This is a genomic window from Nostoc sp. (genome assembly GCF_036917415.1).
In the GTDB taxonomy this organism is placed as follows: Bacteria; Cyanobacteriota; Cyanobacteriia; order Cyanobacteriales; family Nostocaceae; genus Nostoc.
Window position 1 is genome coordinate 1 of record NZ_JBALDJ010000098.1, and the last position, 55,515, is coordinate 55,515.

General features: G+C 42.6%; 42 protein-coding genes and 2 pseudogenes. 29 read left to right on the top strand and 15 right to left on the bottom strand.

The genetic code is table 11. The features are described 5' to 3' along the window. Nucleotides 1-198: 198 nt before the first annotated feature. The 4 genes from V7K41_RS22015 (at nucleotide 199) to V7K41_RS22030 (ending at nucleotide 11,940) form a co-directional block, all read left to right on the top strand. Nucleotides 199-3,144 carry an S-layer family protein gene (locus V7K41_RS22015; protein ID WP_334851622.1) on the top strand — a complete coding sequence of 982 codons (2,946 nt, stop codon included), beginning with the start codon at nucleotides 199-201 and terminating at the stop codon, nucleotides 3,142-3,144. Between the two features lie 324 nt (nucleotides 3,145-3,468). Continuing rightward, nucleotides 3,469-7,212: a two-partner secretion domain-containing protein gene (locus tag V7K41_RS22020; protein WP_334851624.1), complete on the top strand. Its 3,744-nt coding sequence runs from the start codon at nucleotides 3,469-3,471 to the stop codon at nucleotides 7,210-7,212. Nucleotides 7,213-7,347: 135 nt separating this feature from the next. Next, nucleotides 7,348-9,909, top strand: a complete 2,562-nt coding sequence (locus V7K41_RS22025) for a CHAT domain-containing protein (RefSeq protein ID WP_334851681.1) — start codon at nucleotides 7,348-7,350, stop codon at nucleotides 9,907-9,909. 510 nt (nucleotides 9,910-10,419) lie between these two features. Continuing rightward, on the top strand, nucleotides 10,420-11,940 hold the full coding sequence (locus tag V7K41_RS22030; protein WP_334851625.1) for an alpha-amylase family glycosyl hydrolase: 1,521 nt from the start codon (nucleotides 10,420-10,422) through the stop codon (nucleotides 11,938-11,940). Nucleotides 11,941-12,386: 446 nt separating this feature from the next. On the opposite strand, the gene V7K41_RS22035 is transcribed toward V7K41_RS22030, so the two are convergent. Together V7K41_RS22035 and hisD are read right to left on the bottom strand one after the other, a co-directional pair. Next, on the bottom strand, nucleotides 12,387-14,768 hold the full coding sequence (locus V7K41_RS22035) for a two-partner secretion domain-containing protein (RefSeq protein ID WP_334851627.1): 2,382 nt from the start codon (nucleotides 14,766-14,768) through the stop codon (nucleotides 12,387-12,389). A 641-nt stretch (nucleotides 14,769-15,409) separates the two neighbouring features. Continuing rightward, the gene (hisD, locus tag V7K41_RS22040) at nucleotides 15,410-16,690 is read right to left on the bottom strand and encodes a histidinol dehydrogenase (RefSeq protein WP_334851629.1); all 1,281 of its coding nucleotides are present in this window, start codon (nucleotides 16,688-16,690) and stop codon (nucleotides 15,410-15,412) included. A gap of 144 nt (nucleotides 16,691-16,834) precedes the next feature. Between hisD and V7K41_RS22045 the strand changes: the two genes are divergently transcribed. The 3 genes from V7K41_RS22045 to V7K41_RS22055 all read left to right on the top strand — a co-directional run bounded on the left by V7K41_RS22045 (nucleotide 16,835) and on the right by V7K41_RS22055 (nucleotide 18,091). Further along, nucleotides 16,835-17,032: a hypothetical protein gene (locus V7K41_RS22045; protein ID WP_334851631.1), complete on the top strand. Its 198-nt coding sequence runs from the start codon at nucleotides 16,835-16,837 to the stop codon at nucleotides 17,030-17,032. Nucleotides 17,033-17,208: 176 nt separating this feature from the next. Next, complete coding sequence (locus V7K41_RS22050) at nucleotides 17,209-17,919, top strand: pentapeptide repeat-containing protein (RefSeq protein WP_334851632.1); 711 nt, start codon at nucleotides 17,209-17,211, stop codon at nucleotides 17,917-17,919. Between the two features lie 22 nt (nucleotides 17,920-17,941). Beyond that, a complete protein-coding gene (locus tag V7K41_RS22055) occupies nucleotides 17,942-18,091 on the top strand; it encodes a hypothetical protein (protein WP_334851634.1) in 150 nt (49 codons plus the stop codon). Nucleotides 18,092-18,815: 724 nt separating this feature from the next. On the opposite strand, the gene V7K41_RS22060 is transcribed toward V7K41_RS22055, so the two are convergent. Further along, nucleotides 18,816-19,457: a DUF938 domain-containing protein gene (locus V7K41_RS22060; protein ID WP_334851635.1), complete on the bottom strand. Its 642-nt coding sequence runs from the start codon at nucleotides 19,455-19,457 to the stop codon at nucleotides 18,816-18,818. A 418-nt stretch (nucleotides 19,458-19,875) separates the two neighbouring features. Between V7K41_RS22060 and V7K41_RS22065 the strand changes: the two genes are divergently transcribed. Together V7K41_RS22065 and V7K41_RS22070 are read left to right on the top strand one after the other, a co-directional pair. Next, entirely contained in the window at nucleotides 19,876-21,429 is a 1,554-nt protein-coding gene (locus V7K41_RS22065) for a cation:proton antiporter (protein WP_334851683.1), read from the top strand. Nucleotides 21,430-21,478: 49 nt separating this feature from the next. After that, complete coding sequence (locus V7K41_RS22070; RefSeq protein ID WP_334851637.1) at nucleotides 21,479-21,772, top strand: hypothetical protein; 294 nt, start codon at nucleotides 21,479-21,481, stop codon at nucleotides 21,770-21,772. A 327-nt stretch (nucleotides 21,773-22,099) separates the two neighbouring features. Here the strand turns inward: V7K41_RS22070 and V7K41_RS22075 are convergent, their stop codons facing one another. The 5 genes from V7K41_RS22075 to V7K41_RS22095 form a co-directional block, all read right to left on the bottom strand. Next, complete coding sequence (locus V7K41_RS22075; RefSeq protein ID WP_334851639.1) at nucleotides 22,100-22,654, bottom strand: DUF3124 domain-containing protein; 555 nt, start codon at nucleotides 22,652-22,654, stop codon at nucleotides 22,100-22,102. Between the two features lie 69 nt (nucleotides 22,655-22,723). Further along, nucleotides 22,724-23,401 (bottom strand): potassium channel family protein, encoded by a 678-nt coding sequence (locus V7K41_RS22080; RefSeq protein WP_334851641.1) that lies wholly within the window; start codon nucleotides 23,399-23,401, stop codon nucleotides 22,724-22,726. A 429-nt stretch (nucleotides 23,402-23,830) separates the two neighbouring features. Continuing rightward, a complete protein-coding gene (locus V7K41_RS22085) occupies nucleotides 23,831-26,836 on the bottom strand; it encodes an MFS transporter (protein ID WP_334851642.1) in 3,006 nt (1,001 codons plus the stop codon). A 474-nt stretch (nucleotides 26,837-27,310) separates the two neighbouring features. Then, on the bottom strand, nucleotides 27,311-27,844 hold the full coding sequence (gene infC, locus V7K41_RS22090; RefSeq protein WP_104908867.1) for a translation initiation factor IF-3: 534 nt from the start codon (nucleotides 27,842-27,844) through the stop codon (nucleotides 27,311-27,313). A gap of 216 nt (nucleotides 27,845-28,060) precedes the next feature. Beyond that, nucleotides 28,061-28,279 carry a hypothetical protein gene (locus V7K41_RS22095; protein ID WP_334851643.1) on the bottom strand — a complete coding sequence of 73 codons (219 nt, stop codon included), beginning with the start codon at nucleotides 28,277-28,279 and terminating at the stop codon, nucleotides 28,061-28,063. Here V7K41_RS22095 and V7K41_RS22100 point away from each other — a divergent pair. Continuing rightward, a pseudogene (locus V7K41_RS22100) lies at nucleotides 28,256-28,366 on the top strand (IS1 family transposase); the annotation flags it as partial. The gene V7K41_RS22095 and the pseudogene V7K41_RS22100 overlap by 24 nt on opposite strands. Nucleotides 28,367-28,404: 38 nt before the next feature. Here the strand turns inward: V7K41_RS22100 and V7K41_RS22105 are convergent. Next, complete coding sequence (locus V7K41_RS22105; protein WP_334851644.1) at nucleotides 28,405-29,913, bottom strand: aminotransferase-like domain-containing protein; 1,509 nt, start codon at nucleotides 29,911-29,913, stop codon at nucleotides 28,405-28,407. 217 nt (nucleotides 29,914-30,130) lie between these two features. Here V7K41_RS22105 and V7K41_RS22110 point away from each other — a divergent pair, with 217 nt between their 5' ends. The 3 genes from V7K41_RS22110 to V7K41_RS22120 all read left to right on the top strand — a co-directional run bounded on the left by V7K41_RS22110 (nucleotide 30,131) and on the right by V7K41_RS22120 (nucleotide 31,593). Continuing rightward, nucleotides 30,131-30,358, top strand: coding sequence for a hypothetical protein (locus tag V7K41_RS22110; RefSeq protein WP_334851645.1), 228 nt, complete (start codon nucleotides 30,131-30,133; stop codon nucleotides 30,356-30,358). Between the two features lie 6 nt (nucleotides 30,359-30,364). After that, complete coding sequence (locus V7K41_RS22115; RefSeq protein ID WP_334851646.1) at nucleotides 30,365-31,267, top strand: DMT family transporter; 903 nt, start codon at nucleotides 30,365-30,367, stop codon at nucleotides 31,265-31,267. Between the two features lie 143 nt (nucleotides 31,268-31,410). Beyond that, nucleotides 31,411-31,593, top strand: coding sequence for a hypothetical protein (locus tag V7K41_RS22120; protein WP_334851647.1), 183 nt, complete (start codon nucleotides 31,411-31,413; stop codon nucleotides 31,591-31,593). A gap of 135 nt (nucleotides 31,594-31,728) precedes the next feature. Here the strand turns inward: V7K41_RS22120 and dps are convergent, their stop codons facing one another. Together dps and V7K41_RS22130 are read right to left on the bottom strand one after the other, a co-directional pair. Beyond that, a complete protein-coding gene (gene dps / locus V7K41_RS22125) occupies nucleotides 31,729-32,301 on the bottom strand; it encodes a DNA starvation/stationary phase protection protein Dps (protein ID WP_334851649.1) in 573 nt (190 codons plus the stop codon). 114 nt (nucleotides 32,302-32,415) lie between these two features. Further along, on the bottom strand, nucleotides 32,416-33,465 hold the full coding sequence (locus tag V7K41_RS22130) for an aldo/keto reductase (protein ID WP_334851651.1): 1,050 nt from the start codon (nucleotides 33,463-33,465) through the stop codon (nucleotides 32,416-32,418). A gap of 231 nt (nucleotides 33,466-33,696) precedes the next feature. Here V7K41_RS22130 and V7K41_RS22135 point away from each other — a divergent pair, with 231 nt between their 5' ends. The 8 genes and pseudogenes from V7K41_RS22135 to V7K41_RS22165 all read left to right on the top strand — a co-directional run bounded on the left by V7K41_RS22135 (nucleotide 33,697) and on the right by V7K41_RS22165 (nucleotide 43,580). Continuing rightward, nucleotides 33,697-34,302 carry a Uma2 family endonuclease gene (locus V7K41_RS22135; protein ID WP_334851653.1) on the top strand — a complete coding sequence of 202 codons (606 nt, stop codon included), beginning with the start codon at nucleotides 33,697-33,699 and terminating at the stop codon, nucleotides 34,300-34,302. 114 nt (nucleotides 34,303-34,416) lie between these two features. Next, nucleotides 34,417-34,830, top strand: coding sequence for a thiol-disulfide oxidoreductase DCC family protein (locus V7K41_RS22140; protein WP_334851654.1), 414 nt, complete (start codon nucleotides 34,417-34,419; stop codon nucleotides 34,828-34,830). Nucleotides 34,831-34,979: 149 nt separating this feature from the next. After that, entirely contained in the window at nucleotides 34,980-35,321 is a 342-nt protein-coding gene (locus tag V7K41_RS22145) for a type II toxin-antitoxin system RelE/ParE family toxin (RefSeq protein WP_334851656.1), read from the top strand. Further along, the gene (locus tag V7K41_RS22150; RefSeq protein WP_334851658.1) at nucleotides 35,311-36,420 is read left to right on the top strand and encodes a HigA family addiction module antitoxin; all 1,110 of its coding nucleotides are present in this window, start codon (nucleotides 35,311-35,313) and stop codon (nucleotides 36,418-36,420) included. Before V7K41_RS22145 ends, V7K41_RS22150 begins: the two co-directional genes overlap by 11 nt. A 169-nt stretch (nucleotides 36,421-36,589) precedes the next feature. Then, complete coding sequence (gene treZ / locus V7K41_RS22155) at nucleotides 36,590-38,437, top strand: malto-oligosyltrehalose trehalohydrolase (protein WP_334851685.1); 1,848 nt, start codon at nucleotides 36,590-36,592, stop codon at nucleotides 38,435-38,437. A gap of 49 nt (nucleotides 38,438-38,486) precedes the next feature. Next, a pseudogene (locus V7K41_RS32975) lies at nucleotides 38,487-38,726 on the top strand (DUF3540 domain-containing protein); the annotation flags it as partial. 157 nt (nucleotides 38,727-38,883) lie between these two features. After that, complete coding sequence (treY, locus tag V7K41_RS22160; RefSeq protein WP_334851660.1) at nucleotides 38,884-41,700, top strand: malto-oligosyltrehalose synthase; 2,817 nt, start codon at nucleotides 38,884-38,886, stop codon at nucleotides 41,698-41,700. A gap of 338 nt (nucleotides 41,701-42,038) precedes the next feature. Further along, nucleotides 42,039-43,580 (top strand): trehalase family glycosidase, encoded by a 1,542-nt coding sequence (locus V7K41_RS22165; RefSeq protein ID WP_334851661.1) that lies wholly within the window; start codon nucleotides 42,039-42,041, stop codon nucleotides 43,578-43,580. A 171-nt stretch (nucleotides 43,581-43,751) separates the two neighbouring features. Here V7K41_RS22165 and V7K41_RS22170 read toward each other — a convergent pair whose 3' ends face one another. Together V7K41_RS22170 and V7K41_RS22175 are read right to left on the bottom strand one after the other, a co-directional pair. Next, nucleotides 43,752-44,417, bottom strand: coding sequence for a hypothetical protein (locus V7K41_RS22170; RefSeq protein ID WP_334851663.1), 666 nt, complete (start codon nucleotides 44,415-44,417; stop codon nucleotides 43,752-43,754). 688 nt (nucleotides 44,418-45,105) lie between these two features. Continuing rightward, on the bottom strand, nucleotides 45,106-45,258 hold the full coding sequence (locus V7K41_RS22175; protein ID WP_334851664.1) for a hypothetical protein: 153 nt from the start codon (nucleotides 45,256-45,258) through the stop codon (nucleotides 45,106-45,108). Between the two features lie 453 nt (nucleotides 45,259-45,711). On the opposite strand from V7K41_RS22175, the gene V7K41_RS22180 reads away from it, so the two are divergent. The 8 genes from V7K41_RS22180 to V7K41_RS22215 all read left to right on the top strand — a co-directional run bounded on the left by V7K41_RS22180 (nucleotide 45,712) and on the right by V7K41_RS22215 (nucleotide 52,043). Further along, nucleotides 45,712-47,124 (top strand): nicotinate phosphoribosyltransferase, encoded by a 1,413-nt coding sequence (locus V7K41_RS22180; protein WP_334851666.1) that lies wholly within the window; start codon nucleotides 45,712-45,714, stop codon nucleotides 47,122-47,124. Between the two features lie 36 nt (nucleotides 47,125-47,160). Continuing rightward, the gene (locus V7K41_RS22185) at nucleotides 47,161-47,760 is read left to right on the top strand and encodes a nicotinate-nucleotide adenylyltransferase (RefSeq protein ID WP_334851668.1); all 600 of its coding nucleotides are present in this window, start codon (nucleotides 47,161-47,163) and stop codon (nucleotides 47,758-47,760) included. Then, nucleotides 47,721-48,467, top strand: a complete 747-nt coding sequence (locus V7K41_RS22190) for an NUDIX hydrolase (protein WP_012411955.1) — start codon at nucleotides 47,721-47,723, stop codon at nucleotides 48,465-48,467. The genes V7K41_RS22185 and V7K41_RS22190 overlap by 40 nt, the downstream gene beginning before the upstream one ends. Before the next feature lie 119 nt (nucleotides 48,468-48,586). Then, nucleotides 48,587-50,305, top strand: a complete 1,719-nt coding sequence (locus V7K41_RS22195; RefSeq protein WP_334851687.1) for an NAD+ synthase — start codon at nucleotides 48,587-48,589, stop codon at nucleotides 50,303-50,305. A 147-nt stretch (nucleotides 50,306-50,452) separates the two neighbouring features. Continuing rightward, the gene (locus V7K41_RS22200) at nucleotides 50,453-50,671 is read left to right on the top strand and encodes a hypothetical protein (RefSeq protein ID WP_334851670.1); all 219 of its coding nucleotides are present in this window, start codon (nucleotides 50,453-50,455) and stop codon (nucleotides 50,669-50,671) included. Between the two features lie 313 nt (nucleotides 50,672-50,984). After that, entirely contained in the window at nucleotides 50,985-51,215 is a 231-nt protein-coding gene (locus V7K41_RS22205) for a hypothetical protein (protein WP_334851672.1), read from the top strand. Nucleotides 51,216-51,399: 184 nt separating this feature from the next. Beyond that, nucleotides 51,400-51,618 (top strand): transferase hexapeptide repeat containing protein, encoded by a 219-nt coding sequence (locus V7K41_RS22210; RefSeq protein ID WP_334851674.1) that lies wholly within the window; start codon nucleotides 51,400-51,402, stop codon nucleotides 51,616-51,618. Further along, entirely contained in the window at nucleotides 51,615-52,043 is a 429-nt protein-coding gene (locus V7K41_RS22215; RefSeq protein ID WP_334851675.1) for a type II toxin-antitoxin system VapC family toxin, read from the top strand. Before V7K41_RS22210 ends, V7K41_RS22215 begins: the two co-directional genes overlap by 4 nt. 13 nt (nucleotides 52,044-52,056) lie before the next feature. Here the strand turns inward: V7K41_RS22215 and V7K41_RS22220 are convergent, their stop codons facing one another. Together V7K41_RS22220 and V7K41_RS22225 are read right to left on the bottom strand one after the other, a co-directional pair. Then, nucleotides 52,057-52,359: a hypothetical protein gene (locus V7K41_RS22220; RefSeq protein WP_334851677.1), complete on the bottom strand. Its 303-nt coding sequence runs from the start codon at nucleotides 52,357-52,359 to the stop codon at nucleotides 52,057-52,059. A gap of 79 nt (nucleotides 52,360-52,438) precedes the next feature. Further along, nucleotides 52,439-55,515: leucine-rich repeat domain-containing protein (locus V7K41_RS22225; RefSeq protein WP_334851679.1), on the bottom strand; the 3,077-nt coding region annotated here is incomplete at its 5' end.

Sequence of the window (55,515 nt, forward strand, 5' to 3'; positions counted from 1 at the left end):
AATTCGGGCAGTCGTTGATTGAATTCGGGCAACCACCAAGAATTTACATAAAGCCATTGTTTATTACCTAATTTTAAGTTTTAAAAACTTTACTCTCATTTAGTTCAAATATCTGCTGAAATTAATTGTAGATAAATTTCTCAATAAATTGATTGCATATTCACAGATAAGAAATGAGCAGGCGAGGCTAGTTATGATATGGCAATCTGTGGAAATAGGAATTGGCTCTCCGGTTTATTAGGAGTTTTTAGCATTACTGGAGTGCTTGCTCATGTCATATTTTGTGGTGAAAATCACGCTTTAGCCCAGATTACCCCTGATGGAACATTGGGTAATAACTCTTCAATAATCACTCCCAATGTCAATATTAAAGGACTTCCGGCTGACCGGATTGATGGTGGCGCAATTCGCGGTGCAAACCTGTTCCATAGTTTTGGTGAATTCAATGTCAGAGAATCCCAACGAGTTTATTTTGCCAATCCCACAGGAATCTCCAATATTCTTACACGGGTGACGGGAAGTAATATCTCGAATATTCTCGGCACTTTGGGAGTGAACGGCGGTGCAAATTTATTTTTTATCAATCCCAATGGCATTTTATTTGGGAAGAATGCACGCCTGGATGTGGCGGGTTCGTTTGTGGCTAGTACGGCGAACTCATTTGTGTTTGGCAATGGGCTAAAATTTAGTGCAACTAATCCTCAGACTCCTTCTGCATTACTAACAGTTAATCTTTCAGCGTTGTTGTTTAATCAACTTCAAGCAGGAAGAATTGAAAACAAGTCAATTGCACCAGCAGGAGATAATCTGTTTGGTTTACGAGTTCCCGATAGTCGTAGCCTCGTATTAGTAGGTGGAGATGTTGCCATTGATGGAGGCAGATTGAATGCTCCGGGTGGTCGAGTGGAATTGGGAGGATTGACGGGAGAGGGAACAGTAAAACTGAATTTTACTGACAACAATTTGAGCTTAAGTTTTCCTGATAGTGTAGCGCGAGCAAATGTAACCCTCACTAATGGCGCTGAAGTGAATGTAAGAGCCAAACAAGGAGGTAGTATTGCTATCAATGCGCAGAATATAGATGTTTTGGGAGCAAGTAAACTTCAGGCTGGAATAGCGTCAGGGTTGGGGTCAGTTGACAGTCAAGCCGGAAATATTGACATTAATGCAACTGCGGGCATAAACATTACAAATGAAACCCTTATCTCTAATGCTGTGCCAACTGGAGGTTTGGGCAACGCAGGCGGCATCAATATCACAGCTGGCTTTCTCTCCATAACCGATAGCGCTCTTTCCAACTCTAACTCTGGAAATCGAGATGCCGGAAGCATATCGCTGTGGTCAAATGGTTCTATTTCTCTTGAAAACAGCGATATTTCCACCAATACCAATTACGGGAATGCCGGAAACATCTCCCTAAAGTCAAATGGCTCCATCTCTCTTAAAAAGAGTAATCTCTTGAGCAGTACCAATTACGGAAATGCTGGAAACATATCGCTACAGTCAAATAGCTCTATCTCTCTTCTTGAGGACAGCTATCTCGACAGCGATAGCTTCTTTGAGGGAAATGCTGGAAGCATTTCGTTGTGGTCAAATGGCTCTATCTCTATTAAAGATAGCATTCTGGACAGCGAAACCTCTGGCAATAGGGACAACACTGGAAGCATATTACTGTGGTCAAATGGCTCTATCTCTATTGAAAACAGCGGTTTTTGGAGCGCTACCTTCAAAGACGGGGATGCTGGAAGTATATCGCTACAGTCAAATAGCTCTATCTTTATTAAAGACAGTACTGTCTCCAGCCAAACTGCTAGGAACGATATTAGCGGTAGTAACGGTAATGGGGGTGACATCCACATTCAGGCACAATCTCTTTCTCTAACGGATGGAGCTCGACTATTTGCCTCAACTTATAATAAGGGAAAGGCAGGCAATATCCTGGTGAACACTTCAGATTTTGTTAATCTTTCTAGAATTGATGACTTAGGAGAACTTAGTGGAATGTCTACAGCTACCGAATTTGAAGACGCTGGTCCGGGTGGCGAAATCATAATCACTACAGGTGTTCTACGCATGATGGATAAAGCATTTTTAAACGCCAGCACTACGTCGGGAAGCCCCGCTGGCAGCATCACGGTCAATGCCAATAACTTTGAAGCCGCCAGTGGCGCTCAACTGAGTACTACTACTTCTGGCAGGGGACCTGCCGGAGATATCACCCTTAAAATCACTGACAGCATGACACTAGCTGGCGCTAATAGTGGGCTGTTTGCCAACACAACTGAAGGTTCTAGTGGCAAAGGTGGTAGTATCTCCATCGACCCCAGAACTATAACCATTCGAGATGATGCGAAAATCGCTGTCGATAGTCAAGGTACAGGAGTTGGCGGCAATATTGACCTGACAGCAGGTTTCCTCACCCTAGATAATGGAACCATCTTTGCCGAAACCCGCAGCAACACTGGCGGCAATATTACCCTGAAGCTGCAAGACTTATTATTACTACGCAACGGCAGTCAAATCTCCACCACTGCTGGCAATAACCAGTTTGGTGGCGATGGCGGTAACATTACCATCAATACCCCCTTCATTGTCGCCGTCCCCAAAGAAAATAGCGACATTACTGCTAATGCTTTCACTGGTAAAGGTGGTAGAGTTGACATTACAACAAACGGTATTTTCGGTATTGTCCCGCAAAAAAGCCCAACCGAAAAGAGCGACATTACAGCGAGTTCGGAATTAGGAGTGAGTGGAGAGGTAGATTTAAACACTCCAGATACCGACCCTGGTCGTGGCTTAATTCAACTACCCTCTAACCTCGTGGATGCATCTGAGCAAATCGCTCAAGGTTGCACTCCCAGAAGAGGACAAAATGCCAGTCGCTTTATCGCCACTGGACGCGGTGGATTACCCCAAAGCCCTAACGAACCGTTGCGGGGACGAGCAGTGATTACTGGTTGGGTAGATTTGCCCCCGCAAGCAACAGCCATCACGGATAAATCATTTACTCCATCTATGACCAAATCTACCGATCAAATTGTGGAGGCTCAAGGATGGATCGTTAATGGTAACGGTGATATTATGCTTGTGGCTCAATCTGGGCAAAGTTCTTCTATTCCCTCTGCCATGTCTTGTAGTCAATAATTCGTTACTTCAAGATTCAAAGCAGGAATTTCGATGAAACTCAAGAGTTATAAAAATAATCAATGGCAACGGATATGTAACGGATGTAATTTATGGTTCACTCTTCCCTTTAAAATCCATAAGTTACCTGTTTTCATTCTATTACAAGGGTTCTGGATAACGCATATTTAATTTCACTCCTATATCTATATACCTAATTTTAAGTTTTAAAAACTTTACTCTCATTTAGTTCAAATATCTGCTGAAATTAATTGTAGATAAATTTCTCAATAAATTGATTGCATATTCACAGATAAGAAATGAGCAGGCGAGGCTAGTTATGATATGGCAATCTGTGGAAATAGGAATTGGCTCTCCGGTTTATTAGGAGTTTTTAGCATTACTGGAGTGCTTGCTCATGTCATATTTTGTGGTGAAAATCACGCTTTAGCCCAGATTACCCCTGATGGAACATTGGGTAATAACTCTTCAATAATCACTCCCAATGTCAATATTAAAGGACTTCCGGCTGACCGGATTGATGGTGGCGCAATTCGCGGTGCAAACCTGTTCCATAGTTTTGGTGAATTCAATGTCAGAGAATCCCAACGAGTTTATTTTGCCAATCCCACAGGAATCTCCAATATTCTTACACGGGTGACGGGAAGTAATATCTCGAATATTCTCGGCACTTTGGGGGTGAACGGCGGTGCAAATTTATTTTTTATCAATCCCAATGGCATTTTATTTGGGAACAATGCACGGTTGGATGTGGCGGGTTCCTTTGTAGCGAGTACGGCAAATTCTTTTGTGTTTGGCAATGGCTTGGAATTTAGTGCAACTAATCCTCAGGCTCCTTCTTCATTACTAACAGTTAATCCTTCAGCATTGTTCTTCAATCAACTTCAGGCTGGCAGAATTGAAAACAGTTCAATTGCACCAGCAGGAGATAATATCTTTGGTCTACGAGTACCAGATGCTCGGAGTTTGCTATTAGTGGGTGGAGAAATTGCCATCAACGAAGGTAGATTGAATGCTCCGGGTGGACGAGTGGAATTGGCTGGAGTTGCAGGTGAGGGGACAGTCGGACTGAATGTGGATGGTAATAATTTGAGTTTGATTGTTCCTGATGGTGTAGCTAAAGCCGATATCTCACTCAGTAATCAAGCCTTGGTTAGTACCAGTGGCGAAGGTGGCGGCGCTATTCAGGTGTGGGGTAAAGGAATTACAGTCAGTGGAGGTTCCCAGATTGAAGCCAGCACTTTCGGAGCATTACCTGGAAAAGGATTGAATGTAAATGCTTCTGAATCAGTGCAAGTCGTTGGAGAATCACCTACTGAAATTCGCAGTGGTTTATTTGCTGAAACTTTTGGGACAGGAGACGCAGGAAACCTGACAATTAACACCAGGCAGTTACAAATCTTAGCAGGAGGAAAGATTTCATCTGGTACATACAATGCAGGAGCGGCGGGAGATTTAACAGTAAATGCCTCAGAATCTGTACAAGTGGCAGGTCTGACAGTTAGTGGTCAGTTTGGCAGCGACTTGTTTACTCAGAGTAGTTCCACCGCGACAGGAGAAGGAGGAAAGCTAACAATTAAAACTTCTAGGTTGCTCGTCGAAGATGGAGGGCAAGTCTCAGTTTCTACTTCCGGTGAAGGTGTGGCAGGAAATTTGACCGTAAATGCCTCAGAATCAGTGCAAGTAATCGGCATTCCAGATAATCCCAATTTAGGCTACACTGGTATACTTGCTGCATCTAATGGAGTCGGAGACGCCGGAGACATCACGATTAACACTAGACAGTTACTCATCCAAAATGGAGCCGGAATCACAACTGATAACGAAGGTAGAGGGGTTGGAGGAAGTATAATAGTAAATGCCGAATCGGTGCAGCTAGTCGGTACTGCTATTCTTCCACAGTTTCCTGATGGATGGTATCCTAGCAATATCAGTTCTGATGCTTATGGCACAGGACCTGCAGGAAAGATTACGATTAACACCAATCAGTTGTTAATCCAAGATGGAGGAGTCATTTCAGCTCAAACTAATGGTAGTGGGGCTGGAGGGAATGTGAATATAAATGCCTCCCAATTAGTTAAAACGATCGGCACTGCTACTAATAGTAATAGTGTATTTCCTTTTCCCAGCAGCTTGTTGACTCAAACATTGAGTACAGGAAAAGCCGGAGATTTGGCAATTAATACCAATCAGTTGATTGTCCAAGAAGGACAGCTATCTGCCAGTACTTTAGGACTGGGAGATGCTGGCAGTGTGATTATTAATGCCACCGATAGCGTCTCTTTTGATGACGGTGTTGTTCTTAGCGATGTCGGGCGTGCCTCCGTTCAAGGGGAAGATACTTTTGCTAAAGGGGGTAATATTGATATCACCACTGGTTCTCTTCTTCTGACCAATGGGGGACAATTGGCGGCTAGAACTTTTGGTGCAGGAAAAGCAGGAAATATAAATATTAGCAGCGATCGCTTACTTGCCCAAAATGAAAGTGCGATCGCAGCGAACACCTATGGCACAGGAGATGCAGGCAATATAACCCTTGCGTCTGGAATGATGAATGTCTTGAATGCAAGTGCGATCGCCGCGAACACTTTTGGTACGGGAAATGCAGGCAACATAACCATTGAAACTGACACCATAAATGTCCTTGATAGTCAAGTGGGAAGCAGTGTTTTTGGTAAAGGGTTTGCAGGAAATTTGACTATTCGCGCTGCCGATTCAGTAGAAGTAAGCGGAAAAATCAAATCGAGTTCTAATATTGAAAATCCTGCTGGCTTATTCGCTCAGGTAAACACTCAAGGTGAGGGTCGCGGTGGTAACTTGACCATTGAGACAAAACGCTTGAGTGTCAGTCATGGAGGCAAAGTGCAAGTCGCTACTTTTGGTCAAGGTGACGCTGGTAATCTCACAATTCGTGCCTCAGAGGTAGAGGTATTTGATACACCTGTTGATAACCTCTTTGCTACAGGTATCAATGCAGGTATTGAACTAGACGCAGACGAAACAGTTATTCCACCCAGAGGCAACGGTGGCGATTTAACAATTGAAACCGATCGCTTGAGTGTAAGAGGTGGTGCAATAGTATCGGTTGGAACTGCTGGCGAGGGCAATGCAGGTAAATTACAAATTCATGCGTCGAAATCTGTAGAAGTCGTTGGCAAATCACCAAATGGTAACTTTAACAGCCAAATCAGCGCTGCGGTTACGCCCGAAGGTACTGGTAGTGGGGGAAGTTTAAGGCTTGAAACTGAGCAAATGAGTGTCCGGGATGGAGGTGAAGTCACTGTCAGTAGTATCGGTGCAGGGACGGCAGGCAACCTTGACATCCAAGCTCGTTCTCTGAGCCTAGATAACCAAGGAGCGATCGCTGCCATAACCAGATCGGGGAATGGTGGTAATATTACCCTGAAGTTGCAAGACTTATTATTACTACGCAATCATAGTCAAATTTCTACCACTGCTGGCAGTAGCGAATTTGGTGGCGATGGCGGTAACATCACCATTATTAGCCCTTTCATCGTCGCCGTTCCTAAAGAAAATAGCGATATCAGCGCTAACGCCTTTACAGGGATTGGTGGTAGAGTTGACATTACAACAAACGGTATTTACGGTATTCTCCCGCAAAAAAGCCCAACCGAAAACAGCGATATTACAGCGAGTTCACAATTGGGAGTGAGTGGGGAAGTAACTATCAACAGTCCAGATACTGACCCTAATCGCGGCTTAATTCAACTACCCTCTAACCTCGTGGATGCATCCCGACAAATTGCCCAAGGTTGCACTCCCAGAGGAAGACAAAACGCTAGTCGTTTTACCGCCACTGGACGCGGTGGATTACCCCAAAGTCCTAATGAACCGTTGCGAGGACGAGCAGTGATTACTGGTTGGGTAGATTTGCCCGCACAAGCAACAGCGATCGCAGATAAATTATCTACTGCATCTATGACCAAATCTACCGATCCGATTGTGGAGGCTCAAAGATGGATTGCCGATGCTAATGGTAATATTATGCTTGTAGCTCAATCTGTGCAAAGTTCTTCTATTCCCTCTGCCATGTCCTGTAGTCAATAATTCGTTACTCCAAGAGTCGGGGGAGGAATTACGATGAAACTCAAGAGTTATAAAAATAATCAGTGGCAACGGATATGTAACGGATGTAATATATGGTTCACTCTTCCCTTTAAAATCCATAACTTGCCTGTTTTCATGCTCTTGGTTCTGGTGACAGCTTTTTTGTGCGTTACTGCTTTTCCTGTTGCTGCAACTATAGAAACACAACATATCGCAACTCTTGAAGTGTCAATCCAAAATTCTACTGCACAAACACAAGACTTGCTGCAACAGGGTAAAGTGCTGTATGAGGCAGGACAGTTTGCAGAAGCGGTTAAAGTTTTGCAACAAGCAGTTAAAAGTTATCGCAGCCAGGGCAATGAATTGCGGCAAGCTGTAGCATTAAGTAATTTGGCATTGGCATATCAAAAACTGGATAATTTGATCCAAGCGCAACAGGCGATTACAGATAGCTTGAAGTTGGTCGAAAAATCCTCTCCTGCCGAAAATCTTCAGGTTTTGGCTCCAATTCTAGATATTCAAGGTAGTATTCAACTAGACTTGGGACAAGCTGAACAGGCACTTAACACCTGGCAACGTGCAGAAGTTAGCTATAAGCAATTAGGCGATCGCAATGGCATTATCCGCGATCGCATCAATCAAGCACAAGCATGGCAAGTTTTGGGATTTTACCGTCGGGCTTTGACAATCTTGACTCAATTGCAGCAGCAGTTACAATCAAAACCTAATTCTATTACCAAAGCAGTAGAATTACGGTCTTTTGGGAATGCTCTGCAATTAGCAGGAGATTTGAATCAATCTCGTCAGGTATTACAGCAAAGTTTGTCAATTGCCCAAAAATTGGATTCTCCCCAGGATGTGAGCGCGGCTTTATTTAGTTTAGGCAACACGGCACAAGTACAGCAAGATTTTAAGGGTGCAATACAGTTTTATCAGCAAGCTGCCGCGATCGCTCCTAACCCGATTAGCAAAGTTCAGGCTGAAGTTAATCAGTTGAACTTACTAGTGAACACGGGACAAACAGCCCCCGTGCAGACACTATTGCCGCAAATCCAAACTCAACTAGCACAACTACCTGCTTCTGTGACAACTATTTATGCCCAGATTAATCTAGCTCAAAGCTTGATGAAATTTGGGACTACACCCCAAGCGATCGCTCAAATCTGCGCCAGAGCCTTGCAACAAGCTGAAGATTTGGCAGATAAACGAGCCGAGAGCTTTGCCCTTGGGACTCTGGGCAGTGTATACGAACAAACCAAACAATGGTCAATTGCCCAGAACCTCACCCAACAGGCACTGAACATAGCCCAAACAATCAATGCTCCAGATATCGCTTATCGTTGGCATTGGCAGTTAGGACGCTTGTTGAAACAGCAGGGAGAGATTGAGGGCGCTATTGCCACCTATGATACTGCGATCGGTGAGTTGCAGACTCTGCGTAATGACTTAGTGGTTGTGAATCGAGATGTCCAATTTTCCTTTAAAGAAAGTGTAGAACCTGTATATCGAGAGTCCGTAGAATTATTGTTGCAGTTTCAGCAAACTCATCCGAGCGAACCAATCCTAGACAAAGCTAGACAGAGGATTGAAGCACTGCAACTAGCGGAATTAGACGACTTTTTTCGGGAAGCTTGCATTAATACCAAAACTGTTTCGCTTGACACAATAGTAGATAAAGATAATCCTACAGCCGCGATCGTTTATCCAATTATTCTGCCTTCTCAACTCCAAGTGATAGTCAAAATTCCTAAACACCCACTGCGTAATTATACAGTAAATAAGTCACAGAACGAGGTAGAAGGTATCATCAGAGAACTCAGAGAGTATCTGTTAGAACCCGATCGGACTGAGGAAGTGCAGGCGCTATCACAGGAAGTCTATGGGTGGTTAATCAAAGAAATTGAGTCTGATTTACAAGATAATGGAGTCAAAACCCTTGTATTTGTACTGGATGGAATATTGCGAAATGTGCCAATGGCTATATTGTATGACGGTCAGCAATATCTAGTAGAAAAATACGCTGTAGCACTCAGCTTAGGACTTCAGTTACTCGCATTCCAACCCTTGACACAAACAAAATTCAATGTACTAGCCGCCGGGTTAGTGCAACCACCACAAGGCTTTCAACAGCAATTTCCACCGCTACCAGAAATTAAATCAGAATTTAACTCTATTTCCCAAGCGATCGCGTCTACTACCCAGTTATTAGATCGAGACTTCAACAGCAAAAACCTAGAGAGTAAGGTAAATACTGTACCATTTAATGTGTTACATCTGGCAACCCACGGTCAATTTAGCTCCAGTGTTGAGAATACTTTTATACTTGCAGATGATGGGCCGATCAATGTCACGCAATTTGATAGCTTGCTGCGCCGTCGGGATCAAACTCGCTCAGAAGCTTTGGAAATGCTAGTCTTAAGTGCTTGCCAAACTGCTACTGGTGACAATCGCGCCACGCTAGGGCTAGCAGGAGCATCCGTGAAAGCTGGCGCCCGTAGTACCTTGGCTTCACTATGGCATATCAGTGATAAATCTACTGCTATCTTAATTGGTGAATTTTATCGTGAGTTAGTTAAAACTGAGGTGACAAAGGCTGAAGCCTTGCGTCGTGCCCAAGTAAAGTTGTTAAAAGATTATCCCAATTACAGTCGTCCTGGCTACTGGGCACCTTATGTTTTAGTTGGTAACTGGCTTTGACAAATTCTATCCACTTATTGAAGTTTCTAGAATATTACCCTTCTGGAGAGTGACAGAAGCTGTTCATGAGCGATCGCCGCCTAATTGCAACGAGTTCTTAAATTTTGAAAATCAGGCATTAGAGGATGTTTTAAAAGTCCTCTGGCCAGTAGCAAAACATTTTTGATCCCCCTAAATCCCCCTTAAAAAGGGGGACTTTGATTCCGGTTTCCCCCTTTTTAAGGGGGGTTAGGCAGGGTGGTTTCATACAAGCAAAGAAAAATTAAAACTGGGTTTCAAAGCCTCTCCCCCACCGGGGGAGAGGAATGGAAGTGAGGGAAAAAGCCATGCCACTTTCACGAGAAATCAAGACTTATGTATTTTTCTTTTTTCGTATGAAACCACCCTGCTTTTTAAGGGGGGTTAGGGGGGATCAATAAGTGCTTAAAATTACAGCAAACCACTTTTAAAACATCCTCTTAACTGAAGTTGGAAAAGAATAGTATTAATTGATGGTAGTGTGAGGTAGTTATGACTGCTGAAGAACTGCTAGAGCGTTATGCTATTGGGGAAAGAAATTTTAGCTATGCCGACTTAAGAGGTTTAAATTTGAGTGGGGCTAACCTCAGTAGAATTAATTTGACTCGTGCCAAACTCGAATTAGGAATAATGTCTTTAATGAAAAATATCTTCATCTGTGCAGTTGTCATCTGCACAACTTCTATTTACCCGATTAAGACATTAGCAGGAGAAAAACCTTCTGCGATTTTTCATGCATTTGACCAGCAGTACACTGATATTGAAAAGTTTGTATGTGAAATAGGGAAGCAAGGATATTCTCACATTCAAATTTCTCCAGCCCAAAAATCTAATCCTGCTCCAGAATGGTGGGCACGCTATCAACCTGTAGACTATAGCATTATCGAAGGTAGAGGTTCACTCTTAAATTTAAAAAAACTTATTAGTCAAGCCCACAGTTGTAAGGTCAAAGTGATTGCTGATGTTGTTTTCAATCACATGGCTAATTTAGATGGCAATGATGATTTTGAAGATTTAACTAAATTTCCAGGTCTTTCTATAAATGACTTTAATTCGGATTCAAATCGTCCAGGTAAAAAATCTTGTAGCATTAATTATAGTGATGGCAACAGAGATTCAGAAATTAATTGTTGGTTAGGTGGTCTTCCTGACTTGAAATTTACCAATAATGTTAAAAAAATTCAAAAAGCTCATTTAAAAAAATTGCTAGATTTAGGAATTGATGGATTTAGGTTTGATGCTGCCAAGCATATCCCAGCAGATGTTGTCAAAGAGTACATCAGCTATGTGGATCAACAAAGTCAAGGAAAAGCATGGAATTATCTTGAGGTAATCACAGATAGCGACACCAGTGCAGAAAATTATAACTGGATTGCTGCTGTCACAGATTTTGTTCTCTACAATTCACTGAAAAATGCCTTCAGCTTTGGTGGAGATTTGCGTTCCTTGCGAGTTCCCACAGGCATAAACGATCCGCGTAGCGTCACTTTTGGCAGAAACCACGATACTATCCGCGAGATTAATTCCAATGCTATTAACCCCTATAGCGATCCTTCTGACTCTTTCCTCGCAACAGCATATATCCTGGCAAGAGAAAGTGGCACTCCTTTAATACTGAACTGGGATAATAGAGATGTTTCTTTTATCAAATATGGTGTCAAATTCCGCCAAATTATGTATCAACGAGGAAATCAGGGAAAAAATATCAAAGAAAATGTTTTAGCAGCCATTGATAGTCCGACTGTATTGCTAATGGAGCGAGGTAGTGAAGGATTTTTTGTTGTCAATAAAGGGAAGAATAAATTTAATATCCCAGCACTGGATTTGACCTTGACGAATTTGGATGGATGCTATCGGGAACTCCGTAATAATTTTACTGTTGCGATTGAACGTCGCGAAGGTGGGAAAAAATTTATAACTCGTTGGGGAAACTGGAATAGAGGCGGTATGGAAGTTCAAAAACGCGATGCACTCTATTTTATTCGAGAACCTTTTAATCAATGTCAAGTGTAGATGTTCCTTCCTGCTCTAAAACATCCATAGCGGTAGATGAAAATTGGTTGTGCTTTTTTCATCTTCCGTTACTGGGGTGCTTGTGATTACAGGCATTCCTTTCTTTTTTTGCACAGCTACTACCTGACGATCGCTCTTCTTTAGTCTAAAGTCCAGTCTTGAGATGAGTTAGAAGCTTTGTTAGTGCTTCGTTATCAAGAACTGATGAAACAACATGATTTAATCTCTGGTCTAACTTGCTACTACTGGTGGCCAAAAACCAGGGCAGCTTAATTATAAGTGTTCATCCGAACTTGATATAACGCTCTTCCATCACTCTTGGAAAAAGCGATCGCTGCAAGGTTTACGAAACTTCACTTTCCAGGTTTTGGCTACATTTAGGAATTTATATGAGAAAATAAAGCCTCAAACCTTGATTTAGTCATAGTTTCAATTTTCTGCTTCGACTATTGTTTTCTGAGAGTGATGGAAGAGCGATAAGAAACTGCACGGCAAGATACAGGGTTCTGCCATAAACCATGAGGCTTAGTGAGTGCATTCGCTGTAAGTTCCAACTCCCCTTTGGCATTTCTCACCCACCCTATAGCTTCTACAATGGGTTTTGGCGTAGCAGTAGTAGGTTTGATGATAACAGGTGGACTCTTGCCTTCTCTGGTGCTGGGATTGAGAGTTACCCAATCTACTTCCACTGCGTCAGGAGAGAGAATGTCCTTGGGATTGAATGGTAAACCGCCGCGTCCAGTGATGATAAATGAATTAGCTTGTTGCTTGCTTCTAGGGCTACAGATAGTGTCAAATAGCTGGGAAGCATCTACTAGGTTTGTGGGTAGTTCTACTCCAGTGAAATGTAGTTTTGTTATTCCTTCAATGGAAAAGCCTGTCTGTGAAAATGAAGTGATGTCATTTGTTGACAGTCGACGTGGGTCTAATTGGCTTGGGTCGTTAGTTTCTAGCAATCTCACCAATTCTTCTCGATCACGCACTACCATACCAAAAACCCCAAAGGCTGTAATCGTAATTTTACCGCCCGTACCAATGAAGGCATTAGTAATGATATCGCTATTTTCATTGGGAGTGGCGATGATGAAGCCATCTGGCATATTAAGCGTGAAATTGCCGCCAGTTTTATCACCTCCGGCTTCAGTAGAAATTTGACTGTTGCGACGCATCAGTAATAAGTCCTGCACCTGTACCACAATGTCACCGCCCTTACCTGACTCACTATTAGATGTGAGTTTTCCTTTATCCAGCAGGATGGAACGAGCGCTGACATTGAGTTCGCCTGCTAGACCTAAATTGGGTACATCCCCTTGATAGATAAAATTTTTTCCAAATTCACTGCTGACAGTTATTACCGCCCCATCTTTGATAACCAATCGCCCTGTAGTTAAGGTCAAGTTGCCGCCATTTCCAGGCCCTTGAGTGCCAGCAAACAAGCTACTGAGGCTAGAACCATTTGCTGAGGTTCCGATTAATTCTACGGACTCAGAGGCGTTCACTATCAAATCTCCTGCATTTCCTGTAGCTGGTATAAATAGGTATCGGTTAGAAAACCCCTCAAGTATACCCTCAGAATTTGTTGATATTGCTGCTCCTTCCTCTATACGTAACTTTCCAGTATTAATTATTATGCTGCCAGCATTTTGAGCGCCATAAGTTGCACTAAATAATCCACTAGGAATAAATAATCCACTAGGCAAAGGAGCAATGAGACGACCTGCGATTAGTTCTACGGAATCTGAGGCGTTGATAGTCAATTGCCCCGCCAATCCCAAATCAACATTGAATATAAAGACTTGCGCTCCATCTTTGACAATCAACTTTCTGGTAGTGATGTTTATATTTCCAGAGTTTCCAGTAAACAAGGACGCATTTAGTCCAAGTTCTACAGACTCGGAAGCGTTCACTGTTAAATTTCCTCCTGGTTGCGCTCGCAGAGTATCAGCCGAAATTTTTGAACCGTCATTTACCAGTACATGCTGTCCTTGCAGGTGGATATTACCGCCACCTTGGCCACTGGTATCTACATTAGATGGAATCTCACTTTGCTGGGTTAGTTCAATGTTCTGAAAATTTTGAACACCTTCATATCCTAATGCCCAACCTTGATTCGTCGAACTTAGACCAACCAAACTATTGCCAGCAACACTTCCTAACTCAATTCTTCCCCCACTTGCCGTTAAATTTCCACCCTCTAGCGTTATATCACCGCCTATAAGTGCTAAGGTTTTGCCTTGCTGTACTTGTAAACCAACACCTTGTCCGAAGGTATTAATTGCATTATTTGGACTTGCTTGGGATTGATTGCGAATGGGTCGAGCATTTGTTCCGAATTGTAAGCCAATGGGAATACTTAGTGTCAGTAGAGGTGCAGTTTGAGGAGATGTAGCACTAAATTTTGTACCATCAGCGAAGTTCAAACTACTTGCTGTGCTAGCCACAAATGAACCGCCAATATTTAAAGAAGCATTGGGCCCAAAAACAATGCCGTTAGGATTAATCAGAAATACGTTGGCTGTACCGTTAGCTTTGAGAATGCCATCTATATTAGAAACAGAATTGCCTGTCACCCGACTGATGATGTTCTGAATATTGATTGCATTGTTAAAATGGGCTGTCCTTCCCGCAGAGATAGAAAACTGTTCAAAGCTGTGAAACAAGTTACTACCAGCTTGTGTACCCCCTGTGATCTTGGTGGTGTTACCATCTGATGTGATGATGGAATTATTAGGCAGAGTGCCATCGGTGGTGATTTGGGCAAAAGCACAATTTGCACCCAAAGCGATCGCACCTCCCATCCCAATCCCCAAACACCAACGAATAGTCATCCCAAACATCCCACCCCCTAAGCTTTGTAACAGATGAACTCTTTTTTGAGTTAACCACAATTAGTGTTCGTCAAGTTAATACCTTCACTTCTGGTTTATATTGAAAATGACGAAATGGTAGGTGCAAAGAAATCCGACTTGTTCTATTTAGAATGAAGCGATCGCCGCCATTCGGATCTAGACTCAGACCGCAAGCTGTACTGTGGTGATATCAAAATCGCTATCGGTTGCTTTAAAGAACAAGCTTACTTCTCCTATTTTCAATCTTCTATGCTGCTTGGGAGTTAAACTGATATTACTTTATAAAGACGAAACCCTACTGCGATCGCTCTGATTAAAATAGCCGGAAATCTCGAAGATTTGGAAGCTCAAGGCTATTCATTTAGAACAGGGTTCGCACCTTTGATTGAACAGCGTTATCGAGTGGTTGCACAAAATCTCTCGTGAATTTTCCCAAAATGGGAATTTTACCCACTGCGATCGCATTCCTCAAACCCATGACCAAGTTCATCCTTGATAGTCTAGGTATTCTGAGACGGACATTAATATCTAAGAAGCAGAAAAGTTTGTATTAATCAAGCAGTCAGTACACCAATTAATTTTGAATAATCATCATCTAATTCACAAATTATCTCAGCTTTTTATTGCAAGCGTATAGATACACTACCTGCATGGGCTGGCAAACCTTCTGTTTCTGCTAAGGTGACAGCTGCTTTGCCTATTGTCTGTAATGATTGTTTGTCACATTCTAAAAAAGTAATTCGTTTGAGAAAGTCGAACACACTCAAACCAGAGGCAAAGCGGGCAGAACGGGCAGTTGGCAGTACATGGTTGGGGCCACCTAAATAATCACCAATCGCTTCTGGAGTATAGCGTCCTAAAAACACGCTGCCGGCACACTTAATTTGATTGGCAAGCAGTTGCGGGTTTTCTGTGCACAATTCCACATGTTCTGGAGCTAGTTGATTGAGCAGTGGTATACTCTCTAGCAAATCGCTGACCAGAATCACGGCTGCATAATTTTGCCAACTAGCACTGGCAACTTCTCTGGTGGGTAGATTGGCAAGAATTTTCTCAACAGCCTTTATTACTTGTTGCGCGAAGATTTCTGAATCAGTAATTAAGATTGACTGGGCACTAGGATCGTGTTCTGCTTGCGATAATAAGTCCCAAGCAATCCAATCTGGGTTGTTCTGGCTGTCGGCTACCACTAAAATTTCAGAAGGGCCAGCGATGCTATCAATGCCAACAGTGCCAAATACTTGACGCTTGGCTTCAGCAACATAAGCATTACCAGGGCCAACAATTTTATCTACTGGGGCAATGCTTTCTGTACCATAAGCTAATGCTGCGATCGCTTGCGCCCCACCAATGCCATATATTTCTGTAACACCAGCAACTTGAGCAGCAGCCAATACGGCGGGATTAATCTCACCACCAGGCATCGGTACTGTCATGACAATTCTTTCAACACCAGCAATTTTAGCTGGTAAGGCATTCATCAACAAAGAACTCGGATAGCTAGCCCGTCCCCCTGGTACATAAATTCCCACTTGCGACAGCGCTATCCAATTCAATCCCAGTTTCACCCCGACTGCATCGGTATAGCCAATATCTTGTGGTAGTTGTTTTTCATGGAAAGCCACAATCCTAAGAGCAGCAAATTCCAGCGCAGCTAAGACATCGGCAGGACATTGTGCCGCGTGTTCGGCAATAAAGCTTTCGCTTAAATGCAAAGACTGGAGATGGTTGCGGTCAAAGCGGTTAGTATAGTCCTTGACTGCGGCATCACCACGCACTTTCACATCAGCTAAAATCTCGCGTACTGTCCCACTAACATCAACTGTAACTTCCCGGCGATCGCTTACAAGAGTTTTGAATTTGACAGAAAAATCTTTGTCGGTAGTTTGAAGTAGCTGCATGGACAGTACCTTAAAAGCAGTGAGGTCAATAATTAGTTTAACTCCTGATTAACTTGCTCGATATGACTGTGGCTTATATGCATCACTCTGAATTTTCACAGGTGGAACGGTTGGGGGATTTCTGCTGTAATTTGGACTCTCGTCATGGTATTGATAGCAACAACAGTTGCAGCAGTTATAGTCATCCAGCGTCGAGACATCGCTTATGCAGGAGTAACACTCTGGGCATTGGTGGCGAACGCACTCAAGCATTCTGATAACTCAATGCTCAGAAATACCGTATTGGTTTTGGCAATTGTCCTAGTTTTAAGCGCTACGATTAACAGCTTACGCACCCAATAAAAACATATTTAAGTGTGATAACATACCCGCCCAACGTCGGTTAAGAGAGAACTTTTAGCAAGCGTTCGTTAAGTACGCACAATAATGGTCGGTCGTTACACACACCAGTCTGATTGTTATTAGCCAGAATAGATAGTTAGAGCCGTAATCGTCTGAAAAGGCCAAAATTCATAGAAATGAAAAATATTATCTCGATTGGTTGGAATAACTGGTTAAAACAGCATAAAGAATCTGTTTTATTATTTGACTCAATTGCTGCCGCTAATGAGATTGCTTTAATGCTTAACGGTCAATGGGATGGCTGTAATGGTGTAATTGTGGCTTCTGGTGATGAGGTAGCTGTTAACACTGCTGCCAAACTATTAAAAGCTACATGGTGTTATCAAGGCGCATCAAAAGCTGTTTTACACAGAGCAACAACTGATGAAATTTTACGCCGTTATGCAATCGGAGAAAGAAATTTTGTTAATGCTAATTTGAGGTGTGCAGTACTTGCATCAGTGAAGTTAAGTGAAATTAACCTAAGTTATGCCTCGTTGAGTTGGGCGGATTTAAGGCAAGCCAATCTAAGTAAAGCTGATTTAACAGCAGCAGACCTAACTCAAGCGAATTTAAGTGGAGCAGACTTGAGTAAAGCATACCTAATGAGGGCAAACCTAAGCGAGTCAGACCTCCAACAAGCTTCACTTCAGGGGGCTAACCTAAGTAGTGCTAACTTAAGTGAAGTCAACCTCACTGGTGCAGATTTAACAGGAGCTAATCTGTCACTAGCAGACCTCAGAGGGGCAAATTTTCACTTGTGCAATTTGAGTGAGGCTAACCTAACAGATGCCAAGTTAATTGAAAGGGACTTGGCTTTTGCTCAACAATATCCGAACAAATACTAAATTTAATCTATAGGACGCATATTTGATTTCTGAAATACATATAGGGTGCGTTACGCCAAAGGCTAACGCACCAGTTAACGATTTAGGTGCGTTAGGCTACGCCATAACACAACGCCAGTCCGCTCAAGTCGGGAAACCCGCCCACGCAGCTGGCTCCCCTACAGATACTTAGATTTTTTCATAAATCAAATCGGATTCCTATAGTATTAAATTTTAGTTAGGACTTACGCACAAGTTACGGAATAACGAACCGCAGAGGCACAGAGAAGCCAGTGCGTTGGGCGGGTTCCCCGACTTATAGCAACTGGCGCGGCACGGAGAAATCAGAGTTTGAGAGATATTTTGCGTAAGTCCTATTAGTAATTAATTAGGCAAATTAAAGTCAGAGTAATTATTGAGAATACCCAGTGAGTTACTTCTCTGGAACAATGCCGTAGCGAATTAAATAAGCTTCGATTTTTAGCAGTTTGTTGTTCATATCTTGAAATTGACTTTCAAGGTCTTTAAACCCAAAAGCTATATTTGTCGAAATCTGCTCTTGGTTCCTGACAAGGTGATTAAAATCACGTCACCGCAACTCACTTAAAGCTAACGTCACTGAACAAGGTGAAAAATTGCTAGGTGGTAAGCACATCCAGGAAAAGTTGATGAGTAAAGTAGTAAACCTGCTGTTCCAAGAATTGTATAAAATACAGCAGTTTGCAAGTAAGGTACAAAATCCAGGACTCACGCATCAGATATAAAGAGTTTCTGCCTCCTGCCTTCTGCCTCCTGCCTCCTGCCTTAAAACCCGTAGTTTTGTACTTCATGCAAATGAAAACTGCTGTAATTCCTCTGACCTGATGCTATTAACCCTTCATCCAAATGAAGGGTTTTAAAATCTCTCAAACTTTCAGTTAGCCTGAACATTGAAACACTACTGAAAGATTATTAGCTGGCATTTGGTAAATCTGTTGCAAGATCAGATTTTGTGCCCTAGCTACTGCTATGACATCATCCAAGTTACGCACACCCCACTCTGGGTTTTCAGTGCGTAAATATTCGTCAAAAGCTGCATTACTCGCAGCTGTATGTTCTCCACCTTGTTTGAAGGGGCCATATAAATAGAGGATACCTCCTGCTTTTAGGATACGACCTGCCCCTGCCATTAACCCCAGACAGGCTGACCAAGGTGAAATGTGAATCATATTGATGTTGACGATGGCGACAATTGGCTTCGTATTCAACCAATCAAATCCACCATTTTCCACAGCCCAAACTGGTTCTCTTGCATCTAGCTCAAGCGGTGCATAAACGCTATCACATGCATTGTGTTCAGTCCATGAAATAATGCTGGCTCTTGATTGTGGATTTACATCGGTTGGGAGCCACTGATAATCTCTGAGCCTGGATGCAAAAAAGACTGCGTGTTCACCAGTACCACTTGCTATTTCTAAAATAGTGCCGCTCTTTGGCAACACTTGTAAAAGTACTTCTAGAATTGGTTCGCGGTTACGCTCGGTTGCTGATGCGTATTTTCGTGCATCTTGTGGTGTCATCTGGATCGTTATATTTATAATTAATATGAATATAAAACTATAGACATCTCTCAAATATCAAACGAAGAACTCGACAAATTTTTATAAAATATTTGCACAAGTTTGAGCAAGTCGCTTTTTGCAGGCTCACCGCTATACAACCATTTTATTACAGGTTTTGGGAAAAGGGCAAAGGGTAAGGGTTAATATACGCTGGGAGTTTTTGAATTTGTTTAAAGTGCGATGTCTTCTCTACGAGAGGCTTCGCCAACGATGGGCTGCGCCTACGCTTTGACTCTGAGTTTGGTGGTAGAATTGCCGAGCTATGGTAGCAAGTACTGGCTCGTTCCATTCTGAACCACACCCTGAACTTGCTAATTTGGCATGAATGAAGAGAGAATCTATCGGTCAAGTCAAACTAACTTTCCAAAACGCAATAGTGGATGTTACCGAATTAGTCAAAGTTTCAATTATTCTCTTGCTCGTTGCTACAGGAGTAGCTTTGCTGTCCCGACGGTTGGGAATTCCTTATGTTACAGGTTTAGTACTAGCAGGTTTGCCTATCACTGAGTTATTGTCTCGTCGGATTGGTTTAAATCCAACCCTTGTTCTGGATCTTTTCCTGCCAATTCTCCTCTTTGAAGCTGGTATTAATACAGATGTCAGCCGCCTACGCAGCACCTTTAAACCAATTGCTCTACTTGCTGGACCTGGGGCTATGCTTTCCAGTGCAATTATTGCCGTACTGTTGAAATTTGGGCTGGGACTGAGTTGGATACCTGCCTTATTTGTAGGAGTAATGCTGGCAAACACTGATACAGTTTCAATGATTGCCGTCTTTAAGGAAATATCAGTACCCTCGCGGCTTTCCACCATCGTTGAAGGAGAAACTCTATTTAATGATGCTGCTGCCCTGGTTATGTTCAACCTGATTGTGCAAGTATATTCGACAGGTTCGCTCACATTTATGGAGGGAATCCAACAACTGTTAGTTATCTCTCTAGGAGGCTGCGTTGTGGGGTTAGTCTTAGGCTACTTGAGTATACCTGTATTCGCCCGTTTAGATGATGCTCTTAGCAGTCTTTTGCTGACAGTCGCAGTTGCATTAGGAACTTTTCAGGTTGGGCAATATCTAGGTGTCTCAGGCCCTGTAGCCGTAGTTGTCGCTGGCTTAATTTTCGGTAATTTTGGGCTTTCTCGCAATACCTCTGCTTCTAGTCGCATCACCTTGTTGAGTTTCTGGGAATATGCCAGTTTTACTGTCAACACCTTTATTTTTCTGTTGATTGGTGTAGAAATAGACCTGGTAACACTCTGGAAAACTTTACCTGCAATTCTACTTGCAGTTTTGGCTTTTCAAGTCGGGCGAATTCTTACGGTTTATCCGCTACTAGCAGTGGTTCGTTGGATTGACCGCCCAATTCCGCTGCGCTGGCAACATTTACTGTTTTTAGGCAACATTAAAGGTTCACTGTCAATGGCTCTAGCGTTGAGCTTACCCACTACATTACCAGGGCGAGAAGTCCTGATAGCTATAGTTTTCGGCTGTGTGCTCGTGTCGTTAGTAGGACAGGGTTTAAGTTTACCTTGGGTGGTAAAACGCTTAAAATTATCTAAATTTTCCGAAGTTCAACAGCAGGTTGAAGAGTTGCAAGCCCAGTTGATGACAGGTAAGGCGGCACAAGATGAATTAGATAGCCTATTGAAATCAGGGGTATTACCAAAAGCCGTTTATGAAGAGATGCGTTCAGCTTATCAGGTAAGAATTGCGGGTGCAGAAAAGATATTGCGGGAACTATATAATCGTCGCCCTGATGAGGTGGAAGGTAGAAGTGGCAAGAGCAGTAAACTTGAAGCCATTCGCCGACGTTTACTGTTGGCAGAAAAAGGAGCGCTCAATGAGGCAATGCGGAAGCGAATTCTCTCAGAAGAAATTGTGCGCGGGCGGATACAAACTCTTGATGAACAATTACTGAAACTAGAAGATGATTAACCCTCTTTAATCACTATCGGTAGAGAAAAATCTAAAACCCTTATTTCTCATGACTTTTATCAATTTAGACGTAGGTTGGGTTGAGGAACGAAACCCAACACCCAAAGACCTTAGAAAAGTTGGGTTTCACTTTGTTCAACCCAACCTACATTTATTTTTCTTTCCCCAAAGTGATAGAAGAGGGTTAAATATGGGGCATTGGGTATTAGGTATGGGGGATAGTCTGAGCTTCGTGAGTGAACCTTTGAGCTTCGTTGATGAAGCTTTGAGCTTTGTGAATGAAGTTTTGAGCTTTGTGAGTGAACCTCTGAGCTTTGTGAATGAAGCTTTGAGCTTTGGCTAATTAGGATCTGTTGCCTCCAGCAAGAGATTGAGTGAGAGACTCAATGAATGCATTCTCATGCGGAGCATAGGAACGAGGAATTAATTAATTACGAATTACGATAGCGTAGCAGTAGCGAGTCTGCGTACTCTCAATACGGTTCGGATAAGATCCCCCCGCCTGTGGCGACCCCCTTAAAAAGGGGGTAATTAGAAAAAAAAGCCCTCCTTTTTAAGGGGGGTTGGGGGGATCTTCGAGGAATAAACACGTTAAGCGAACTGTATTGTGCGTACTCTTACAGAGAAGCAAACTACGCTTTTAGCGTCTCGTAGAGAGCGTCATTACGAATTATTTTAAAGGCGATCGCTTATCGTTATTTTGACTTTTAATTACCCTACCAGGACTGATAAAAGAAATTCCTTGTTGAAAGTCAGTGCCAATCATGACTGCTTCCACTATCGGTTCGGATATTTCTGTTTGGGCTACCCACTCGATAATGAAGTTTGCGCCTAAACCTCCACTGGTGTCATTTCTATTGATAAAAAAATCTGTAGAAGCTAGCGCATCAAGTTGAATAGGGCGCTCCAAATACTGTTTAACTAGTTTCCCTTCTGAGTTATAGTAGCGCACAGAAGTAATAATAATCGGATTGGTCAAATCTGTGTTCCGAATACTAAGCGTAACTGCTAACTCAAAAATCTCTTGGCGATTGTGATGATAGATATGAGAGTAGACCGGAACATAAAGAGTTTCACCGCTTGCTATCTTAAAATTCTTATCCAGCGTCACTGTTTTTTGCAACGGGGTTGCTGGAATGGCATTGGGTTGTGACCTGGGTGTTGATTCACAAGATGCAAGAATAATAACAGCGATCGCTAAATAAATATATCTATACAGCTTCATCAAAACTCACCAATTTTTTTATATGTGTAGCTAACCCTACCTAATAAACAGTTTAGGTAGGAACTGCGCTCAACATTTTTGTTCAATAAAATCAATGACTTGATGTAAAGATCCTGGCTTAGTCACAATCAGCACAGTTGAATGAGGTTCCAGTATTGTACTACCGTTAGGAATCATCAAATCTTCATGGGGATGGGATTGATAACCAATAATTAGCGAACCAGTAGGGAATTGCGAATCTTGAGCAATTTCGGCAACGCTACGACCAGCAACATAACAATTGTTGGGGATGGAAAGTTTTAGTACCTCAATCTGTCCCTGCTCAAAATGCATCATTGATTCCACTTGGGGATATTCAATAGCATTCACCATTGTTGAAACTGATAGTTCCACAGTACTGATAATATGGTTGGCTCCAGCTATCCGCAGTGGTTCGGCAAAATCCGGGTGGCGCATCCGACTCAAAATATGGGTTACACCGTAGTGTTTAGCAAGAGTTACCATTGCTAAGTTTAAGGCATCACTTCTCAGAACCGCTGCCAAGGAACCGGCTTTGCGAATCCCAGCTTCTAGCAATACTTCTGTACTCACAGCACTGCCTTCAAAAGCCATTGCTCCCACTTGTTCGCGGGCGTAGCGGCAAGCGATAGGGTCAATGTCAATTACAGCAACAGTATGCCCTACCTCTACCAGTTTTTGCGCTAAACTTAAGCCCACTAAGCCGGCTCCACCAATCAGTACGTACATGGCTGTTCTTGATACTCTGTAACTTCTTGTTTCACTCTATAGGTTAACAAGGAAATGAAGATGTACCTTGAGAGACTTCTGGTTACTGAGTCAAAATTTGTGGCGTTGTCTAGTGGGGTGCTTGCCAAACTTGCAGCTAATAAATAGATTTGTGTTGGAAATAGGGCATTGGGTATGGAAGATTGCAAGAGAGATTTCTGTATGAAAATGCGCCTCTAGTGCAAAAAATAAAGAACGAACCGCCAAGTACGCCAAGTACGCCAAGAAATAAGAAATTAAGAGATTTAGTGCAGCTTCACAAAGAAATGGTATTATCGAGTCTTTTGCAAATCTTTTTACCTTACGTATGAGGGAATAAAAGCACAAGAAAAGAGTTTAAACTCAGTGCTTTTGCCAGAAGTATTGTTATTTTATCTGTGCTAATTTTTTTCAATTGTAATTTTTGAATTGGTATTTTTCGAGTAACTCTTTAACTTGAGCAGCCACCAGAGGATGTGGATCTTTTTGTAACTGAGGGAGGATTTGCAGGAGAACGCGATATGAAACCATATTCAAGTATGCGATCGCAGCTTCTCTGACAAAGCCGGTTGGATGACGCAAACTTACTAATATCTCAGAACTGGTCAGTCGGATGCGTGTCACTTGAGCATAATGAAAACAGCAAGCTAGACACCAGTCAGAAAGAAAGTTACCTAACATCAGCAATCTGTGGAGGCGATCGCTAACTACCATGTTCTCATATTCTACGATCTTGGCTTCGACAAGATATTGTAATTTTTCTGCCTGTGGTCGGTTATCTAAAATATTCAGCAATAAAGACTTTGAAGACAAAGTTACGGTATGCTCTAAGATTTCTAACCCCCGCGCTAAGTTTACCACTGAGAGCGATCGCAGATTGAAGGATGCTGCCTGCATCTTTTCTGGCGAGTAAAGCAGTTTTAGTAATAGTAGCAGCCGCTCTTTCACATCCAATTCCAATTCTAGAAGGGCGCGTTGCAGTAACTCACAGACAATTACAATCCTCTGATTGGATTGATGATTTTCTTTTTGGTCTAGTGTTTGGAAGTCAATGTATGCAGCGTAAATTTCACCTAAAAATTTTAATTCCTGCTTAATTAAATTTTCTACCCGACTTTCATAAAATCGATCTACTAAACCTTTAATTCCTGGTTGTTTGTGTATTTTTAGTAAGCTGCGGAGAATATGATCCCTAGTAGTACCCCAGGATATTTCCAAGTTTGCCCATAAAATCTCCAATGCCTGCTGTGTGCCGACTTGAGCAATGGTGCGCCAAGCGTACATCCGCACTACTTCTGGTTTGTAAATATTGGTAGCCAACCGCAACAGCATTTCTAAAGCTTCATTTTCCAGTCGCACTAGGGCTGACACGGCTGTACAGCGGGTTGATTTGTAATAAAGTGCTGCAATCAGTGCTGAATAGTACTCTTCTAAATGCGTTGCTGCAATCATTTCTAATACGGCACAGCGCACCCGTAACGATTCATCTTGTAATAAATTCGGGATGTGAATCCGCAATGCCTGCAAATAAACTGCTTCTCTCAGCGCTCTAACTCCATTCACCCGTTCCCGTTCTTGCTTATGAGTCAGCATCCGGCGCATGGTTTGAGTAGCTGCTACCTTTTGCATAGGCGTTCCCTGGCGTAAGACTAAAGCGGCAGCGGTAGCGCGGATGAGTGAGTTTTGCCGGGGGTGTAAATATCCTTCTAAGAGGCTTAAATTGGGATTTGGTTCAGCCAGCCAAACGTAGCGCAGCGCTAAGGCAAAAACTTCGGGGTTAGTTTCTTGGGATTCTTCTAATAAAGGACGGATGGCGGCTAAATAAATCGGATTTACACCTCCCATCAGCATCACTTCTAAACTTTGGCGCTGCAAATCTGGGGTTAACTTCAATAGTAGAGGTGCTAAAACTTCCGCAGCTCCAAGGGAATCAATTTGGGCTAAAAGTTCAATACAAGAGCGTTTATCAGCCTCACTGCCTTTTTCTGCTAAAGCTTTGACTACACCCTGTTTAAAAAATCGTAAGCCGACATTGGTTGCACTTAAGTGACCCCGCGCCACACTCAAGACTAACAGTTCCACATAACGCGATCGCAATTCCCAAACTACTTTTAAACAGGTGCCAGCTATCAGCATTGTTTCTGCTACCAATACCCATTTTTGCAGTGGTTCGGGTACAAACCGCCCACAAAACAAGATAGTCACAAAAATTAGCGCTCCTGTCAAACCTGTAGCGATCGCTTCGGCAGTTCCGCCAGATAAAGTCTGCATCCGGCTGCGAATTGCCTCTGGAATCGGTTGATACAGAATGGGGCCGCTACTCATGACAAAGGTGTAACGCAGAAGTTCATCGCAGAATTTGACAATTATCAAACCCCAGAAAAAGCTTTGCGATTGCATGGCTGGAATTAAATGCAGCAATACCAGCACTCCTGGGAGTGAAAAGCCGATGGTGATTGGTAAAAGCGTGGCAGTGAAAAATACCCCCATTCGTTCGATGAGTCGGCTGGAAAAAAACCACTGCAACAACAACTCACACAGTCCCAACATTCCACCAAAAAGACCCAAAAAGCTCGCAAGTTCTCGGTCGTCCAAATTGGATTGGAGTTCGCGTAAATACTGAAAATCTATTAACAACCCAATGACTTGTAACAGACCCACAAAAGCAAACAACTGCCAAACGTACCGCTTCAGCGGACTTTTAATGAAACGCTCTCGTGAAGCTTGTTGTTCGGGAACTAGTCTTTGTGGAGTTTCAGGAAAAGCTGCTCGATAGTGATGAGTTAAATAGAATAGAATCCCCGATCCTAATAAAATCACCATACAGGCGATGAAGATGATCTTATTTAGTGTGGTGTATTGCACTAGCCAAGGCAAACTAAAGCCACTAATCACATCTGCTACCAAAAGACCACTACTCACCAGTGGGTAAGTCCGTTTAATCTCTCGAATATTAAATATTTGGTTGGCGACAATGGAAGTGTTAAGGTCATTGACCACATAAAGTGCATCTACCCATAGCCGTAGTAGAAATGCCGAAATAACTGCCAGGTAGGAAAAATGCGATCCCCAACGTAATACAACTAATAAAACTAATGGCATCAACATACAAGGTGCGATCGCCACAATTACCCGACGTAAGGGAAAAATCTTTTGCAGCCAAGAGTATAAAAAAACCAGTCCGGCACTCATTGCTGCACTAGCAATATACATCCACGGCAGTAGATGAGTTCCATATTCATCCAAAAACAGCGCCACTGTACTGTCTTCTGCCCACCGCAATCCTACACATACAATTGTGTAAAAAAGAAACATTATCTGGGTTCGTTCGCTCTCCTCTGGTCGAAGATTCACCCACTGTAGTAGTCGTGGGAAAGCAACTTTATTTGCAGCCAACCAGTGATTTTTCAGTTCCATGCAGTTTTATTTTTTGGTAGTATCACCGCGTAATGGGGCAGAGGGAGCAGGGGAGGCAGGGGAGGCAGGGGAAGGGAAGAAAATACTTTTTTTTTATCTTGCTTGTCCTCCTTGTCCTTCTTGTCCCCCAGTCCCCTTGTCCCCTATAGCGGTTCCCATTCAGATGCGGTACAAGATTAATCGCGAAGTGTAAGGGCACGGCAGTGCCGTGCCCCTACGGGTGTACCTCACTCAACCGAGAACCGCTATAGTCTTCCTTGTCCCTCATCTCCTGGAAATAGCAAAAGTCCTGAGCAACTGAGTATTATGTTTCCCACTCAGCGTTCAGGACTATCGATTTTAGATAAATTTAAACGCTTTCGTAGGAGTACACAGCTAACTGTCCGCCCAAAGCGCAGATTGCATCCAAATGAAAAAATCCCCTGGCTAGAAGTCAGGGGATTTTCAAACTTGGTCTATTAAACAGTTAAAGAATTATTTTTTAGGCGAGATGAGCATCATCATGTTTCGTCCTTCTTTTTTAGGCGCTTGTTGAAGCTCACCAAAAGGCTCCAAATCCGTTGCCATTCGCTTGAGCAAATCTTCTGCTAGGTCGCTGTGTTGAATTTCTCGACCCCGGAACATCACAGTCGCTTTGACTTTATCGCCATCTTTCAAAAAGCGCTCTGCTTGCTTAACACGCACGTTGTAGTCGTGTTCTTCTATTTTGTAGCGCATCTTAACTTCTTTGACATCAGCCGTGTGCTGCTTTTTCCGGGCTTCCCGCGCCTTTTTTTCCTGTTCAAACTTGTATTTCCCGTAGTCCATAATCCGACAAACCGGCGGGTCAGCTTTATCGCTGATTAGCACCAAATCTAGCTCTTTTTCTTCTGCTAGTTGTAGTGCTTCCTGTGGGGGCATAATTCCCAGTTGGGCACCGTCAGTGTCAATTACCCGAATTTTCGGGAAGCGAATTCGTTCGTTAATTTGGGGCAGATCGCGAGTTCTTTTCTTCTCAATCACAGCCATTATGATTTGTGGGAGATCTTAAATGAAGGATTTGGTGTGGTCTAAATTGGTATGCCTCAGAGGCAAAATACAGAAGTAACTCAGGACTGAAAACATAGTCTCCAGTTCTAGGGTAACTAATCTATAAAATAGTTGCCTCGTTGTATTTGTCATTTTACTCAGTCTGAGAGAATTTCTCTGCAATAGTTAATCTAAATTAGACAACCTAGACTCATATTAAATATTATTACAATTATTTAGCAAGATTTTTTGCGATCGCGTAACCGCCCACCGTAGGCGATCGCATTGAGTCACATAATCAGGACTAGCCTTTGAGCGTTTTGTGAAGAGAGTCCAGTATAGGCGGCGATGGTTCGTGGCGTTTAACTGTTCTGGTGTTAATCTTGGCATTTCGTCAAACTTGCCAAGTCTGGCGAAAATACCCGCTTGCGCCATTACCTAGCAAGACTACACCGAAAAACACTCTGCTATTTTAAATCTGTGGATATGCTTAAACATTCAATTCGATTATTACTTCATTAATTAAAGTATAGAGAAATACCCGTGTTTTTATGATTTGACTATAAGTGAATAGACGATAAACTTACGCATTGAGATGACAAACCTATACTGATAAAACTCTCAGTTAAATACTTTTTAATTAGCCGACCAAGAATCTTAATTCCATGTTCAATATCCTCTGGTGTTTGGCAAAAGTTCAAGCGCATTGCTGGATACCCTTGCCCTAGAAAAAATGCAGCACCACTAGCAACAAGGACATTGTAAGATAAGGCTTCAGAGCAAATTGCTTGAATAGGTAAATAGTGTGGCAGATGAGTCCACAAAAATAAACCACCTTTAGGAATTGTCCAGGTGATAGCTTCGGGAAAATAGTTTTCCAGAGCTTGCAACATCACATTGCGACTTTGCAGGTTATTAATACGTAAACGATTCAAGTGACGGCGGTAATGTCCCGATGCTAAAAATTCACTCACAATTACCTGAGATACTGTAGAAACATGCAAGTCATTGAGTAATTTATGCTTTACCAAAGATTGATGATGCTCACCTGTCACCACCATGTAACCAACTCGTAGTCCAGGCATTAAGGTTTTTGAGAATGTACTGATGTAAGTGACCAAATCATGACGATCGAGTACCTTGATGGGAGGAGGAACAGGTTGAAACTTTAACCCTTCGTAGGCATTATCTTCCAAAATAAAACACTCGTATTGTTGTGCCAATTTTAATAAATCTTGCCGATGAGTTTGGGAAGTTGTAATACCTGTTGGATTATGTAAAGTACTGATGGTGTAAATTAATTTTGGTCGGTGACTTTTGAGATACTGCTCCAACAATTCTAGATTCATTCCCTCCGCCGTCATCGGAATTCCTATGACTTTGGCCTGTAAATTTTCGAGAATTCCCAATGCTCCATGATAGGTTGGTGTTTCTACAATTACCCAGTCATCTTTTTGTAGGTAATATTGCATAGCTAAAGATAAAGCTTGCTGTGAGCCAGTGGTAATAATTATTTCATCAGGGGAAACCTCTAAGCCTTGTTGAACTAACATCTGAGCAATCAGTTGCCGCAGCATAAGTTGTCCTTGAGGGAAGTCTTCTCTAAAAAGGATATCTCCTGCATTAGCCAATGCTCGTTTTGTAACTCGTTGCAGGTTATCTGAAATGGAACTAGAAGGAAAACCGGAACTGAACTCAATAATGTTTTGCTGTCGTCGAGCCTGAATTGAAGCTGTATATTGCTCGAAAAACGATCCTCCCCCTTGTGAAATTATTACCTCTTGAGACGGGGCAAAGGTTGAACGCAAAGTCAGACTAGATAATAGTGTGATTGTACGGTTGACAAAATAGCCTGAACCCTGGCGAGCATGGATGAGACCATCAGCTTCTAAGAGACTGTAAGCCTCAATTACAGTTAACTTGTTAACTTGAATACTCTTAGACATCACCCGAATAGAGGGAAGTTTTTGTCCATCTGGTATTTTGCCAGATTGAATCAGACGACTGAGATAATTGCGAATCTGGAGATATATCGGGATTGGTGAGTGCCGATCTAAAGGAATATTCACTGTGAAACTCTTCCTTCGGGATGATGTAGGGATTATAGGCAATATAAGGGATTTTTTTGTATTTGAACTGGTACAGTTGAGTGCAATTTGACTAGAACAGTTGTAAATACTGTGACTGTACCAGTCAAAATTGGACAAATCTGTACCTTCTCATTGGTATTTTTCCAAGCGAATCTAGAAAGTATCTGATGCTCGATTGAGCCAAGGGGACTTTTCTATGAAAATAGTTGATAAATGGTTGCGACTAAAATCAAAATTTCAAGAATCTTGGCATAGCTTAATTACAGTAATGACAAGCAGTTCTCAGTTGCAAGTTTGGCAAAATCACCTTGCCAATGGGGATTGTTCTTGGCACGCCTACGATCCGATGACAGGACGTTCTGCTTGTTTTGGCTCTGAAGCTGAAATGCGAATATGGATTGAAACCCAGTATTATACCAAGTAAGTCAGCATGATCCGAAATTCAAATATTTACCGCATTAATCCAGAAACACTAGGACTCGGTTGTGGCTTTTTGGGTGTGCTGGGATTTAGCCTTACCTTACCAGCAACTCGTGCTGCCGTTGCTGACTTCGATCCAACTTTTGTCGGGCTGGGACGTGCAGTAGTTGCTGGTGTTCTGGCAATGATTGTTTTGTGGGTAACTCGTCAGCCTTTACCACTAAGCAAACACTGGGGGAGCTTACTAATTATTACAGCCGGAGTGGTTTTGGGGTTTCCATTACTATCAGCTTGGGCAATGCAGCAACTACCAGCGACAGATGGTGCAGTAATCATAGGGCTTGTTCCTTTGGCAACTGCTATTGCTGCCACACTCAAAGGTAGAGAACGTCCTTCCCAAAAGTTTTGGTTTGCTAGTATTTTCGGTAGTACAACCGTTGTTTTATTTGCTTTTACCTCTAGTGCAGGACAAATTCAGGGAGCAGATTTGCTTTTGTTGGGCGCAGTGGGCGCAGCTGCTATTGGCTATGCAGAAGGAGGATGTTTAGCTCAGATTTTGGGAGGATGGCAAGTTATTTGTTGGGCTTTAGTCATAGCATTTCCGATTTTGCTTATACCTGTAACATACACAGTGTTTCAGCACGGATTAGTTGCTTCACCAACTGCTTGGTTGGGTTTTAGTTATGTCAGTATTTTCAGTCAGTTCCTGGCTTTCTTTGCTTGGTATCACGGGATGAGTATCGGTGGTGTTGCAAGGGTCAGTCAGATACAGTTACTACAACCGTTTTTGACGATTATATTTTCTGGGCTATTACTAGGTGAACAAATTACGCCTTTGATGCTGATAGTCTCTGGTATCGTAATTGCTAGCATAGCAGTGGGAAAACAGACATTAATTGAACGCAAGATTTAACTAAGTTATCAAAACAGAATTCAAGATTTTCTAATTGCTCTGAAACAAGAAGTTTTTCTCAACAGCCTCACGGCTTTATCAAATATTATTAGTAATTAAGATGCGATCGCTCTGGCGATTTGAAAACTTTACAGAGTAAGAATATGGCTCAAATATTATGCCCTTTACACAAAAGTTTGAGAAACATCCTTGCTAGTTATATTACCTTAAGCTTATTGTTAGCGATGTCTACAACAGCCTTAGCTGACAGGAACAACAATAATTCTGACGACTCTCCACCGCAGACTAAAGGAAGTTTAGGTGGTTCTAGAGGATGCGAGACTTAAACAGAACCATCCTTAAGTAGTATTCCAGATAATTGTTTATGGAATAGTTTATTTTCTATAAGTCCCTTACAATAGGGTGCTTTAAACTTTAGTCTAATGCACCCTATTAGTAAATCAAGTGTCTCTCAAAAGTGCTTATTTGACACCAGCAGGGATCTTTTGAGTTTTAGTAGTATCCGCTTTGCCATTCTCTGCTTTAATTTCTGCTACTTGCAGATGAGCTTCTAAGAACCAGAGTCGTTTGTCTATGGTGCGGGAAATTTCGGTGTAAAGGTCAGCAGTATCGAGATCGCCTAATTCATCAGTTTTATCGATCGCTTGCCGGAGATGTTTAGCGTAGGATGCAAAGCGATCTGCCAAGGCTGTCACATGGTCTTTGCCATCCAAAATATCTAAGGGGTATTCTGGCAGGATGGAATTACTAGCTGCAGCGCGAACTGTTCCGAAAGCGTACCCGCCTAAAGCTGTGACGCGTTCAGCTATCAAATCGATGAACTCTTCCAATTCTCCAGCAATTTCATCAAATAAAAGGTGTAGCTGATAGAAGTCAGTTCCTTTAACATTCCAGTGCGCTTGCTTTGCTTGGCTTTTTAGATCCGAAGTGGCTGCCAAGCTTTGGTTGAGAAGTACCACAATTTGCACTCGCGCTTCAGCGGGAATGTCAATACGAGTGGGGTACAAACGTGATGTAATAGTGTTGTCGCTCATAGTTCTACGTTAATGCCTTTTGCATTTAACTCTACAGATTTTGGTTGGCTGTGCGAAACTCTCTGACGACAGATTATATTAACGGCTGAATGTGTTATTAATTATAACTAATGGTCAAATCCGATGGTTTTCTATGGTATTGAATGTACCACCGAAAAGGCGATCGCGAATTACATCATTGTGCAAAAAGTCATGGGGAAAACCCAGTTCAATTTGACTGACTTCATCTAACCGTTGCAGATGTTCTGGCGAAAGGCTGACATCTAAAGAAGCTAAGTTATCTTGAAACTGCGTTAACTTACGTGCTCCAACAATCGGAATAATTATACCACTTTGAGCGCGTAACCAAGCTAATGCTACCTGTGAAGGTGTATGGCCAATGTCTGCCGCAACTTCACTGACAACTTGCGCGATCGCTAAATTCTTTTGGGAAACTTCTCCCCCTAAACTCGCTACTCGCCCTTGTTCGCCGCCTTCTTGACTGGGTTTGTTATACTTTCCTGTCAGCACTCCACCACCCAAGGGCGACCACGGTGTTACTGCCAAATCTAAAGCTTTTGCCATCGGGATTAAGTCCCGTTCTGGTGTCCGCTGAATCAAACTATACTCAATTTGGAGAGCGACAAACTGCGTCCATCCTTGGTAATGGGCGATGGTATTTGCCTGGGAAACAATCCAAGCGGGTGTGTCAGAAATGCCAATGTAAAGTACTTTACCTTGACGCACTACATCATCAAGCGATCGCAAGACTTCTTCAATCGGTGTTGTGAAATCCCAAGCGTGCAACCAGAATAAATCAATGTAATCAGTATTCAGCCGTTTCAAACTACCTTCCAAAGATTGAATTAAATTCTTGCGATGGTTTCCACTGGCGTTCGGGTCGCCCTTCTTGTCATTCATCTGCAAGGGAAAGGAATATTTTGTCGCAACTACAAAGCGTTCCCGTTCTTTAGCGATTAACTCGCCGACAATTTTTTCACTGCTACCATCGGTATAACCGTTGGCGGTGTCAATGAAATTTCCCCCTGCTTCTACATAGCTATCAAAAATTTTCCGACTTTCGTCAACAGATGCACCCCAACCCCAATCTTCACCAAAGGTCATGGTTCCCAAGGAGAGTTCAGAGACTCTTAACCCGCTTTTACCCAAGAGTTTGTATTTCATAAATATTTTCTCATTAATGAAAAAACTAAGCAAATACTATTCCAAAGGCATAATAGCTGGAAACCGGGGGCGATGTTTGACGACAAGCCTTTTATTATTTGTATTGTCGTGCTATTTAAATGCGATCGCTTGCATTGTGAATGCGATCACTTCCAAAAATTAACCCACTCTTCCTGTACTTTGCAATGGCAGTCGCTACAATAAGCCTACGTCAAGTCAAAACAAGACATAATGACCTACACCTCGCCCAAGCTACTTACCTTCGAGGAATTTATAACCCAATATGGTGACAATACACGCTACGAATTAATCGACGGACAACTAAGAGACATGGAACCTACAGGGCCACACGAAGCTGTTGCAGGTAGTATTGCTGGTAGAATCTATGTGGAAATTTTTAATTCTAATTTTAACTGGCTAATTCCAAAAATATGTCTGATTAAACCACCTGCGGCTGAAGCCACAGCACTGCGTCCTGATGTAATTGTTTTAGATAAAGCAGAACTTAATAAAGAACCACTCTGGCAAAAAGAACCGATTATTTGTAATGGCAGTACAATCAAACTTGTTGCTGAAGTTGTTAGTACTAACTGGCAAGATGATTATGCCAGGAAAGTGGAAGAATACGCTTTTCTTAATATCCCAGAATATTGGATTGTGGACTTTCGTGGCTTGGGTGGTTTGCAGTTTATCGGCAATCCCAAACAACCAACCTTTACCGTTTGTCAGTTAGTTAACGGTGTGTACCAGCAACAACAATATCGTTTAGGAGATACTATTTCTTCTGATGTCTTGCCAAATTTACAACTTCAGCTAGACGACATTATGCATATTTGAACTGGGGACTGGCTCGGTGAGGCAAAAGCGATCGCTACAGTTTTCTAAGCTAGAATACCAAAGTTGTGTTTTAGACACATCCGACAATTCAATTGCCAAAGAGGCGTTATTTTTATGAATTACTACGTAATCTACGACGGAAATTGTAATCTCTGCGTTACCTTAGTGCGATCGCTAGAAACCTTAGACCAAGGAAAGCTGTTTCGCTATAGTCCCATGCAAGATGAGCAGACACTTTTACAGTGGGGAATTTCAGCCCAAGATTGCGAACAGGGGATGATTTTAATTGATGGCAATGACCCTCAAAAACGTTGGCAAGGCAGTAATGCAGTAGAAGAAATTGGGCGATTATTACCCGCAGGAAGTATATTTGTAGACGCTTATCGAGCCTTACCGGGGATGAAATGGGCAGGCGATCGCTTTTACGAACAAATCCGCGATAACCGCTACGCAATTTTTGGTAAACGTTCTAATACATATCAATCGGCATACTGTGTTGATGGTAGCTGCAAAGCAGGTAATGAGTAAGTAACTTTAAGACTAAGCTAGCTTTAGTACATAAGTTCTAGTATTCAATAAGACAACCCCCGTTTTTGTAGGATTACGATTATTTTTGATTTTAGAGCCTAAAATATTGTTAACCTCAAGGGTTAATAATATTTTAGACTGGTGCTATAATGGATATTGTATTTGAGAACAGTAAATTTGAACAAGAGTGCAATAACCAACGGCTTCTAGTGAAAAATCAGGGTGCAGATAGAGCAAAACGTATCCGACTAAGGCTAGATCATTTACGTTACTATGCCAACGTACTTGAGGATATGCGAAATCTCCCTGGACGTTGCCACGAATTGCTTTACGATCGCGCAGGTCAATTATCGCTCGATTTAGATCATCCATATCGGCTTATATTTGAGCCAGCAAATGAACCAATTCCTACGAAATTAGATGGTGGTATCGACTGGAGTCAAGTAACTGCCGTGAGAATAATCGGCGTGGAGAACACACATGGAAAGTAAGATCCAAAATCAGTATAATCCAGATTACGTTTCTCCTCCTGGGGATACCCTGCTGGAAGTTCTGGAAGAACGGGGGATGACTCAAGCAGAACTGGCAAAACGGACTGGAAGACCAAAAAAAACAATTAACGAAATTATTAATGGTAAAGCAGCAATTACCCCTGAGACTGCATTACAGCTAGAACTAGTATTTAATATCTCAGCTAGTTTTTGGAACAATCACGAACGACGATACCGGGAATTTTTAGCGCAACAGGAAGAAAAAGAGCGTTTAGAACAGCAAGTATCGTGGCTGAAAGAAATTCCTGTTGCAGCCATGATTAAGTCTGATTGGATTCGCCGCTATCAAGACAAAGTTGAGCAACTGCGGGAGGTGCTAAATTTTTTCGCCGTCGCCTCCCCTGAAAATTGGGAGGGAATATGGGTGAACACTCATATAAATTTTCGTAAATCTCCAGCATTTGAAAGTGATTTTGGTGCTATTACCGCTTGGCTGCGTCGAGGAGAAATTAAAGCATCTGAGATTGCTTGTGCTCCCTATGATGCCAACAAGTTTCGGGAAGCACTGCAAAAAATCCGCGCTTTAACTGTAGAACCACCAGAAATTTTCCAGCTAAAAGTGCAGCAGTTGTGTGCAGAAGCTGGTGTTGCTGTAGTTTTTGTGCCACAACTTCCTAAAACGCGAACCAGTGGAGCAACTCATTGGTTGAATCCTGACAAAGCGCTGATTCAACTTAGTCTGCGCTACAAGACTGATGACCATTTATGGTTTACTTTCTTCCATGAAGCTGGTCACATTTTGCTGCATGGTAAGCGTGATTTCTTTCTTGAGGGTACAGGTGTTGCATCTGTCAACGATCAAGAAAGGGAAGAAGAAGCAAACAAATTCGCTGCGGATATACTTATCCCCTCTGCCGATTTGAGAACATTTCTGGCATCAGTTCAACAATTCAGTAAAACAAATATTATTCAGTTTGCTGCTGAAATCGGCATTGCACCAGGGATTTTAGTTGGTAGACTTCAGCATGATAATTTATTACCGCCTAGTCACTGCAATGACCTCAAACAAAAGCTTGAGTGGGCGTTAGATAATGAATAGCTAATTAGATAGACTTTTTCGGGACAAAAATCCGCCTCCAGGTGCTAGCAAAAAGTCTGGTAGACCAACCATTATGCTATCTGGCGTGTTTGTAAACATTGTGCAATCAATGACATTTGCGATCGCGCCACAATTTGGCACAACAAAAAGTTTGATGGGAGGATACTGCGTGAAAATTGGTGCAAACTACTTGGGTAACGGAGAGTGTGAATTCACCGTTTGGTCTCCGCTATTAGATAGCGTTACGGTAAAAATTTTGACGCCAGAACAGCAGTTAATTCCCCTCAAGCCTCAGTCTGAGGGATACTGGCACACGAAAGTCAACGATGTATATCCAGGTACGCTTTATCAGTATGTCTTGAATGGCCAAGACACTTTTTCCGATCCGGCGTCGCAGTATCAACCAGAAGGGGTGCATGGGCCGTCGCAAATTGTCGATCATCATTTTGAGTGGACGGATGAAGGATGGGCGGGTATTCCTCTAGAGTCGATGATTTTTTATGAACTCCATGTTGGGACATTCACGCCGGAAGGAACTTTCACCGCGATCATTCCCCGTTTACCAGAACTGAGAGAACTGGGAATTAACGCTATTGAAATCATGCCCATTTCCCAGGTTCCGGGAGACACTCATATTGAAGCAACTCTTGCATATCGCAACTGGGGTTATGATGGCGTTTATCCTTATGCTGTGCAAAATTCCTATGGGAGTCCAGCCGAACTCAAGCAACTGGTAAATGCTTGCCACCAAAACAATATCGCCGTTGTGCTGGATGTGGTATATAACCACTTTGGGCCAGAAGGCAACTATATGAGTCAGTTCGCGCCCTACTTTACTAAAACCTATAAAACGCCGTGGGGCGATGCGATGAATTTCGACGACGCCCATAGTCAGGGTGTGCGAAATTATTTTATCGAAAATGCGCTTTACTGGTTGGGCGAATTCCACATTGATGCATTGCGGCTGGATGCCGTTCAAGCAATTTACGACTTGGGGGCGAAGCACTTTTTATGGGAATTAGCGGAAGCAGTTCATCATTTCTCACAACAAGGACAAAGATGGAAACGCCATCTAATTGCCGAAAGTGATATGAATAATCCGCAATTAATTCGTCCCGCAGAATTGGGTGGATATGGACTTGATGCCCAGTGGAGTGATGATTTCCACCATGCATTGCACGCACTTTTGACAGGCGATCGCCAAGGATATTATCAAGATTTTGGGCAGGTTGCCGATCTGGCAAAAGCTTATGAAGATACTTTTGTCTACGATTGGAAATACGCACCACACCGCAAGCGATTTCATGGCGTATCTTGCCGCGATCGCCCTTTATCACAGTTTACAGTCTGCATTCAGAATCACGACCAAATCGGCAATCAAATGAAAGGAGAACGCCTTACCCAGCGGATCTCTTTTGAAGGATTAAAGTTAGCCGCTGGGGCTGTGCTGCTGTCACCCAACTTACCTCTGTTGTTCATGGGAGAGGAATACGGAGAAACAGCACCCTTCATTTACTTTGTCAGTCACTCCGATCCTGATTTAATTCAAATGGTTCGAGCCGGACGCAAACAAGAATTTGAAGCATTTCACTATGCAGACGATCCCCCAGATCCAGAATCGGCAGAAACTTTCTTAAAGTCTAAACTTAATTGGGAATTACGCAATCAAGGTAAGCACAAAGTTCTCTGGGATTGGTATCGCCAGTTAATTAATTTACGTAAGACGCATCCAGCTCTTTTGAATCAAGACCGCAATTTCATCGAAGCGACTAGCGATAAAGAGAAGGATTTGGTCATCGTGCGGCGTTGGTGCGAATCGAGTGAAGTCATATTTGTAATGAATTTCAATTCATCGGCGGTGACAGTGACTTTGCCGTTTGAGCAAAATGCTCATAAATTGTTAGACTCGGCTGATACCTCATGGTCTGGGCATGGTTCTAAAGCCCCGGAACATCTATCTGTGGGCCAAGAAGTGAAATTGCAACCTACTAGTCTAGTACTCTATGAAAAAGGATGAGGGGGAGAGTTAGAACTTAAAGTTTCACCCTGATAACCTCAACGTTCAAGCAAAAAGGCTCAATGTTCGAGCAAAAAGGCTCAACGTTCGAGCAAAAAGGCTCAACGTTCGAGTAAAAAGGCTCAACGTCCGAGCAAAAAGGCTCAACGTTCGAGTAAAAAGGCTCAACGTTCGAGTAAAAAGGCTCAACCTTCGAGTAAAAAGGCTCAACGTTCGAGTAAAAAGGCTCAACGTTCGAGTAAAAAGGCTCAACGTCCGAGCAAAAAGGCTCAAACTCCCCCACCTCTGAAAACATTTCAGATAAGATCCCCCCGCCTGCGGCGACCCCCTTAAAAAGGGGGTAAAGATCGAGAAAAGCCCCCCTTTTTAAGGGGGGTTGGGGGGATCTTCGAGAGACAAACATCTTAATCGAACCGTATCGCCCCATCTCTCATTAGAACAAACTCATGCGAATTCCTACCGCCACTTATCGAATTCAGTTTACACCTCAGTTTGGCTTTGACAACGCTAAAGCGATCGCAGCTTATCTAGCAGATTTGGGCGTTTCTGATTTATATGCCTCCCCCATTTTCAAAGCCCGATCCGGGAGTACACACGGCTACGATATAGTAGATGCCACTCAACTCAATCCACAACTGGGAACTAATGAGTCCTTTGATGCATTAGTTGATGAAATCCAATCCCTTGGGATGGGCTGGTTACAAGATATTGTGCCCAACCACATGGCCTATAGTAGCGAAAACGATTACTTGATGGACATATTGGAACACGGCCCAGATTCCAGCTATACCGACTACTTCGACCTTTCTTGGAATACTCCCTTCGGCGATCGCCAAGAGCGAATTCTCGCGCCACTACTGGGAGATTTCTATGGTACATCCCTGGAAAACGGACACATTCAACTGCAATATGAACAAAACGGTTTAACTGTCAACTATTACAGCTTAAAGCTGCCGTTGCGGTTAGAGTCTTACACAAAAGTTATCACTCAGAATTTGGGTAAACTCACGCGCACACTGGGACGCAATCATCCCGATTTTATTAAACTATTGGGGATTCTCTACATTCTTAAAAATGTGCCCTCAGAAGTTGCGGGAAAACAGCGACAAGACCAAATCGCATTTATCAAAGGATTAGTTTGGGAACTCTACACCACAAACGATGCCATCCACGAGTTTATTGACGAAAATATCGAAACTTTCAATGGAGAAGCGGGTAATTCCGAAAGCTTTAACCTCCTAGATGATTTACTAAAAGACCAGTTTTACCGTCTTGCTTTTTGGAAGGTTGGCGCGGAGGAAATGAACTACCGCCGTTTCTTTACTGTCAACGAACTGATTTCCGTTAAAGTTGAAGAAGCGCGGGTTTTTAATAATACTCATAGCCTAATTCAAAAGCTGGTTGAGGAAGGCAAGTTTACAGGTTTACGCATCGATCATATTGATGGACTTTATAACCCAATCCAGTATCTCGAAAGGCTGCGGGAAAAAATGGGTGATGTTTATATCACTGTTGAGAAGATTTTAGAACTCACTGAAGAACTACCGGAAAATTGGGGAATTGAAGGAACATCTGGATATGACTTTCTCAACTATGTAAATGGCATATTTTGTCAAACTGAAAATGAATCATCCTTCGATAAAATATACCAGAACTTTATCGGTTCCAGATCGGATTATGCCTCAGTAGTCAAGGATAAAAAGCACCTGATCCTAGAAAAGAATTTAGCAGGTGACATTGACAGTTTGGCTCTTTTATTAAAAAATATCTCCAGCAAATATCGCTATGGCAATGATTTTACGCTGAATGGATTAAAAAGAGCGATCGCTGAAGTTTTGATACTATTCCCGATTTACCGTACTTACATTACGCCCGATGGAATTGGAGATAGCGATCGCGCTACCATTGAGAAGGTTATTTACCAAGCCAAAGAACAAACGCCCCTGTTACAGCACGAACTGACCTTTATTGAAAAGTTAATGCTGCTAGAGTTTGATAATTCTTTGACTCAAACAGAACGCGAACAATGGATATATTTTGTCTTGCGAATGCAGCAATACAGCGGCCCGCTAATGGCGAAAGGTGTAGAAGACACCACATTATATGTTTATAATCGCTTGCTGTCGTTGAATGAAGTCGGGGGTAATCCCGGCCATTTTGGCATCTCTGTAGCTGACTTCCACAGTTTTAACAAACAGCACCAAGCAACCTGGCCCCACACAATGAACACCACCGCCACCCACGACACCAAACGCGGTGAAGATGTGCGGGCCAGGTTGAATGTCCTTTCAGAAATCCCCGATGAGTGGGATCAGCAGGTAAATACTTGGAGTGCCATCAATCGCGGACATCGTAGCGATGGCTTTGCCAACCTCTTCGGTGTACGCCACGGGTTCGCCATACCCGATCGCAACGATGAGTATTTTCTCTACCAAACCCTGGTGGGAGCGTTTCCTTTTGCGGAACACGAACATGAATCCTTCGTAGAACGGGTGAAGGAATATATAATAAAGGCAATACGAGAAGCAAAGGTGCATACAGCCTGGTTACGACCGGATAGCAAGTATGAAGAAGCTTGTACTTCCTTTATTGAGAAAGTACTCGATCCTGCCATCTCCGGGGAATTTCTAGAAGCTTTTCGTCCCTTTCAACAGCGAATTGCAGACTATGGCATATTCAATTCCCTTTCCCAAACTCTACTGAAGATTACCGCACCTGGCGTACCCGATTTATACCAGGGAACGGAACTTTGGGAACTGAGTCTAGTCGATCCAGACAATCGCCGTCCCGTGGATTTTGAAGAGCGACGTACTTACTTAAGCGCCATCCGCGAACAGTCAAAAACAGACATTCTCAGACTAATTCAGGAGTTACTGAACAACAAAACAGACGGTAGAATCAAACTGTTTTTAACGGCTCAATTACTCCAAGCCAGAACAAACTATGTCTCATTATTCCAGGATGGCGACTATCTGCCGTTAGAAGTACAGGGAACCTACGCCAATCACATTATCGCCTTTGCACGGCGGGAGGGAAATCAAACAGCGATCGCGATCGCGCCACGCTTTTTAACCAGCCTCATCCAGCCAGGAGACAATCCTTTGGGCGAGTCAGTTTGGCAAGATACGCATCTGCAATTACCCCCTGGAACTTCCCACACATGGAAAAACGTCCTAACTCAGCAATCCTTAAAGGCTACAGAAACCCTATCGATCGCAGCAGCCCTCGCTGATTTTCCAGTTGCGTTGTTAGTCAGTGATTAAGGGGTATTGGGCAAAAGAGGCAGAGGAGCAGAGGGGCAGAGGGATAGAGGGGTAGAGGGGCAAAGGGGCAGAGGGGAAACACTTACTGCTCCCCTGCTCTCCATCTAGCCGGATGAAGGTGATATGTAGATTGAATTTCGTATTTGTTCAACTCAAATCTTCACTTGTTCTTTTAAAATTCTGAAAATTCCGAGTACTGATCTCGAAGTTGCGAGTTCTGAGCTAGTAATGAAATAGGAGTTGCAGTCTCATCCAGACTCACCTTAATAGAGCTACTCCCTGTTTTTAGTCCTTAGTCTCTATTCCCCAGCCCCCCATTTTGAATTTTGAGATGAATTATGACTACTCCAACTCCAGCTTATACCGACACTCCAGCAGCACTTACCACCGCGCAGATTGATGCCGTGCGCCTCCACATCAAAAAAACGTGGAAAACCTTAACGCGATCGCACGAACACTTATTACAATCTGCCAAGGATACCAAACTAGAGCACAAAAAAGATACTTGTTGGATTGTCTACATTTCCCCCTTAGAAGATTCTCCCAAGGTTCAAAGTGTGTTGGAGCGATCGCTATCTCCCAAGGATATGGAATGCCTGGAAATTCGCACTTTGCCAAGTGAAGTGGAGGCGATTAAAGATCACGGATTGTTGTACCTACCAGGACCTTATGTCGTACCAGGTGGTCGTTTTAATGAAATGTATGGCTGGGACAGCTACTTTATATTACTGGGACTTTTGCACGATGGGGAATTAGAACTAGCGCAAAGCCAAGTAGACCAACTGCTGTACCAGGTGCAGCATTACGGCATCATCCTCAATTCCAACCGGACTTATATGCTGTCGCGATCGCAGCCCCCTGTCCTGAGCATGATGGTTTTGGCATTATTCGAGCACACCCAGGATAAAGAGTGGTTAAAGTCAATCGTACCGCTGCTAGAGCAGTTTTACTATTATTGGGTAGTTCCGCCCCATTTGAATGCTGCAACCGGCTTATCTAGATTTTATGCCTTTGGGGAAGGCCCCGCGCCAGAAGTTTTGTTTTCCGAGCGGGATGAGCAGGGGAAAAGCCACTACGATCGCGTCAAGGAGTACTATAAAACTTTTGAAGTTGAGGATTATGACGTTAGTCTTTATTACAACCAGGAAACTGACCAACTGACCAACCTATTTTACAAAAGCGATCGCACCATGCGCGAGTCTGGTTTTGATATCACCAACCGATTTGGCCCCTTCAGTGCTGATATCCTCCACTACGCTCCTGTGTGCCTCAACAGTTTGCTGTATCAGGTTGAACAAGACATGGCGCAAATTAAGCATATTCTGGGGTACGAACAATTGGAACAAAAATGGAGCAATCGCGCAGATATCCGCCGCGATCGTATCGATCAATTTCTCTGGGATGAAGAACAAGGATTATATTTCGACTATCACTTCCAGAGTGGAAAACGCCGCCGCTACGAATTTGCTACCACGTTCTATCCTCTCTGGTTGGGAATTGCTTCTCCAACTCAAGCCAAACGCGTCGTCAAAAATCTCTCTTTGTTTGAAGCCCCAGGTGGAATTTTTACCAGTACTCGTGTCACCGGCAACCAGTGGGATGCCCCCTTTGGCTGGGCACCATTGACATTAGTTGCAGTCCTTGGACTTCACCGCTATGGGTATCATATAGAAGGCGATCGCATTGCCAACAAATTTCTCGCTATGGTAGTTAAAGAATTCGAGCGTCACAATACCTTAGTTGAGAAATATGATGTTGAACGCTGTTCTGCCAATGTTTCCGACGAAATCTGCTTTGGGTATAGTTCTAACGAAATTGGTTTCGGTTGGACAAATGGAGTCATTCTGGAACTCCTAACAGCCTATGGGCAAAAAGTTTAAATAAAAAGGCGTGAGTGTTTTCCTCATGCCTTTATCTAATTTATTACACTTAACTCTATAGCCCCTAAATTTATTTATGGGGATGATTAATTTTAAATTTTGAATTTTGAATTCAGAGCGTTTGCGCAGCGTCTCGTAGAGAAGCGACGTGACAGTTTGTTGAGCGAGGAGTCACATTGTCGCTCGACGAAGCCAAGTGACAACTGGAAGTCCCAGTAAAAAAAATAGAGAACTATTTGGCTCAGGAACTGAAGTAGTGGAAATGGGTGTCACAGTAATATTATCAAGCCCCATAGGATTAGAGCAACACGGTGCCGCCGGGTTAGTTAGAGAGATTGTCAGGCTGTCGATTAAGTAATTCGAGTTCGAGTTAACCACAGTTTTAAAATCACCAAAAGTGTTTGGAACCGTACCTTCAAAAGAAAATACTGGCGTTGAATTCACCAATCCCGTTATTACATAAGGGATTGGTGTCACGCTGGAGTAAAGATCGACTGAGTTGAATTTAAACGTGGAGTCATCGTTTGTAATTTGAATTGTCGCAGTCAGCGGGTTCTGACCAGCCTCATTCGTAAACTCTATGAAGGGAGCCGGCTTCCCGTATGAGTTAATTGCAACCCAAGGTCCAGAAACTACCGAAGTTGTAAAACCAGATTCAGTATAGGTTGATAGTGTCCCTACAGATGCTTTGTCAAACGTAATCGTTGTAGCAGATGCCGTTTGATGTACTCCGAGCAGCAGTCCAAGTAAAGTAACTAAGTGTGCAGCAGGAGCTATCGGTACCAAAAATTTCAAAGTCAAGGCAAAATCACTTTTCCAAAAAGAAATCTTATTCATTTTTCCCTCTAAATATGAAAATAATTGAAGAAGAATTCAGAAGTCAGAATTCAGGAGTCAGAACAAGAAAGTGGGGGATTCAGACCCTCCACTACGAAAGTCTGTACTTGGTTTCAACTTTGAAAATTCTTACTTGTAGCAGCCTAGCCAGATGAAAGGATGTCTGAAAAGTAAAAAATGCATTCTGCCAAACTACTAAACTAGCCTGAGAGAGTTGCTAAAACCTTTACTTTTTCAGATTAAAATCTCGATAAAAAACAAGTAAATATTATCAGAGGATGTTTTAAAAGTATTGGGAGAATATAATTCGCTACTACACAAGCTAAGTCCACTTCTGTGGAAAGCATACAAAATCAAAAGCTTGTTAACCTGCTGAGGCAGGTTTTGTCTGTGTAGCCGCGATTTCTAATCGCCCGGCAAGTAATAAATTAGACTTTACAAACATCATCTGAAGTTCATAACCAGATTATGTTAATATTTCCTGCCTGAGAAGTCAAGTTATTGACACTCCCCGACCTGAAGGTACAGGGATAATAGTAAAATTAATATTTTTAATTGCAACTATAGCCCTAATTAATTATTAGTGAACAACGAAATCACCGACTTATTAAATAAGTCGGTGATCTGAGTTTTGCGATTTTCACAAATCCTTATTCAAGGTGGATTCCTATCTATATATATTCAGCAACTAATCATTATCATTTTTACGCTTATCATAAGGTTCACCTGTAAATGGTTGTACGCCAATAACAGGATAAGCATCATCATTGGGCCCAAAAATCCGCATTGCAGCTTCAGAAATATACTGGGTTATCTTCGCAATGATTTGGGAAATAGCCATAATATTTGACTCCTTATTTTCGAGTCGCTATTAATTGTGATACCTATACTCTAATACTGATATTCTTGACTAGCTCTAATTCTCAATATATTGAGATTATACGCAATATTTATTCAGATAACTTCGCAATACTTTAAGTTGTTAAAAAGCCAAACTTTTATCTTTGATTGTAATTGTAACATAGTTGTTTCTCTAACCCTAGTCTGGGAAAGAGGCTCGTAAACAACTTGCCTTACCAGGATATTATTTTCTTTGATTAACCGCCTTCTCGGATTAACATTATTGCTAGCTATTACTATTAAAAAATATTAAGTATTTTATGAAGTTAGGATTAACTTGCCGCTAAATCTACTGTTCTACGGCAATCTCAGGAAATATACTTGCCGATAGTTGACATTATTTATAGTAATATTTACCATAAATAATAGAAGCATCTTGTAAGGAAGCTCTTGGATGACAACTTTCTTAGATTTGGATATAGATAAACAGCAAAGCCACCAAAACCAGGAACTAAACCTCTCTGGAGATGACTACAGCTTACTGACCGACCTTTACCAGTTGACAATGGCAGCTTGTTACACAGGCGAAGGTATAGAACAACGACGGGCAAGCTTTGAATTGTCTGTCAGACGATTGCCAGAGGGTTTTGGTTATTTAATTGCAATGGGGCTGACGCAGGCATTGGAATATTTAGCCAAAATCCGCTTTAGTTCTTCGCAAATTGCGGCATTACAGGCAACGGAAATTTTTGCTCACGCAGGCGATCGCTTTTGGTCACTTTTAGCTGAGGGAAAGTTTACAGGTGATGTTTGGGCAGTACCGGAAGGGACAGCTGTATTTGCCAATCAACCACTGTTGCGAGTGGAAGCACCGCTTTGGCAAGCGCAACTAGTGGAAACTTACCTGCTGAATACGATTAATTACCAGAGTTTGATTGCTACAAAAGCAGCCCGGTTGCGGGATGTAGCAGGGGAATCAGCAACACTTTTAGAATTTGGGACAAGACGAGCATTTAGTCCCCAAGGGTCTTTGTGGGCAGCGCGGGCAGCTTTGGCAGGTGGGTTAGATTCCACTTCCAATGTGTTAGCAGCGCTACAACTGGGACAAAAGCCAAATGGTACGATGGCACACGCCTTGGTAATGGCATTGTCAGCAATAGAAGGCACTGAAGAACAAGCTTTTAGTGCATTTCATCGATATTTTCCGGGTGCGCCATTGCTGATTGATACTTACGATACCATTGCTGCTGCCCAGCGCTTGGCCGAAAAAGTAAATTCCGGGGAAATGCAATTAACAGGAGTGAGATTGGACTCAGGAGATTTAGTTACCTTATCAAAACAGGTGCGATCGCTCCTTCCGGGTGTGCCAATTTTTGCTAGTGGCGACATAGACGAGTGGGAAATTGCCAGATTAAAAGCTGCTGGGGCTGAGATTGATGGTTACGGACTGGGAACGCGACTAGTTACAGGTTCGCCTGTAAATGGAGTTTATAAACTTGTAGACATTGATGGTATCCCAGTGATGAAGCAGTCTAGTGGTAAAGTTACTTATCCAGGGCGCAAGCAGATTTTTCGCTCGTTTACGGGAGGTAAGGTAAAAGCAGACAGGTTGGGACTTTTAGGTGAAAGTTCTGTGGATGAAGAACCTTTGTTGCAGTTGGTAGTACAAGAAGGTGAACGGATACAACCGTTAGAGTCTTTGGCAAGAATTTGTCAACGTACCACCGCCTCAGTTGCCAGTTTGCCACAGGAAACACGGCGCTTGGATCATCCGGTGGCTGTAGAAGTGGAGATTTCTGAGGGGTTACGGGTGTTGACTGAGGAGACTAAGAAACGAACCGCAGAGGCACAGAGAACACAGAGGTAAAATTACTCTTTCAGTATGTCTTAATTACGAATTACTATGAGAATTGCTTTGTTTGGTACTAGTGCCGATCCGCCAACTGCTGGACATCAAAAAATTCTAAGTTGGTTGTCTGAGCGTTATGATTTGGTAGCGGTTTGGGCAGCGGATAACCCATTTAAGTCTCATCAAACACCCTTAGAACATCGGGCGGCAATGTTGCGACTGTTGATTGCGAATATAGACGCACCACGGCACAATATTGCTTTGGAACAAGAATTGAGTAGCTTCAGAACGCTGGAAACAGTGGAAAAAGCAAAGCTTACTTGGGGTGAAGAGGCTGAATTGACGTTGATCGTTGGTTCAGATTTACTCAGTCAGCTACCACGTTGGTATCGCATTGAAGATTTGTTACAGGAAGTGCAACTACTGATTGTACCGCGACCGGGATATGTAATAGATGAATCTAGTTCAGAGGTAGTGCAAAAGCTGGGAGGGAAGATTGCGATCGCTAGTCTGACCGGTCTAGATGTTTCCTCAACAGCGTACCGCGAACATGGAGATCCCCAAGCCCTCACAGCCCCTGTAGTTGCCTATATTAATCGAGAGCATTTGTACGAATGCCAGGACGTTCACAAAAAAAGATACCAACTCCGTTAAACCAACAACCTTTGGCCGATTTCAAGGTTGGTGTTGATAATGTAATTTTTTCTGTAGATACTGTACAAAATCGGCTGTTAGTTCTACTAGTAATGCGACAGCAAGAACCATTTTTAAATCATTGGAGTCTTCCTGGTACTTTGGTACGTCCAGGAGAGTCTTTAGAAGATGCCGCTTATCGCATTATGGCAGAGAAAATTAAGGTCAACAATCTCTATTTAGAACAACTGTATACATTTGGCGGGCCGAATCGCGATCCACGGGAAGCAACTGATAGTTATGGTGTGCGTTATTTATCAGTTAGTTACTTTGCCCTAGTGCGATTTGAAGAAGCCGAATTGATTGCCGATCGCATGACTGGCATCGCTTGGTATCCGGTAAAACAAGTGCCGCAATTAGCCTTTGACCATAACGAAATTCTGGCTTATGGCCATAGGCGGTTGCGAAATAAATTAGAGTATAGCCCAGTGGCTTTTGAAGTCTTGCCAGAAATGTTCACCTTGAATGATTTATATCAGTTATACGCCACAGTTTTAGGCGACAATTTTTCCGATTATTCTAATTTTCGGGCGCGTCTACTCAAGTTAGGTTTTTTATGCGATACCGGAATTAAGGTATCACGGGGTGCTGGTCGTCCGGCTAGCTTGTATAAGTTTGACGCGGAAGCTTTTGCTCCCTTAAAAGATAAACCTTTGGTGTTTATTTAATGAACCGCTACGTGGGACAAGGGGACAAGGAGACAAGGGGACAAATGACCAATGACCAATGACCAATGACAAATGACAAATGACAAATGACAAATGACAAATGACAAATGACAAACAAAATGAAAATTGCGATCGCTCAAATTAATCCGACAATTGGTGATTTGCTTTTAAATGCCCAAAAAATCCTGGAAGCGGCACAACAAGCAGCATCTAGCGGTGCGCGTTTGTTGTTGACACCAGAACTTTCTTTGTGTGGCTATCCACCAAGAGATTTATTACTAAATCCTAGTTTTGTGGAAGCGATGGGCATCACTTTACAAAACTTGGCTCAGGATTTACCACCAAATTTAGCTGTGTTGGTAGGAACTGTTGAACCGAATGTTAAAGCACATATTAGTGGCGGTAAAACCTTATTTAACAGCATTGCTTTGTTAGAAAATGGCAAGGTTAAGCAAGTTTTTCACAAGCGACTTTTGCCTACTTACGATGTATTTGACGAACGTCGCTATTTTGAAGAAGGTTTGCAAGCTAATTATTTCACTCTCGATAATATCCATATTGGCGTAACTATTTGCGAAGATTTATGGAACGATGAGGAATTTTGGGGCAAACGTAGTTATACAGTGAATCCGATTGCTGACTTAGCAATTTTGGGTGTAGATTTGACTGTAAATTTGTCTGCTTCGCCCTACACGGCTGGTAAGCAGCAGTTCCGCGAAATAATGCTCAAACATAGTGCAATACGTTTTCAACAACCGATGATTTACGCTAATCAGATTGGGGGAAATGATGACCTAATTTTTGATGGGCGTAGTTTTGCCTTAAATCGTCAAGGTGAAATTATATCTCGTGCCCGTGGTTTTGACACCGATTTATTAGTAGTAGAATTTGACGAGGTGGAACGTGATTTGCAGTTGGGTTCTGTAGAACCGATATATGAATCGGAAGATGAAGAAATTTGGCAAGCGTTGGTTTTGGGAGTGCAAGATTACGCTCGTAAGTGTCGCTTTTCTAAAGTAGTGTTGGGTTTAAGTGGCGGGATTGACTCTGCAATAGTAGCTGCGATCGCCACAGCTGCACTTGGTAAAGAAAATGTCCTCGGTGTTCTCATGCCTTCCCCTTATAGTTCTGAGCATTCCATCAGTGATGCTGTGGCATTAGCCGAAAGTTTGGGGATTAAGACTCATCTTTTACCAATTGGGGAGTTAATGCAAGGCTTTGATCGCACTTTAGATGATTTATTTGCGGGTACAGAGTTTGGACTGGCTGAAGAGAATATCCAATCTCGGATTCGCGGTAATTTATTAATGGCGATCGCTAATAAATTTGGCTATCTTCTCCTATCTACTGGTAACAAGTCAGAAATGGCAGTTGGTTACTGTACACTCTACGGCGATATGAATGGCGGGTTAGCAGTGATTGCAGATGTTCCTAAAACCCGCGTGTATTCACTTTGTCATTGGTTAAATCGCCATAATGAAATTATTCCGCAAAACGTCTTGACTAAAGCACCCAGCGCTGAACTCAAACCAGGTCAAGTCGATCGAGATTCTCTACCGCCTTACGAAGTTTTGGACGATATTTTGCAACGCCTGGTTCACAATCACCAATCAGCAGCACAAATTGTTGCAGCCGGTCACGATCCGGTGGTTGTAGATAGAGTAATTCAAATGGTGGCGCGGGCTGAATTTAAGCGGCGACAAGCACCCCCCGGCTTAAAAATTACCGATCGCGCCTTTGGAACTGGTTGGAGAATGCCAATTGCTAGTAACTGGGTTGGTGTTAAAAAGGCTTACCAAACTAAAACCACAGCTACACCTAACCTTAGTTTGTTGTGATGGACAAGATGCTCATCCACAAATCAAGTGATTAGTTATCAAACATCTTCCTGCCTTGAACTTTTATTAAAGTCTGTCCTTCTCCAATGTAGAGAGGGACAGGTTTTGCATAGTAAAATCTTTTTTATTAGGCTGATTCAACTTGATATGAGCGCAGCAGATTTATTCCCAACCTTGCACAAGCTATCTCGTGCAGATAAACTCAAGGTCATGCAGTTTTTAGTTCAAGAACTAGCGACTGAAGAAGAAACATTGTCGTTACAGGCAGGAGTCACTTATCATGTGTGGTCTCCCTATAATTCCCATGAAGCTGCGAATAAACTAGCCGCACTGCTAGAAGAAGACAGACAGGTAAACGATGCTTAATTCACAAAGATTTCCCTTTGTTGAAAGTCGTGATGTCTTCGGGGATATAGATGCAGTACTTATATTACCTCTGACGTTAAGCTACAAAAATTCTGTCGTTAACGTTTCGGGTTTATTAGATACTGGAGCTAGTATTAATGTTTTACCTTACAGTCTAGAACACCAATTCAGTAATCCTCGAAGAACCTCTCCCCCTACCCCTCTCCTACGAGGAGAGGGGAGTTTAACTCCCCCTTCCCTTGTAGGGAAGGGGGCTGGGGGGTTAGGTTTTTGATTACTGAATCGATGCTCTAGGTATTCAGTTAGGGGTAGCTTGGAAGAATTAACAATCTCAGTACAACTGGCTGGAAACTTAGCACCAGTTGAAGCAAAAGGGTTAGTTGTATCTGCTCAAATAGCCAGCTTTGCACCAGTTCGATTGGTATTTGCTTGGAGTCTCACGGATGATGTGCCGTTACTTTTAGGACGCATGAATTTTTTCTTGGAATTTGATGTCTGTTTTTATCGTTCGCAAATGGCGTTTGAACTGTCTTCCAAGTCGTAGATCCGATCGCTCCACCCCTGAATACCAATTATCGAGTTAAAAAGGCGAAGACGAATATCCCGTTGTAGACATCACTATTGCGTATTTGCAGAATGATCTAGCACAAAAAATCTCTCATCCTGCTTTCCTAGTTGTCCAGGCGCAGATAAGCATTACCATTGAAACTAAAGTCTCAAAGAAAATTATGTTAGATGAAGCAAATTTGGAACAACGTTTAGCGACTCTTGAACAAACAGTTGCAGATATCAAACATCGAGTCATTGATGCGCCTACCTCTAGTAATTGGCTAGAAAAGGTTATTGGCTCAATCTCTGATGAACCAGCATTTTTGGAAGCTTTAGAGTATGGTCGCTCGTTACGCCACGCTGACATATTTACAGAAGAGGCTGGCGAGCAACTGTGAGATATCTACTGGACACTGACCATATCAGTTTTCTTCAAAGACGTTCAGGAACAGAGTTTTTAACATTAGCTGCTCATATTGCCCAGCATCAGCCTACAGATTTTGCTTTTTGTATTGTTAGTTTTCATGAGCAAGTAATTGGCGCTCATACATTTATTACTCGTTCTCAAACACCTGGTGATGTAGTTCGGGGATATACTCTGCTAATGGAAATCATTCGGGGGTTTTCAGCAGCACCAATTTTACCATTCGATGCTGGAGCAGTAGCCATATTTGAAGGGTTACGAGCGCAAAGAGTTCGCATCGCCACGATGGATTTAAGAATAGCTTCGATCGCACTTTCACGGAGCTTAGTATTATTGACTCGCAACACTAGCGACTTTAGCAAAGTTCCAAACTTAATAACACAGGATTGGACTGTGTAAGCTCCAAAGTGAATTAAAGAGCCAAAGATTTACTTTCAACCTTCACCATTCCACCTCTGAACTCGAAGATTGCACCTTTTAACACCAATTGTCGAGTTAAAAGAGCGATCGCTTGACCTTTTATCCTCGAAGTTGCACCTTTTATCCTCGAAGTTGCACTTTTTACCCTCGAAGTTGCACCTTTTATTCTCGAACTTGCGCCTTTTATCCTCGGAGTTGCACCTTTTATCCTCGAAGTTGCGCCTTTTATCCTCGAAGTTGCGCCTTTTACCCTCATTATTCTACTTTTGAACTTAAAGCTTGCACCTGAGAACATAAATTATCTAGTTAAAAGGGTGTAAGTCTAGCTTGTCGAAGACATTGCTCAACCTCTGAGCTTAATCAATAGGTTATTTTTACTCATCTAAACGCTGTGCGATCGCATTCAGCAATGACTCAAAGTCTGATTTGCTGTGAATATCAGGGGTAAGCGTGTTCATATCTTTTAGCAGGTTAGTCAGCTCTGCAATCGTGTTGCGAATCTCGGTGTATTGGTCAATTTCTTCACGAAATCCCTGCAAATTAGCTGCACCAACTTTTTTCATCTCTTCGTCTAATTCTTTAATTTCGTCTTCCCAATGCTTAATATATTTAAGTCTTGCAACAGGTTTATAAATTTGGGCATTTTCTAACACAATCGGGAAAATTCGATCATAAAATTTACCATTTTTAGCAATTTGCACTAGCTCAAACATACAATTGGGAGACTTTAAATACTTGTCACTAATAACTGCGATCGCACATTTACCACGTCCAATCCGTTCCATGAAGGCTTTAATTAGTCCTTTGTAGCCCAAATCGCGTTTATCCCTGATGATTTTGATTCCTTTAGCCTGCAAAGTCTCATCCAATTGATTGACAAATTGCTCACTTTCTCCACCCCAAGCATAAGAGATAAAAATTTCCTTCTCGAATTCCATTGCAGATTGACTATTCATGATGGGTTTTTTTTCTTGATTGCTATCTCCTGGCCGATGTGTCAATGATTCATCTCGCTTTCGTTCCAGTTCGTTTTGCAACTGTGCAACCTGGGGGTTAAGTTCCTTTTCTGGTCTATCAGATTGGAACATGACATCATCAATTAACCTGCGGACATCCAGCATTTTACGGCTTTTCCTACATTGAATCTGGTAAGCACCATCATCTAGGAACTCGCGCAGTTCCTTCAGAGGATAACTATAAGGAGTTTGGCTGCCTTCACATTTTTCGCAGTTACAAGGAACTAGGGTTTGATATTGCAAACGTTCGTAAGAGTTGTGGATTTTTTCGAGTTCATGGGTGATGACAGCCATCAATTCTTTTGTACGGTTTCCGGCTACACGGATTTTAATTTCCCGTTGATTGTAGTTTTCAATGATTTCAGCACGAGTTTGGTCTTTGTTGAGAACAACACCGTTTTTCCAAACGAGTTTTTGCTGTTCGATCCAAGGGTGCGTCTCGACAATAAAGCGAGTGAGGATGCCTTTAGGCATGAATGTATAGGTGTAGCGCAGGATAAGGTTGTGGCGCTCGTTCCACGTGAAATCAGGTTTGTTGGCACAGAGTAATTGAGGTGCAATATAAGTGTCGGAACGACTAGGTATTTGGTAGCACAGTTTAAATTTCATCATTAGGTGCAACAGTTCTGGTCGCATCTTTGCATATTTGGCTTCATGCCAAATATTTGCTAAATTATTACGGTCAAATTGACCCAGGTTTTTAATGACTTGTGGATTATCTAACACTTTGTAAACGGCATCTGTACCCCAAGTTGGCTTGAGAATCACGGTTTTTCTTAACAAGTCATCGTCTTGAAAGTGTAAGCATATACCTAAATCATGCAGATAGCCACTGAGTTGGAATTTGTCCTCCTCTTTAGTAAAACCATGTTGCTGACAGATTTTCAGATATTCATCCAAACTAATATATTCATTGAGGTTATGTTCTAAAGCTTCCCGCACTTTGACCCAGGTTTTAGGAAGTTCTATACCTACATGAGGTAGGCTACTAATAAAGTGCTGAACTTTATCCAATATTTGTGTTAGACCGCGATTAGTGGCAAGGTTTGTAGAAAGTGTTTCTTTAAAATTGATGAATTCCTTTCGTAAATCATTCTCATTTATTTCCCATTTGCGCTCCTGCTTTTCATTTTTGATAATGAGTAAAGGACTATTATCGCTCAACAATTTAACCACATTTAGCCAGTAGTAAAAATCTGTGTCTTGTTTGCGAAGATCAGCAACTACGGCATAAAGAGAGCGTTTGGTAAGAAAAAATTGGTGAGTAGTATGATAAATCTCTTGGCCACCAAAGTCCCAAATGTTGACCTGAAATTCTTTACCCTTGAACGGGAACTTCCATTGAATAACATCAATGCCTTCAGTAGAATTTTCATCCTGCCGTAGCTTATAGTTTTGGTCTTCAATTTTTTTGGCTAGCGTAGTTTTACCTGCACCACCTTCTCCCACAATGATTAACTTGGCTTGGTAGAGGAGATCGGTTTTTTGTTCTAGCTGCTGCCTGCAAAAGTCAAGAATTGCTCTGAACCCTTTCATGATAATTTCTGGGGGAGGTGATTCTAAAGGATTACTATCAAGGTTGAGGGTTTGCAGGTTGGTGAGTTTGCCAATTTCCGCTGGCAGACTGCTCAGTTGATTGTTGAAGAGGAGGAGGGTTTGCAGGTTGGTGAGTTTGCCAATTTCCGCTGGCAGACTGCTCAGTTGATTGTTGAAGAGGTGGAGCGATCGCAGGTTGGTAAGTTGGCCAATTTCCGGTGGCAGACTGCTCAGTTGATTGTTGAAGAGGTGGAGGGTTTGCAGGTTGATGAGTTGGCCAATTTCCGGTGGCAGACTGCTCAGTTGATTACTGCGGAGGTCGAGGGTTTGCAGGTTGGTGAGTTGGCCAATTTCCGGTGGTAGACTGCTCAGTTGATTACTGCGGAGGTCGAGGGTTTGCAGGTTGATGAGTTGGCCAATTTCCGGTGGCAGACTGCTCAGTTGATTACTGTCGAGGTCGAGGGTTTGCAGGTTGGTGAGTTGGCCAATTTCCGGTGGCAGACTGCTCAGTTGATTACTGCGGAAGTAGAGGGTTTGCAGGTTGGTGAATTGGCCAATTTCCGGTGGCAGACTGCTCAGTTGATTACTGTCGAGGTCGAGGGTTTGCAGGTTGGTGAATTGGCCAATTTCCGGTGGCAGACTGCTCAGTTGATTACTGCGGAGGTAGAGCGATCGCAGGTTAGTGAGTTGGCCAATTTCTGGTGGTAGACTGCTCAGTTGATTTCTGCGGAGGTCGAGGGTTTGCAGGTTGGTGAGTTGGCCAAATTCCGGTGGCAGACTGCTCAGTTGATTATCGGTGAGGTAGAGGGTTTGCAGGTTGGTGAGTTGGCCAAATTCCGGTGGCAGACTGCTCAGTTGATTATCGGTGAGGTAGAGGGTTTGCAGGTTGGTGAGTTGGC

Excerpts from the sequence above, each read along its gene's own strand:
- V7K41_RS22015 (WP_334851622.1), top strand. The coding sequence starts at position 199 with ATGGCAATCTGTGGAAATAGGAATTGGCTCTCCGGTTTATTAGGAGTT.
- V7K41_RS22020 (WP_334851624.1), top strand. The coding sequence starts at position 3,469 with ATGGCAATCTGTGGAAATAGGAATTGGCTCTCCGGTTTATTAGGAGTT.
- V7K41_RS22025 (WP_334851681.1), top strand. The coding sequence starts at position 7,348 with ATGCTCTTGGTTCTGGTGACAGCTTTTTTGTGCGTTACTGCTTTTCCT.
- V7K41_RS22030 (WP_334851625.1), top strand. The coding sequence starts at position 10,420 with ATGACTGCTGAAGAACTGCTAGAGCGTTATGCTATTGGGGAAAGAAAT.
- V7K41_RS22035 (WP_334851627.1), bottom strand. The coding sequence starts at position 14,768 with ATGACTATTCGTTGGTGTTTGGGGATTGGGATGGGAGGTGCGATCGCT.
- hisD (WP_334851629.1), bottom strand. The coding sequence starts at position 16,690 with ATGCAGCTACTTCAAACTACCGACAAAGATTTTTCTGTCAAATTCAAA.
- V7K41_RS22045 (WP_334851631.1), top strand. The coding sequence starts at position 16,835 with ATGGTATTGATAGCAACAACAGTTGCAGCAGTTATAGTCATCCAGCGT.
- V7K41_RS22050 (WP_334851632.1), top strand. The coding sequence starts at position 17,209 with ATGAAAAATATTATCTCGATTGGTTGGAATAACTGGTTAAAACAGCAT.
- V7K41_RS22060 (WP_334851635.1), bottom strand. The coding sequence starts at position 19,457 with ATGACACCACAAGATGCACGAAAATACGCATCAGCAACCGAGCGTAAC.
- V7K41_RS22070 (WP_334851637.1), top strand. The coding sequence starts at position 21,479 with ATGACTTTTATCAATTTAGACGTAGGTTGGGTTGAGGAACGAAACCCA.
- V7K41_RS22075 (WP_334851639.1), bottom strand. The coding sequence starts at position 22,654 with ATGAAGCTGTATAGATATATTTATTTAGCGATCGCTGTTATTATTCTT.
- V7K41_RS22080 (WP_334851641.1), bottom strand. The coding sequence starts at position 23,401 with ATGTACGTACTGATTGGTGGAGCCGGCTTAGTGGGCTTAAGTTTAGCG.
- V7K41_RS22085 (WP_334851642.1), bottom strand. The coding sequence starts at position 26,836 with ATGGAACTGAAAAATCACTGGTTGGCTGCAAATAAAGTTGCTTTCCCA.
- infC (WP_104908867.1), bottom strand. The coding sequence starts at position 27,844 with ATGGCTGTGATTGAGAAGAAAAGAACTCGCGATCTGCCCCAAATTAAC.
- V7K41_RS22095 (WP_334851643.1), bottom strand. The coding sequence starts at position 28,279 with ATGGCGCAAGCGGGTATTTTCGCCAGACTTGGCAAGTTTGACGAAATG.
- V7K41_RS22110 (WP_334851645.1), top strand. The coding sequence starts at position 30,131 with ATGAAAATAGTTGATAAATGGTTGCGACTAAAATCAAAATTTCAAGAA.
- V7K41_RS22115 (WP_334851646.1), top strand. The coding sequence starts at position 30,365 with ATGATCCGAAATTCAAATATTTACCGCATTAATCCAGAAACACTAGGA.
- V7K41_RS22120 (WP_334851647.1), top strand. The coding sequence starts at position 31,411 with ATGGCTCAAATATTATGCCCTTTACACAAAAGTTTGAGAAACATCCTT.
- dps (WP_334851649.1), bottom strand. The coding sequence starts at position 32,301 with ATGAGCGACAACACTATTACATCACGTTTGTACCCCACTCGTATTGAC.
- V7K41_RS22130 (WP_334851651.1), bottom strand. The coding sequence starts at position 33,465 with ATGAAATACAAACTCTTGGGTAAAAGCGGGTTAAGAGTCTCTGAACTC.
- V7K41_RS22135 (WP_334851653.1), top strand. The coding sequence starts at position 33,697 with ATGACCTACACCTCGCCCAAGCTACTTACCTTCGAGGAATTTATAACC.
- V7K41_RS22140 (WP_334851654.1), top strand. The coding sequence starts at position 34,417 with ATGAATTACTACGTAATCTACGACGGAAATTGTAATCTCTGCGTTACC.
- V7K41_RS22145 (WP_334851656.1), top strand. The coding sequence starts at position 34,980 with ATGGATATTGTATTTGAGAACAGTAAATTTGAACAAGAGTGCAATAAC.
- V7K41_RS22150 (WP_334851658.1), top strand. The coding sequence starts at position 35,311 with ATGGAAAGTAAGATCCAAAATCAGTATAATCCAGATTACGTTTCTCCT.
- treY (WP_334851660.1), top strand. The coding sequence starts at position 38,884 with ATGCGAATTCCTACCGCCACTTATCGAATTCAGTTTACACCTCAGTTT.
- V7K41_RS22165 (WP_334851661.1), top strand. The coding sequence starts at position 42,039 with ATGACTACTCCAACTCCAGCTTATACCGACACTCCAGCAGCACTTACC.
- V7K41_RS22170 (WP_334851663.1), bottom strand. The coding sequence starts at position 44,417 with ATGAATAAGATTTCTTTTTGGAAAAGTGATTTTGCCTTGACTTTGAAA.
- V7K41_RS22175 (WP_334851664.1), bottom strand. The coding sequence starts at position 45,258 with ATGGCTATTTCCCAAATCATTGCGAAGATAACCCAGTATATTTCTGAA.
- V7K41_RS22180 (WP_334851666.1), top strand. The coding sequence starts at position 45,712 with ATGACAACTTTCTTAGATTTGGATATAGATAAACAGCAAAGCCACCAA.
- V7K41_RS22185 (WP_334851668.1), top strand. The coding sequence starts at position 47,161 with ATGAGAATTGCTTTGTTTGGTACTAGTGCCGATCCGCCAACTGCTGGA.
- V7K41_RS22190 (WP_012411955.1), top strand. The coding sequence starts at position 47,721 with ATGCCAGGACGTTCACAAAAAAAGATACCAACTCCGTTAAACCAACAA.
- V7K41_RS22195 (WP_334851687.1), top strand. The coding sequence starts at position 48,587 with ATGAAAATTGCGATCGCTCAAATTAATCCGACAATTGGTGATTTGCTT.
- V7K41_RS22200 (WP_334851670.1), top strand. The coding sequence starts at position 50,453 with ATGAGCGCAGCAGATTTATTCCCAACCTTGCACAAGCTATCTCGTGCA.
- V7K41_RS22210 (WP_334851674.1), top strand. The coding sequence starts at position 51,400 with ATGTTAGATGAAGCAAATTTGGAACAACGTTTAGCGACTCTTGAACAA.
- V7K41_RS22220 (WP_334851677.1), bottom strand. The coding sequence starts at position 52,359 with ATGTTCTCAGGTGCAAGCTTTAAGTTCAAAAGTAGAATAATGAGGGTA.